This is a genomic window from Candidatus Vagococcus giribetii (assembly GCF_017316185.1).
In the GTDB taxonomy this organism is placed as follows: Bacteria; Bacillota; Bacilli; order Lactobacillales; family Vagococcaceae; genus Vagococcus; species Vagococcus giribetii.
This window is the reverse complement of sequence record NZ_JAFLVX010000004.1, coordinates 1-57,671: the sequence shown is the minus strand read 5'-3', so window position 1 is coordinate 57,671 and position 57,671 is coordinate 1. Positions and strand designations below refer to the sequence as shown.

Sequence of the window (57,671 nt, the reverse complement as noted above, 5' to 3'; positions counted from 1 at the left end):
TACAATAAGTTGTGTCTTCTCATTAATTGAATGTGTCATCATATTGTCTCCTTTTTGAAAACGTTTTGATAGTTCAAGTATACGTTATTTATATAAATTAAGCATCTAGTTTATCAAAGATCCCTTTAGGAACAGTCATAGCAATGAAGACAATTGCTATGATACAAAAGACGACATTTGTTAGCATACCAAACATTGCAGATAGCGACGTATTTGGCATTAAGTCATAAACTGCTCCAGAAATTGCTGATCCAATTCCCCAACCAATTGAGCTAGCCATTTTATAGATACCTCCTGCAACGCCCGCTTTCTCTAATGGAACACTAGACATAACAGTATCTGTTGAAGGTGTTGCATAAATACCAGTTCCTGTTCCAAAGAAAATGAAACCGACAAACACTAGAACTGCATATAGTGGGCCTTGTATAAATGTTAGAGACATCATGAAGATTCCGACTGCAGTAGCCAGACAGCCCCAAATCATAGGCTTTCTTTCTCCGATTTTTTGTCCTATTTTTTCGCCAATTCGGATAGTTAGAAGAACTGAACCCATATAACCAAGGGTTAACATACCAGATTGAAAAGGAGTGAAATTTCGAGAGGTTTGAGCATAAGTTGTGGCAATAAGAATCGTTCCGCCAGTGGCATTAAGAAGGAAGTTGGAAACTGTTGCACCAGTAAAAGCTTTATTTTTGAAGAGAGTTAAATCCACAAAACCATCTTTATTGGTTTCAACTTGATAGAAGAAAGTACCTGCAGTGATGAAAACTGCTAGTAAGGAGATGGTTTTCCAACTAAGCCAACCGAAGTTCGCGCCATAAGTGATGATAATGTTAATGGATAAGACACTGACTACCAATAAACAAATCCCTAGTAAATCAAATTTTTTATTGTCTTGGGTGGAGCCTTCTGTTTCAGGGACATCTTTTATGAGAAACATACCCATAATAGCAATAATGATGGAAACCACAAAAACAGCGCGCCAACCTAGATAAGTTGTAATAGCTCCTGTAATGATAGGTGCAAGCCCTGTCCCTCCCCAAGAGCCGATAGACCAATAGCTTAAGGCTCTTTGTCGTTCTGCACCATGAAAATATGTTTTCATTAAAGCAAGTGTTGCTGGCATAATGGATGCTGCTGAGAAACCTTGAATAATTCTTCCTACAAATAACATGATAGCGCCATTGGCAAATACTAAAAACAAGGATCCGATAATATATAAAATGAATCCGATATTAGTGACTTTTTTATGACCATACTTATCTGCAAAGCCACCTATAACAATGATGAACATCCCAGAAAAAACAGAAGTTAAACTGATAGCTAAGTTGACAACTTCAAAGGGTACGTTTAAGTCATTTTGGATTACAGGAATGTAATTGGACATAGATAAAGCAAATAACCAGTAAGAAATAACGCCGAATACAATACCAATGATTAATTTATTATCACCTTTATAAGGTGTTTGAGTTTTTACATCCATGATGAAATAGTCTCCTTTTTAAAGCAATCCCAACTAAATTGAATAGAAGGGATTGCTCTGTTTCTTTATTTCATTAAATGAGTTTCTAAAATTTGGAAATCATTGAATCCTTCTAACCCAAGATAGAATTCTAATGAATTGACAAGATAATCTAGCTTAACAGGTCCAACAATTTCAGAACCAGTGACAGCTACACCGTAGCGTGTTGCTTCTGATTTAACAAATTCAAAGACGCGATAAATAGGTGTATTAATACAATCAAACATGTTAACTGAAACAACTACCCCTGTGTGTTCTGGGAATTTGATGCCAACGGCACGAGTGGTTGAGAAACCACCAGAAGGTTCACGGACACCACGAGCAATTTTTTTAGCAATTGAAAGATCTTCAGTTGCTAAAAAGACGTTGTAAGCTGTTAATCCTTCAGCCTCAGCGCTAACAATAGTAGCACCTGATTTTTCACTCAGTAAACCATCAACACTTAAATCAGGTTTACGGTTGTTATACTCTTCACTACGTTCAGGGTCATCTTTAATATTAAGAAGTAATTCTTTTAACCCTTCGTATTGTCCTTTTCTGATGTAGGCTAAAGCACGACGTTGTTCGGTTCGAGCGTTATCTGCAGCAAAGAAAACAGGAACTTTTGTGGCTTCAAAATATTCTTTTCCAATTTCTTCAGCTAATGCGACACATTCTTCTACGGAAATATTTTTTAATGGGAAAATAGGTAAGGAATCTTGTGCCCCTATACGAGGATGAGTCCCTTTTTGCTTTCTCATATCCACTAGTTCCACTGTTTTTGATCCCATTTTTATAAGGGCTTCTTTAATTGGCTGTGGTTCACCAATGATAGTAACCACGGTCCTATTAAAATCAGCTTCTGGTTCATAACTAACTAAGGTGACGCCAGCTACTTTTTTTACTTCTGCTACTACAGCCTCAATAATTTCTTTGTCTGCTCCTTCACTAAAATTTGGTACTGCTAAAACATACTTTTTCTCTTCCATGACACTGCCTCCTAATTTGTTTTCATTTAATTCGACGTATTATATGAATGATTGTATGAAGAAACTCTTCAGTGACACCCACATAATAGGTGAATAAAAAACAAATGTAAACGCTTTGAAAATGAGATGAAGGTAAAAATTATTCATTATTGAATAGATATCGAAAAAGCTATTATGACCTTGTTTTTCTAATAGATTGTTAATGATGAGAAAAAATATTATTCGTTTTTGAATAGAAATGAGTAGGAAATTCTAGAGAATATGGTGATACATTAAGGAATGCGAGGTCATCATCTGATTAGATATTATTTTCTATACTAAAATGAATAATTTTTTATTTTAGTATAAGCAAAGCATCTTTTAAAAGTTATTCACTATTGAATAAAAAAATCTGATGTCCCGGTTTAGGAAGAAAAACAGATGGATATTATTCATAACTGAATTGATTTTTTAAACAGACTAATTGAAATTAAAGTATATCAAGGTTTTGTGAGGTATTCAAAAGCAAATAATAAGGCCATTTTATGAATTTGCCTTTTTACCTTTTTCTCGTTATCTTTTGGGTGACGATTGTATGACATGAATAAAAAACAAGGAGAATGAATATGAAATTAGTAGAAATGGATATTAATACCTTTATTGCTACTTTAGGATCAGATGCCCCAGCACCAGGTGGAGGCTCGGCATCTGCATTAGCTGGAGCAGTCGGGTCCGCTTTAACAATGATGGTTGCTGAATTAACTATTGGCAAGAAAAAATATTTAGAGTATGACAGTGCAAACAAAGAATTATTGAATGAGATAAAAAAAATTAATCAACAACTATTAGCTTGTATTGATCGAGATACAGAAGCTTTTAATGGTGTTTCTGCCGTGTTTAAACTACCTAAAGAAACAGATGAAGATTTGTTAAAACGAAAAGAAGCCATGCAAATGGCATTAAAAAATGCAACTCTTGTACCATTGGATATTATGAAGTTGGCCTATCAAGGATTAGTAGCAACTGAAAAAGGAATAGGTAAATCAAATATTAATGCCGCTAGCGACTTAGGTGTTTCAGCACTGAACTTAGATACATGTTTAAAAGGAGCTTGGCTAAATGTTCTGATCAATTTGTCAGGGGTTAAAGATGAATCTTTTGTCAATGACATTAAAGAAGAAGGGCAAAAGTTGTTAACAGATGGGACTCACCTAGCAGAAAAAATCTACACAGCAATTTTAGAAATTGTTTAACTATTGAAAAAAGGGGTTATTAATAAATGAAGACAGATGCACAAATTGCACAAGCAGCTGTAATGAAACCTATTAAAGAAATAGCAAATCACTTAGATTTGTTAGAAGATGAGGTTGAGTTATATGGAAATTATAAAGGAAAGTTATCTTTAGACGTTTTAGAGCGTTTAAAAAAGAAACAGGACGGGCATCTTGTCCTTGTAACAGCTATCAATCCAACTCCAGCTGGAGAAGGGAAAACAACCGTCAATGTAGGTTTGTCCATGGGATTGAATAGGATAGGTAAGAAAGCTATTACAGCTATTAGAGAACCATCACTAGGACCTTGTTTTGGTATTAAAGGAGGTGCTGCTGGAGGAGGTTATGCTCAAGTTGTACCAATGGATGACATTAATTTACATTTTACAGGTGATTTTCATGCGATTACATCAGCTCATAATTTGTTAGCGGCTATGCTAGATAATCATCTGCATCAAGGAAATGAGTTGCAAATTGATCCAAAACAAATTGTGTGGAAGCGTGTTTTAGACATGAATGATCGAGCGCTTAGAAAGAATGTGATTGGCTTAGGCTCAAAAGCAGATGGATTTACTCGAGAATCTGGTTTTGATATTACTGTTGCATCAGAAATAATGGCGGTACTTTGTTTAGCAACCTCTTTAGAAGATTTAAAGGCAAGGATAGCTAGAATGGTAGTGGCGTATAGCTATGAGGGAAATGTGATAACTGCGGCAGATTTAAACGCCACTGGGGCGATGACGTTACTATTAAAAGAAGCTATCAAGCCAAATCTAGTTCAAACAATTGAAAACACACCAGCCTTAATTCACGGTGGTCCATTTGCTAACATAGCTCATGGCTGTAATTCTATTATGGCGACTAAAATGGCACTTAAGCTATCCGATTATGTCATCACAGAAGCAGGCTTTGGGGGAGATTTAGGAGCTGAGAAATTCTTTGATATTAAATGCCGATTCGGAGAATTATCTCCATCTGCGGTTGTTCTTGTAGCGACTATACGTGCATTGAAAATGCATGGAGGAACGAATAAAAATGAATTGAATGAAGAAAACTTAAGTAGCTTAAGCCAAGGGATGAGTAATTTAGAACGTCATTTAAGTAATATGGCTAAATTTGGCGTACCGGTGGTTGTATCAATCAATCGTTTTCCATCTGATACAGAAGCAGAGATTGAGCTTCTTCGTGAGACTTGTCTCACCTATGGAGCAGAGGTTATTTTAACAGAAGTATTTACTAAAGGTGGAGAAGGAAGTATTGAACTAGCAGAAAAAATAGTGGATATGTGTGAAAATGAAATTAGTCACTTCACTCCACTTTACGAATCGGACAATAGGATTGAAGAAAAGATTAACTGTATTGCTAAAGAGATTTACGGAGCCGAGGGTGTTGACTTTACAACTGCGGCGAGAAAACAAATTAAGAATTTAGAAAATCATCACTTAGATAAAATGCCTATTTGTATGGCTAAAACGCAGTATTCATTTTCTGATGATCCGAGTCTTTTGGGAGCACCAAATAATTTTAGAATCACTGTTAGGGAGGTTAAGGTTTCAGCAGGTGCTGGCTTTATTGTTGCTATTACAGGACAAATCATGACCATGCCTGGGTTACCTAAAATTCCAGCAGCTTGTGGAATGGATTACACAAGCAACGGAGAAATTATCGGTTTGTCATAAAAAAAGAATAAAAAGAAAGAGGCAGAGAATAAGCATGTTTATTAATCTGTCTCTTTTTGAGAAGACGAGGGGAAAATGAAAGAAAAAAACTATTTGATACCTTCAGAAATAGCAGAAAAGACGATTGAAATTGGAATAAAAAAAGTGAAGACACCAGTTATTCATTTGTTAGTATTAGGTTTTTTAGCAGGAGCTTTCATTGCTTTTGCATCGGAAGGATCTAATATGGCGGCATATAATCTGTTAGCACAATCAGAAAGCTATGGGTTAGGAAAAGCATTAGCAGGAGCTATTTTTGGTACAGGGTTAATGTTAGTAGTCTTAGCAGGAGGAGAATTATTTACAGGAAATACGTTGATTCTCTTAAGTGTGCTAGATAAAAAAGTGACGTGGGTTGAAATGTGTCGTAATTGGTTGGTTGTTTATCTAGGCAATTTATTAGGTTCTTTATTTATAGTATTTCTTATTATTGAATCCGGTCAGTTATCAAGTAGTGAGAATTTACTTGGAGCCATGACAATAAAAATAGCTATTGGTAAAGTTAAGTTATCCTTTTTACAAGGAATCGTCTTAGGGATTATGTGTAATTGGTTGGTCTGTTTAGCTGTTTGGTTAGCGTATGGTGCACTAGACATGACAGGAAAAATAGTGGCTATTTTTTTCCCGATTTGGTTGTTTATCACATCAGGATTTGAGCATAGTATTGCAAATATGTACTATATTCCAGTAGGGATATTAGCGAAACAACAATCAAGCTATTACGAAAAAGCATTGAGCCTAGGAGTGTCAAAAGACACGCTTGATTCACTTAATTGGCAATCCTTTTTTCTAAGGAATTTACTACCTGTGACAATAGGAAATATTATCGGTGGCACGGTGTTTGTAGCGTTAATCTATTGGTTTGTTTATAAAAAGAGAACTATGGCAAAAAAAGAGGTGTTAAAGTGAAAAGGAAAATTAGCACAAAACAATTAACAATGATGAGTTTATTGATCGCTTTAGTTGTTGTACTCTCAAATATTTTGTCTATCGAGACACAATTTTTAAAATTAACATTAGAGTTTATTCCTAAAATGATGATGGGGTTATTATTTGGTCCTTTTTGGACAGGTATGGGCCTAGTTGTGGCAGATGTTATTGGGAATACGATGTTTGCTAAAGCGCCTTTCTTTATCGGTTTTACATTAAATAAAGTGATTGAAGGGCTTATTTATGGTTATTTTTTCTATGGAAAAAAGGTGACGTTAAAGAATATTTGTGCCTCAACCGTATGTGTGACTGGTTTAATTAGTTTGTGTATGACTCCTATTTGGTTAGCAGTCATGTATCAAGTACCACTAACAAGTAGTGTTATCTGGTTGCCTAGAATCATTAAAGCAATCGTTACAATGCCTATTCAAATAATAATAATTTATTCTTTTGCTAATGTAATGCCATTGAACCTATTGAGAAAAAATCATATTTAAGATGTTATTTGTTTCAAAGCAAAAAACGCAAGCCCGAAATAGGACTTGCGTTTTTTATGGTTTACTTTACTTCTCACGCCCAATAATACGGACTTCTGTTTCTAAAACCACATCAAATTTTTCTAAAATAGTTTGTTGGATATGCTTAATAAGTTCTACGTAATCAGTTGCTGTGGCTTGATCAATATTAACAATAAAGCCGGCGTGTTTTTCAGAAATCTGAGCGCCACCCCATTTAAGACCTTGAAGACCAGCATCTTGAATCAACTTACCAGTGAAATGCCCAACAGGACGTTTGAACACACTACCACATGATGGGTATTCTAAAGGTTGTTTGCTTTCTCTTAGGAAGGTTAATTCATTCATTCTTTCTTGGATAGTAGCTAATTCACCTTTTTTAAGAGCGAAGGTAACATTAAGCACAATGCCTTTTGTTTCTTGTAGCACACTATGGCGGTATGAAAACTGCATATCTTCTTTAGTGAATGTTTGGATAGAACCATCTGCTAGTAAAATGGTTGCTGATTCAAAGACATCAACTAATTCACCACCATAAGCACCTGCGTTCATATAAGCAGCTCCACCAATGCTACCAGGAATACCACAAGCGAATTCTAAGCCAGTTAGGGTATAATCTCTAGCAACATGAGTTACTTCAATTAACTTAGCCCCAGCGTCAGCGACTAAAGTTGTTTCATTGACTGTAATTTCATTTAGGTCTTCTAGCATAATAACAAAGCCAGCAATTCCACCGTCACGTACGATTAAGTTACTAGCATTTCCAAGACAGAGCCATTCAATTCCTTCTTGGTTACAATAGTCGACAATTTGTTTAACTTCTTCAACTGATTTAGGAAACAATAGGCAATCAGCTGGGCCACCAGTTTTTGTATAGGTAACGTGTGACAATGGTTCGTTGAATAGTAATTTAATGGTATTTAAGTCAGTTTTTATTTTTTCGATGTTCATTTAGAATTTCCTCTCATCCCTACATAAAGTCTATCGCGCCTATTCTATCATATTTTTAGACTAATAGGCTATTGTTATCTAAATATAATAAAGTGGTCATACTTTTTAAGTAGATTTAATATTTTTGAACAAGAGTTTCTGTGTTAGAATGTATAGTAACAGTAGAAGCGATAGGTAGGAGGATACATCATTGAAATTAATTTCTTGGAACGTAAATGGACTAAGAGCTGTTGTTAAAAAAGGCTTTTTAGACATTTTTAATGAAATTGACGCAGATGTGTTTTGTTTGCAAGAAACAAAATTACAAGAAGGTCAAATTGATTTAGAGTTAGAGGGGTATCATCAGTATTGGAATTACGCTGAGAAAAAAGGTTACTCAGGTACGGCTATTTTTAGTAAAGAAGAAGCTTTAAGTGTGACTTATGGTATTGGCATAGAAGAACATGATCAAGAAGGTCGTGTGATTACAGCTGAATACAAGGATTTTTATCTGATTACTTGTTACACACCAAATTCTCAAGCAGAGTTAAAACGATTAGACTATCGATTGAAATGGGAAGAAGATTTTTTAGTCTATTTAAAAATGTTAGAAAAAACAAAACCCGTTGTTCTTTGTGGGGATTTAAATGTGGCTCACCAAAACATTGATTTGAAAAACTGGAAGACTAATCGAAAGAATCCTGGTTTCTCTGATCAAGAGCGCGCGGCGTTCACTCATTTATTAGATAATGGTTTTGTGGATAGTTTCCGCTATTTCTATCCTGAATTAGAAGGAGCTTATTCATGGTGGAGTTATCGTTTTAATGCCAGACAAAACAATGCTGGTTGGAGAATTGATTATTTTTGTGTATCAGAAGCACTGGCACCTAAAATGGAAGACGCGTTTATTTTAAAAGATGTTCTTGGTAGTGATCATTGTCCTGTTGGCTTAATCGTCACAACTTAAAACAGAAAATAGAGGTAACTATATGAAGAAAAGAATGAAACGACTATCGATATTAGGATTAATGATGCTATTTTTATCCTTATCACCGAGTATTGGATTTGCCGAGGATGGGCAATTACTGTATGACCTACGTTATGACGAAGGTAAAAGTGTTCTTTATGGAAAGACTAAGCCAAACGCCAATGTGTACATCAATGACCTAGCAGGTAGCATTGTTGCTGATGACAAAGGTGAGTTTGAAATGCCTGTACCAAAAGGCTTGAAAGTATCAACAGTTTTGATGCTTGATGCTGAAGGTGACACATCAACTGATTTACGTTTTAATTTTGAAAAAAATACGATTGAAACAGAAGAATCTAGTGAAGCTAGTGGTCAGTCATCAAGTAATTCTTCAAGCAATTCCTCAGAAAAGAAAAAAGATGAGGAATCAAAAGACTCAGATAAAAAAGACTCTTCAGAAAAAGAGAGTAAAGAATCAAGTACAACTGAAAGTAGTACGAAAGAATCGTCAACCACAGAATCATCTTCTAAAGAAGTAGCTAGTATTTCGTCAGAAAGTTATAACCCAGAGGCAGAAAAAACTGAAAAGAGAAGTTTAATTTGGTTATGGACTCTATTAGGTGTAATAGCTGTTCTTGGTTCAGCTATTGGTGGCTATTTCTGGTATAAGAAAAAATTAGAAAAAGAAGAAGCTAAACGAGCAAGTCGTAAAAAACGTCATTCTAAGAGTAAAGGCAAACGTCGTCGTGACTTAGATGATGATTTTGAAGAAGATTTGTACGCATCGTTGAAAGATACCGGTAAAGAAGACAGCAATCCAACTTTATCAGAGAGTTTAGAAGAATTATCATCTGATGAACTTGATTTGGATAAATTGATTGAGGCAGAGTTACAAAAGAAACCATCATCTAGTCGTCATAAAAAACATAGATCAAGTAGTGGTTCATCAAGCTCTAAAAAACGTAAAAAGAAACGTTCAAACAAATAAGAAGGGGAAATAAATGAATTTTATTGCATATGATTTCGAGACAGCTAATGGGCAACTTCATAGCGCCTGCTCCATTGCCTTAGTTATGGTGAAAAACGATGAAATTGTGGGTAGTTACTATTCGCTTATTAAACCAGAGACTTCTTTTCACCCAAAAAATATTGAGATACATGGTATTTCGCCTGAAGACGTCAAACAAGCGCCAACTTTTCCTGAAGTCTGGCAAGAGATTAATCAGTACTTTCAGGAAAATCGCTTGATAGTGGCACACAATGCCTCATTTGATAATCGAGTGTTATCTGGTTGTTTGGCTTATTACGGCTTACCAGAAGCTCATTATTTGTCACTGTGTACGGTACGCACTAGTCGTAAATTATATAAAGAACTACCAAATCATCGACTCAATACTGTTTCCAGTTACTTAGGGATTCCTTTAGACCATCATCATCACGCCTTAGATGATAGTCTAGCGTGTGCTAATATTTTAATGCAACAAGCAGCTACCTTTGGTGTGGCTCCTTTAAAGCAATTAGTTAAAAGAATATAAAAAAGAGTTTAAGCCTCGTCTTTTTCAAGATGGGTCTTAAACTCTTTTTGTTTAGAGTAAATAACTCATTAACACAATATCCAAGTACTCATTATCTTCTGATAAAAAGCCTCTTCGAATGATTCCTTCTGTTTCAAAAGCCATTTTTTGATACAAGTGTAGAGCTCGTTCATTACGTGCTTGAACTTTGATTTCCAGTCGTTTAATCACGTTAGCTTCTTTAGCCCAGAGAATAATTTCTTCTAACATAATCGATCCTAATCCGTAGCCCCAGTATTCTTTTAAAATACTAATGCCTATTTCACCGATGTGTCTAAGGGGAGCGTCCATCTCACCCATAACAGTAGCAACACCAATTAACTCTTCATGATTAAAAGCAAGTAGAATCAATTGATTTTCTTGCTCATAAATAAAGTCCAGTTGCTCAGCCATGTCAGAAGGTTTTAGTTTGAGTGATTGTTGATTAACGAGTAGAAAGGGAGTTTCTTTGTCTAAAATAGCCATTGTCTCAAGGAGGATTTTGGCATCCTTTGGTGTGGCTTCTCTTAAGGTAATATCTAACTCACTCATATTAAAGAGCCCAGCCTAATTTGGTTAAACCAAGAGTTATTTTTTCTAAAGCTTGTTTTGCTTCTGGTGAGGTAGCTTCCATGCGAAAATTACGCTCGTTATCACTCACTTTATCTAAAAAGAATTCAATGTAAGGCGTCTGAATTTCTTCTTTTATGAGATGTCCCCATTCAATGACGCAAACGCCGTCTCCTTCAAGGTACTCATCTAAACCTAAATCAGTTGCTCCTTCCGTTAAGCGGTAAACATCCATATGATAAAGGGGAAGTCTACCTGTATCATATTCTTTAATAAGGGTATAAGTAGGGCTTTTAATCATTTGAGTAATGCCTAATCCTTCAGCAAATCCTTTTGTAAAAGTTGTTTTACCAGCTCCTAAATCTCCTGTTAAAATAAAAATATCTCCGGGGTGACTTAGAGTTGCTAAATCAAAGGCTAGTTTTTTAGTTATCAGTTCATTTGTTAATTGTATAGTTGTCATAAGTGCCTCCTTATCAGTCATAGCTAGTATAAAGCTAAGTAAAAAAAAAAGCCATGATTAAATGGCTTTTAAAGTAATCCGATTGAATAGGTTGTTTGAAATAGTTTAGTTGTTTGAGGTGCTAAGGTGATGCTCCCCCATTCAGGATGATGACTAATATCTGGTAACTCTTGGGTCTCGATAGCAAGACCTAAGTGTGAAGCCATTTTTTTGCCGTTAACAAAGAAAGAAGCATCAAAGCCGGTTGTTGAAAAAACTACAACGGCTTGACGGTTAGAAGAGATGTTGAGTTCTCGACCGCTTTCTAAGTTACTTAGGACAATTTGTGGATTCGTTTTTTCTAAAAGGTAAGCATCATCAATACCTGATTCAAGTTGCTCAAGACCAGTTTTGATTATTTCTGGTTGAGAAAAATCATAGCTGGTATCTTCAATAGCTAATTTATTTCCAGTTGGTAGATTCAAGAGGTCTGTTTCAAGAATTTCTTGACTGTTAATAAATAAAACATCTTCTTCAATCGTGTGTTTAGCATCTCCAGAAAGATTGAAGTACACATGATTTGTTGGGTTAACAATGGTTTCTTGTTCACTCGTGACTTCAGTTGTCATCACAACGGCATTATTTGTTAATTCGTAAGTGTTTTTGACATGAATCGGACCAGGATAACCTGATGTTGTGTCTGTCAGGGTAAAGATGACTTTTAAAGAGTCTTCTGTATCAACCACTGAGTAATCCCAAAACTGACACCACCAACCGTTTTTACCACCATGAATGTGATGGTCAGTAGCGAAATTTTTGTCTAAAGTCACGTCTTTCCACTGAGCCTGTTTAATGCGTCCAGCAACAGGACCAACGAGAGCGCCAAATTGAGCTTCGTCAGCTAAGATACTTTCAGGAGTATCAAGAGATAAAATAATATTTTCCATCTTTCCTGAGCGATTAGGACTTAGAAACTCATGCCATCTGGCACCAAATGTTAAAAAAGTTGCAGATAGGTTGTCATTTGATAACGTGATATAAGTGATTCCCGTTTCTTCGTGAGTGGTAATGACATGGTTCATTTGTTAGTTTCCTTTCCAAACACTTTCTAAGTAACTTAAAGACAAATGACTTGTATCAGGAACTAGAGCGATATCACTACCTAATTCTTCAGCAGTCCCAACACCGACAGGTAAAGCACCACTAGCTTTAATCGCAGCCACACCAGCAGCGGCATCTTCAATCCCAATTGCTTCTTTGATATCGATGTTAACAGCTTTAGCTGCAGCTAAGAAAATATCAGGAGCAGGTTTTCCTGCTGCTAAAGAGGCCGGATCAACAATAGCATCAAAGTAAGAAGTAATCTCCATTTTGTCTAATAAAAGAGGGCCGTTTTTACTAGCAGAAGCTAAAGCAATCTTGATGTCATGTGCTTTTAGTTCTTTTAGTAATTCTAAAATACCAGGATAGATATCTTTAGGTGAAATAGCTTGAATCATTTCAACATAGTTGTCATTTTTTTCTTTGGCTAAGCGTGTAAATTCCTCAGCACTGATGTCATCTGATTTATTGCCATGTTGTAAAATGAGCGTCAGTGAATCTTCACGGCTAACTCCCTTTAACTTTTCGTTAAACTCACGGTCAATTGTAATACCTAAATCATCTGCTAATTTTTTCCACGCATGGAAATGGTACTCAGCAGTATCTGTAATAACACCATCTAAATCGAATAAAACACCTTTAAACATAAAAAACGTCCTTTCTCTTTTCAAAAATGAGAGTGCAACCATGTAGTCACACTCTCTGTTTAATGTTAGTTTAAAATAAGTGAAGCAAGAAGTCCATAGAGTTAGGCTTCAATTGCAACGGTTAATGTATCAGTTAAATGTTGCTCTTTGTTGTAAATAGTAACGTCAATTGGTTCACCACTTAGTAGGGTAATAGTGACTTGTGAATCAATTAAAACGTGTAACAAACGACCACGGTAGTTAATATGGAAAGCATATTTACTCCATTTTTTAGGTAAGAATGGGGAGAAGCTTAGGGTTTCATCGTAAGTTTTCATTTGAGCAAATCCTTGAACAATCGCTAACCAACTACCAGTCATAGACGTAATATGTAAACCGTCTTCTGTATCATTGTTGTAGTTATCTAAGTCAAGACGAGCTGTTCTTTGGTACATTTCAACGGCTTTTTCTTCCATACCTAATTCAGCTGCTAAAATAGAGTGAATACATGGAGAAAGAGAAGATTCATGAACAGTCATTGGCTCGTAAAATTCAAAGTTACGACGTTTTTCTTCCATTGTAAAGTCATTGTTGAAGTAATAAATACCTTGAAGCACATCTGCTTGCTTAATGAAACAAGAGCGTAAAATATGATCCCACGACCAATTTTGGTTAAGAGGTACATCTTTAGGGTCTAAGTCAGTTACGGGTATTAATTCTTTATCTAAGAATGTATCATGTTGGACAAAGACGCCTAATTCATCATCTTTAGGGAAATACATATTGGCAATAATATCTTCCCAATGAGCCATTTCTTCCTCAGAAATTTGAACGGCTGTTTCTTGTTGGTAACGACGGTAGTTCTCTAGGGTATATTTCAAGACCCAAATAGCGATATAGTTAGTGTACCAGTTGTTGTTAACGTTGTTTTCATATTCATTTGGTCCAGTCACGCCATGCATCATGTATTGTTTGTTACGTTTTGAGTAATGCACACGATCTGCCCAGAAACGAGAAATCTCAGTTAAGACTTCTAAACCTTCTTGTTTAATGTAAGAAGTATCTCCTGTGTAGTTTGTGTAGTTATAAATAGCGTAAGCAATAGAGCCGTTACGGTGGATTTCTTCAAAAGTGATTTCCCACTCGTTATGACACTCAACTCCAGTAAAGGTAACCATAGGGTAAAGAGCTCCCTTAAGACCTTGTTGACGAGCGTTGTGATGAGCTTGTGGTAATTGATTGTGACGGTATTTTAATAGATTTTTAGTCACACTAGGATCAGCCAAAGCTAGGTATAATGGCACCGCATAAGCTTCTGTATCCCAATAAGTAGCACCGCCATATTTTTCACCAGTAAAGCCTTTTGGTCCAATGTTTAAGCGTTCATCTTCACCGTAGTAAGTTGAGAATAATTGGAATAAGTTAAAGCGAATTCCTTGTTGTGCTTCGTCATCGCCTTCAATAACCACATCAGCAATTTCCCAACGTTTTTCCCAAGCAAGAGCATGATTTGTTTGATGCTCATCAAGAGAAAGTTCGTTAACTTCTTTCATTAAAGAAGTCGCTACTTCTAGTTGTTTGCTTTCTTCAATGTCACGACTTGTCACAATAATAACTTGTTTTTCTAAAGCAATGTGGTCATGTTCTTTCACATCAAAGATAAAGCTCTCAGTTGCTAAAAACGCAGCTGTTTCTTTGTGGCTTATCGCAGTTCCAGTTGCATGGTTTTCCATTAAAGCAGTAAGGGTAAATTGTTCGATGTCAAAGTTGTTAGGGATAGTTTTAGCTGTAACAAAACCTTCGCCAACAGCGATTTCTTCCCAGAACATCTCATCGTAGTTACTATCTTCATTGTGAACGTTGTTATCTAACTTAGAAACAACTTTGATGCTACCAGATCCTTTAATAACCTCAGCAGTCATACGGATCACACCAAGTTCTTTTACAGTTAAGCTTAAGAAGCGTTTAAATGAAAATTTAACGGTCATGTCAGAAGTTTCGATCGTGAAGTGACGTGACAACATACCGTGTTCCATATCAAGTTCTTGATAGAAATCAGATACTGTATCTGTATTTAAATCGATTTGGTGATCATTGATAAAAATGTCCATGCCAATAAAGTTAATGGCATTAATCACTTTACCAAAATAGTCAGGGTAACCATTTTTCCACCAACCAACACGTGTTTTGTCGGGATACCAAACACCAGCAATATAAGTTCCTTGATGGTTATCTCCACCAAAGCCTTCTTCAAAATTCCCACGCATTCCCATGTACCCATTACCAGTACTAGTTAGTGATTCTTGTAAGCGAATATCAGAATGGTGTAATTCGTTAGTCGCGAGTTTCCATGGATTAATATCGAATAAACGTTTTAAATGTTCCATTAATTGCTCCTCCTTGAGTCAAATGATACCCTCATAATAAACGCAAACGTTTGCGAAATCAATAGCATATGAAATCTTGTTACCAGTAACATTTTAAAATAGTAAAACACTTACATCTTTACAAAGAGAAAATCAGTAGCTATACTTTAGTTGCGAAATCGATTGCGTTATTTTTATGGAATCGTTAACAAGAAAAAAAGGAGAAAAGCACATGAAAAAAATATTTAGTTTTGAGTTTTGGCAAAAATTCGGTAAGGCCTTAATGGTAGTTATTGCTGTTATGCCAGCGGCAGGGTTAATGATTAGTATTGGAAAAACACTTCCTTTAATTAGTCCTGAGATGGGTCTATTAGTCACAACAGGTGGGGTTATCGAAAATATTGGTTGGGCAATCATTGGTAACTTACACTTACTATTTGCTTTAGCTATTGGTGGTAGTTGGGCGAAGGAGAGAGCTGGTGGGGCTTTTGCAGCAGGTATCTCTTTTGTATTAATTAACCGTATCACAGGATCAATTTTTGGCGTAACAAGTGCGATGTTAGCTGACCCTGAGGCATACACTCATACCTTGTTCGGCACTAAAATCATGGTAAAAGGATTCTTTACGAGTGTCTTAGAAGCACCAGCTTTAAACATGGGTGTTTTTGTAGGGATTATTGCCGGTTTTGTTGGGGCAATGGCGTACAACAAGTACTATAACTATCGTAAATTACCAGATGCTTTGTCTTTCTTTAATGGTAAGCGCTTTGTTCCTTTCGTGGTTATTTGGTGGTCAGTTCTTGTTTCTCTTGCATTAGCGATTGTTTGGCCATTTATTCAATCAGGTATTAACAACTTTGGTTTATGGATTGCCACTTCTCAAGATACAGCGCCTATCTTGGCACCATTCTTGTATGGGACCTTAGAGCGTTTATTATTACCATTCGGGTTACATCACATGTTAACTATTCCAATTAACTACACGCAATTAGGTGGGACTTATGAAATTTTATCAGGCGCACAAGCAGGCACACTAGTTTATGGACAAGATCCTTTATGGTTAGCTTGGGCAACCGATTTACTTAATTTAAAGAGTGCTGGTAATATGGATCAGTACAATGCTGTTTTAACAGGTTTCACACCAGCAAGATTTAAAGTAGGTCAAATGATTGGTGCTTCTGGTATTTTAATGGGTATGGCTTATGCGATGTATAAAAATGTTGATCCAGATAAAAAAAATCAATACAAATCAATGTATGTTTCAGCTGCTTTGGCTGTGTTCTTAACAGGTGTGACTGAGCCTTTAGAGTTTATGTTTATGTTTGCTGCGATGCCACTTTATGTAGTATATGCTCTAATTCAAGGGTTAGCCTTTGCTATGGCAGATATTATTAATTTAAGGCTTCATTCATTTGGGAATATCGAGTTATTAACCCGTATCCCAATTTCAATCAAAGCAGGATTAGGTATGGATATTGTCAATTTCGTGATTTGTGTGATTGTCTTTGGAGTAGGTACTTACTTCTTAGCTAATTTCTTAATCAAAAAATTCAATTATGCCACTCCAGGTAGAAATGGTAATTACGAAGTAGAAAGTTCAACTAACGCTGATAGTAGTGTGAAAGATGCTTCAGGACTTAGTCAAGAAGTGATCGCAATTATTAACTTGCTAGGTGGAAAAAGCAATATTTCAGACGTAGATGCTTGTATGACAAGACTGCGTGTCAGTGTGAAAGATAACCAATTAGTTGGTAATGAAGAAGCATGGAAAAAAGCAGGCGCTATGGGATTAATCGTGAAGGATAACGGGGTTCAAGCTGTGTATGGACCAAAAGCTGATATCTTAAAATCAGATATTCAAGATGCTTTAGATTCTGGTGTAGATATTCCAAAGAGTACGATGAAGACAGAAGAATCACAAACTGAAACAACAACACCCTACGCAAATCAAGAACTAGACTTTGTGGCAGTTGCTACCGGAGAAGTCATGACGATTGATCAAGTCAAAGATGAGGTATTTTCTCAAAAAATGATGGGTGAAGGATTTGGAGTTGAACCAACAGAAGCAGATGTGGTATCTCCTATTAAAGGAGAAGTTGTTTCAGTATTCCCAACACAACATGCGATTGGTTTAAAAACTTCAGAAGGTATCGAAGTCTTAGTGCATATGGGATTAGACACTGTTCAAATGTCACAACAAGCCTTTGATGTGAAAGTCAAAGAAGGTGACGTTGTAGAAGCAGGAGAGTTGTTAGCAGAAGTTAACTGGGAGTTAGTCAAAGCTGAAGGAAAAGGAACAACTATTGTAGTTGTCTTTACAAACAGTCAACGACTTGCTAAATTTGATATGACTCACACAGGTATGACAGCACAAGGACACCTTGTTGGAAAAATCAGTATATAAGTTATTAGGCTGGCTCATTGAGTCAGCCTAATCCTAGTTATTGGAGGGGAAAAATTAATGAAAGTTATGTCATTAAATACACATAGTTGGCTAGAAGAGAATCCTTTAGACAACTTAAGAGAGATAGCACACCTTATTATGAAAGAACAAATAGATATCATTGCCTTACAAGAAGTCAATCAAGAGCTATCAGGAAAAGAAGTAGACTCAGGTCCTCTTTACCTCTCATATGAGTCAGACTTTCCAATTAAAGAAACGAATTATGCTTTATTATTAGTGGCCTACTTGAAAGAGCAAGGTCTAGACTATTATTGGAGTTGGACCTTTAGTCACATTGGTTATGGTATCTATGAAGAAGGCTCAGCAATCCTATCAAAAGTACCTTTTCAAGCAGAGACGTTACTGGTATCACCAACTAAGGACATAGGAGACTATCACACGAGACAAATTTTATTAGCTCATTTAAAAGAAAAGCCTTTAACAGTCGGGAGTTGTCATTTTTCTTGGTTTTCACCAAATACTGATGAAGGATTTGCGTTTGAATGGCAACAATTGACTGAAACAGTAGCAAAAATTGAACACCAAGTGTTATTATTAGGTGACTTTAATAGTCCAGCTCATATCAAAGAAGAAGGATATGACTTGATAACGAGGACTTTTTCAGATATGTATGAGTTAGCTAGTGAAAAAATTGGCTCTCATACTGTAGATGAAGACATTGATGGTTGGGAAGACAATCAAGAAAAATTAAGAATTGATTTTGGTTTTGTCTCACAACCCGTTAAAGTCAACTCGTATCAAGTGGTATTTAATGGTGTAAAAGGTCCTGTTGTTAGTGATCACTTTGGGATTATGTTTGAGATGGAAAGTTAAGTAAGGAGGAAAAACATGAGTGTCACGATAAAAGATGTGGCGAAAGAAGTAGGTGTTGCACCTTCAACAGTTTCAAGAACATTAAAAGATCATCCAAGTATTTCAAATGAAACAAAAGAACGTGTTAGAAAAGCCATGGACAAATTAGGGTATGTGCCTAATGTATCTGCTCAGAATTTGGCTAATAAGTATGTGAATACCATAGGGGTGATTTTGCCTGTGACGAAATCTCAAGAAAGAAAGAACAATCCTTTTTATCTAGAGATGATCACAGCAATGAACGAAGAAGCAAGTCATCAAAAAGTGACCATTGCAATTGCTTCTGGTGAATCTGAAGAGGAATTATTAGCTAATGTAGAGCTGATGTATCGCCAAAAGCGAGTGGACGGTTTTATCTTGATGTACTCAAGAGAAGAAGATCTTGTATTGGAGTATTTAGTCTCTAATAAAGTTCCTTTTACTGTGATTGGCCAACCCTATAAGTATCACAATCAAGCAAATTGTGTGGATAATGACAATCAGTTGTTAGGATACACAGCCACCCAACACTTAATTGAAAAAGGGCATAAAAAAATTGTTTTTGTCACAAATAACCAATCAGAGAATTTTTTTAAAGATCGTTACTTTGGGTATAAAAAGTGTCTAGATGAGTATCAGCTACAAGGTTATCAAGAAATGCCTTTGATTACGCCTGAACATTATGCTGAGTTTGATGAATTCTTGAAAGAACATCAACCGTCAGCATGTATTGCGATTGATGATATGTTTGCTTTAAGGCTGATTCAAATGGTGCAGTACTTAGGATACCGTGTACCAGATGATATTTCTGTAATTAGTTTTAATAACTCCATTTTTACCACTCTTCTCCATCCTTATATTACGTCAATTGATGTGAATATACAGGAGTTAGGCAAAACGGCTGTTCAAGAGTTTTTAAATCAATTAAAAGAAGACAATGCCTTGAAAAAAAGAGTGATTATTCCTCATCAACTCATTGAAAATGAAACTGTTATTAATGTATTAAGCTCATCAAACTGAGTATATTTGCAAAGAAATCTATTGAAATCATTTGTGATAATAAGGTCTATTCTAAGATGGAGTAGCGTTATCGCAAATGATTTTTTTATTTGTCGTTAATATCAATATTTGACCATTAATTAAGTTTAAACACGCCACAGTTAGAAAGCGTTTTCTGATATAGTGAATACATCATAAGATATAGTTATTTGCGTATCTTAGTAACGAGTTTAAGTCTTAAAAAAAACCATTAGAAAAGGGGATTTCACTATGATTGATATGACAAAGATTGATCTTAACCAAATGAAAGAAGAAATGAAAGCAGGAGATGCTGCTCGTGATGCTGGGTTAAAAGAACCTGAAACAATTACGTCTCACAAAAATATTTCTTACGGAGAGCATGGAACGGATAACTTATTAGATGTTTACTATCCTAAAGACAGAACAACTAAATTACCAACAATTGTTAATATTCATGGTGGTGGTTATTTCTATGGTGATAAAGAATTATACCGTTTTTATTGTATGAATTTAGCGGATAGAGGATTTTGTGTTGTTAATTTTAACTATCGCTTAGCACCAGAGCATCTTTATCCAGCACCATTAGAAGATACAAACAATGTCTTAAAATGGATGCTTGAAAATGAAGAGGAGTACCTATTTAATTTTGATGAGTTATTTTTAGTAGGGGACAGTGCTGGTGGTCAGTTAGCAGAACAATACGCAACAATTGTTAGTAACAAGGAGTATGCTAAGTTATTTGATTTTGAAGTGCCTAATATTTCTTTTAAAGGAGTTGGGCTAAACTGTGGCGTCTACTTCTTAGGCAGTCAAAAAGATCCTAAGGAAGAGTTTCCTTATTACTTTAATCAAGAGTCTTCTGAGTCTTATGCTAAGCATTTCCCAGTTGAAAATCACATAACAAAAGAATTTCCAACAGCAAGTATTACAACAGCTAGCGATGATTTTCTAAAAGAAGTAGCGGCTCCTCTTGCTGAATTACTTGAAAAACTAGAGGTTAAAACAGATTACAATCTTTATAAAAATGAGAATGGAGAGCCTCTTTATCACGTCTTCCATATTGGACAGAAAGAAGACATTTCTCATCAATGTAATGATGAACAAACAGATTTCTTTAAATCATTAATTTCTTAAAAAAAGAGGTTATGACAGAAGTGTTTAGCTTCAAGAAATAAGAAGGAAATCACGAAAATTACTTTTTATCTCCTGACTAGTAAAAAAGATTCAGGGAAAAAGAATAGAGGCTGACATTTGAGTCAGCCTCATTTTTTAGTTTGTGTATAGTTCTGAAAAGATATCCTCTTTAAAATAACTGAAATCCTCAGCCAAAATAGGATTAGGGTAGCTCATAATATGTAAAGGTAAAGGAGCTTCTCCTTCTTGAATAGGTGATTGTACATAATCATGAGTATTTAAATGAAAGCCAAGTCGCTCATAGAACTGAATTCTTTTTTTAGCGATTTCCGTTTCAGGCTGTTCTACTTCTAAAAGAATAGGCTTTTGACTTGTTTCTATCATGGACTTCATGATTTTTCCACCAACGCCGCCACCACGACTTAAGGGTGAAACAGCTAAATGTTCAATAAAGTGGGAAGTTTTTAGTTGCCAAATAGCGATAAAAGAAAGTAACTCACCTTGTTCATTTCGGTTGATTTTGATTTCATAATTCTGTTTTTCAAGTAATGCTTTTTGATCTTCATAGCTTCTTCTTTCACTTGATGGAAAAGAGGTTACCATTAGATCATATACTTCGTTAAATTCATTGTGCTCGATATCTAGCCGCTCCTATCAATAGTTAAATTAGTTGAAAAAGGGACCAAAAATCCGTTTGAATTTTTGATCCCTTGAAGTTGTCATAAATTTTATTTATCTTGTAATGCTTGTGAAGCTGTAATGATTGATAATTTGTAAACATCTTCTTCGTTACAACCACGAGAAAGGTCAGAAATTGGTTTGTTTAACCCTTGTAAGATAGGTCCAATGGCTTGGAATCCACCTAAACGTTGAGCAATTTTGTAACCAATGTTACCTGATTGAATTTCTGGGAAGACAAATACAGTTGTGTGTCCAGCTACTTTAGAGTCTGGAGCTTTTTGGTTAGCAACTGTTTGAGCGTAAGCTGCGTCAAATTGTAATTCACCATCAATATCGTATTCAGGAGCCAATTCTTGAGCGATTTTAGTTGCTTCAGCAACTTTAGTTACTTCTTCAGATTTAGCAGAACCTTTTGTTGAGAAGCTTAGTAATGATACTTTAGGATCAATACCAAAGATTTCAGCAGTTTTAGCACTTTCAACAGCGATTTCAGCTAATGCTTGTGCATCTGGGTTAATGTTAATAGCGCAATCTGAGAAGATGTATTTATCAGATTCACGGTCACCAACCATTAAGAAAGCACCACTTGTACGGCTAACGCCTGGTTTTGTTTTAACGATTTGTAATGCTGGACGAATTGTGTCACCTGTTGAGTGGATAGCACCACTTACAAGGCCATCAGCTAAGTCCATGTATACTAACATAGTACCGAAGTAGTTTTCATCTTTTAAAATCTCGCGAGCTTGGTCTTCTGTTGCTTTACCATTACGACGAGCGATAAATGAAGCAACCATTTCATCCATTTGGTCAAATTTTGCAGGATCAACAATTTTTAAGTTGTCGATGATTAAGCCACGTGAGCTAGCAATTTTGTTAATAACACTTGGGTTACCAATTAAAATAGGTTCAACTAAGTCGTCTGATTTTAAACGAACAGCTGCTCCTAATACACGTTCGTCAGTTGGTTCGGGGAAAACGATAGTTACTTTTTTACCGCTAATATTTTGTTTAAGTCCTTCAAATAGTTCCACTTATGAAACCCTCCACTAAATTTATTATACTTTTTTGTTCACCGTCCTATCATACAACTAAATGAACAAAAAGAACAGTATTTGAGCCTGTTTTTTGAAAAAAGACTTGAAAAATTCAGTTTTTAGTAGTATTTATGAAACAGAATTATAGTCTGTTGTACTGTAATCCCCAGTCGATTTCTGTTTTGTTTTGTTTTTTTAATAAAGCGTTAATGCCTGAAAAAGGTTGGCTGCCAAAAAAGCCACGGTACGCAGATAAAGGGCTTGGGTGTGGGGCTTCAATGATATAGTGTTTGTCTGTATCAATAATTGCTTTTTTAGATTGTGCTGGTTTTCCCCACAAAACAAAAATAACAGGGTCTTCACGAAGACTCAGTTTTTTTATGATACTATCTGTTACTTTTTCCCACCCTTTATTTTTATGGGAGTGAGCTTGTCCTTTTCGCACAGTTAAAACAGTATTAAGTAGAAGAACACCTTGTTTTGCCCAAGGAAGTAAATACCCATTTGGTCTACTAATACCTAAATCACTATCTAATTCTTTATAGATGTTATTTAGTGAGGGTGGCAATTTTTGATCCGGTAGAACAGAAAAGCTTAAGCCATGGGCTTGGTTTTCTCCGTGATAGGGATCTTGTCCTAAAATCACTACTTGTGTGTCTTTAAAAGCAGTTGTTTCTAAAGCTGCAAAGATGTGTTCTTTTTTAGGGTAAATCGTTTGTTTTTGGTATTCGTCTTGTAGAAATGCTTCTAGCTCAAAGAAGTAGGGTTGCTTGATTTCTTCTTCAAGAAGTTGTTTCCAATCGTTTGGTAGTATTAATGTCATGATTCATCACCTCTAAAACAAGTTTATCACACTCAAGTGAAAGTAGGCTTAAGAAGAGAAAAATGTTAAACTAGATGTAACAAAGATTTAGGAGGCAGGCAATGATTAAATTGATCGCATCAGATATGGATGGAACGCTTTTATCGTCTCATCTCTCAATATCTGAAACAAACAAAGAAGCAGTCCTAGAGGCGCAAGCTTTAGGAATTGAATTTATGGTGGCAACAGGAAGAGCCTATGCAGAAGCTAAACCAGCTTTAGAAGAAGCAGGCATTAAGTGTGCCATGATTACAGGAAATGGTGCCCAAGGCTTTGATTCTGACGGGAATGAAACTTTTGTCATTTCGATAGAAAAAAAAGTAGCCAAAGAAGTAATGGGAACATTAAGAGAAAACAATCTTTATTTTGAGTTAATGACATCAAAAGGAGTTTACGCCGAAAGCCAAGTGAAGCGTTTAGAAAATTTCGCTACTCTTTTAGCGAATCAAATTCCTCATTTAACTTTTAAAATGGCAACAGCGATGGCATCAGCTCATTTAAATATGTTACCAGTAAATTACATCGATTCTTATAATGAGTTAATGTCAGATGATAGCATTGAAATCCTGAAATTTATTAGCTTTAGTGACCATGGTCAAGAGCTATTAAAACCGATTGGCGAGAAAATTGAAGGCATGGGACCACTTTATGTGACGTCATCATTCCCAAATAATATTGAAATCAACCATGAAGATGCTCAAAAAGGTAATGCTGTAAGAAAAGTTGCTGAAGAGCTTGGTATTTCATTAGATGACGTGATGACGATTGGTGATAACTATAATGATGTTTCGATGTTAAGTATTGCAGGAGTTAGTTTTGCTATGGGAAATGCAGAAGAAGGCGTTAAGAAAATAGCAAAATATGAAACAGATTTAAATGTGAATGATGGTGTGGGTAAAGCTATTTTGCGCGCAATCTCAGAAAATTTATAAGTCTATAAGAAAGAAGCTGAGAGTGTATGGGAACTTACTATGTAGAAGAACATTTATTATCAGCAAAAGTGCGTGTGTTTATCAAAAATGAAAAAGGAGAACCAGTCTTTTTGTTGGTAGGCAGTTGGGGCGTTAAAGGTGATTGTGTGTCTGTTTATGATTTAGATGGACACCGATTAAGTAAAGCTGTTCAAAACAGTTTTGGACCAAGACCAGACTTTGATTTGTTTGAGGGTGGTCAAAAAGTGGGTACATTAAAGAGATGTGTCTCCTTATTAAATGATTATTACTATATTAGTGGTCTAGGCTGGATTGCTTCAGGGAATCACAATAAAAAAAGTTATCGCTTTTTTCATTTTGGCACACAGTTACTCGAAACAGGGCTCATTCAAAAAGAGGGCAAACAATTGATGAAAGTCATTCTAGAAGATGAGACTAGAGTGCCACTTTCTTTCTGTGTATTGGCTATCCTTGATTATTGGGTGAAAAAAGGAAAACGAGCAGAGGAGCTATATGATACGTCTATTGTTCCTTTTGAAGACTTGCAAAAATCTTTTTTTAAAGAAAATAAGAACTCTCTAGATTAGAGGGTTTTTATCAAACAATTAAAGTGACAATGTGTCACTGTTTGTGTATACTTAAAGTCAATAAAAGAAAGAATGAGGTTGTAGGTCAATGAAAAAATTAGCAAGAACCAGTATGACATATATGATTGCGGGATTAGCGTCAGGAGTTTTCTCTCGTGAGATGAATCGCTTTAATGATTTTCAAGGTAGAAGTCAACTTAATACGTTACACACACATATCTTAATTTTAGGCATGTTTTTCTTCTTGATTGTGTTACTTTTAGAAAATAGCTTTAAATTAAGTGAACATAAAAACTATAAAAAATTCTATGGTATTTACAATAGTGGTTTAGGCATTACTTTATTGTTAATGCTAATCCACGGAACAATGACTGTTTTAGGGAAAGCTGATTCAGCGATGATTTCAGGTATGGCAGGAATTGGGCATATTTTAATGACAGTTGGATTGGGCTTTTTCTTCAACGTCTTACTAGGTCAAGTAGCTAAAAAAGAAGCGAATAAATAAAAATTAGTCACAAAAGGTGAAACATCACTTTTTGTGGCTATTTTTTTTGACACTTAAATAAGATAACTGGTAAACACTGACGAGAATAACTTTGCTTACGTTATCTTCATAAACTATTAAGAAATTTAAACTAAAAGAATTAAGAAGAATGGCTTATACTAAAAGCAGTAGAGATTATGAACGTAGGTGAAGAGATGAAAAAGGAAGAAACAGTTATTTTAGTGGTCGATGATGATAAAGAAATTAGAGAAGGCATTCGGATTTATCTCACCCAAGATGAGTATCAAGTATTAGAAGCAAGTAACGGTGAAGAAGCTTTAAAAGTGATTAAGGAACAAGAGGTTCATTTGATTATTATGGATATTATGATGCCAGGACTTGATGGGATTCAAGCAACAAGAAGTATCAGAAAAACAAATAATGTGCCCATCTTGATGTTAAGTGCTAAAAATGAGGATATTGACAAAATTAGCGGACTACAAGTAGGAGCAGATGATTATTTAACTAAACCATTCAGTCCTATGGAGCTTTTAGCACGAGTGAAATCTATGTTAAGGCGTTATTTTACCTTAGGTGAATTTGATAAGGTGGCTAGTGAAGGGATACTTGAATTAAATGGATTGAGACTTGATACTCATGCGAAAACAATGGTTGTTGATGAAAGAGAAGTTAGCTTAACGAAAACAGAATTTAAAATTGTCGAGTTATTAATGTCCCATCCTGGGCGTGTTTTTTCCATTGATGATATTTATGAATCTGTATGGGAAGAGCCTAGCTTTAACTCTGACAATACAGTATCTGTGCATATTAGAAAAATCAGGGAAAAAATAGAAAGCAACCCTAAACAACCAAAATACTTGAAGGTGGTGTGGGGCATTGGCTATAAAATGGAAAAATAAAATGTGGTTAGCGTTAGCTGTGCTATTTTGTTTAGGTGGTTGGTATTTAACAGTAGTTTCATTTAACCGAACTAATACAGTAGAAAGTTTTAACAATTATTTTGATTCACGGATTACAGATGCTATCTACCTCAAGGAAAATCTCAATCAGTTAGAAGAGAAAAAAAGTACTGATGTGACGAGTAATCAGATTGAAAACTACCGAACAAGATATGGCAGTTTAGGGAATCAAGTAGAAGATGTGAGGAATCAATACCAAGAAAAATTAGCCGGAACAACAGATAAAAAAAGAATAGCGGAATTAGTCAAAGAACGCGATCAAAAGATAAAAGCTATTTTAGATAACTTTACTAATGATGACGTGGTAAAAGAAAAAATTCTGACAGAAGAAACTGACTATTTAACCAAGCACAAAAAAGAAATTGAAAAAGCGATTAAACCTTATTTAGAAGATGCAGACAACTTGTATCAATACTATTTCAAAGATGAGCAGACAGGGAAAGCTTATACCAACGTCTCTGGACTTACTCAATATTCTTCAAAAGAAGAAGTGGATAGTAAACTAAAAAATGAGGGCACAGGAAAAATACAACGAGCAACACGAACTGTTTCTATCTATCCTTACATAGACGAAGAGGCAACACGAAAAGGTTTGTTTGAAAATGATGTGACCACTATTAATGTGTCATTTATGGTCAAAAAAGGATCTGTTTTAGATAAGCAATTAAAAGACCAAAAAGAAAGCCAAGCTTTTTTTGGTCAGCTAATATATTTAGGGATTGTCTTCATGCTAGTTGGATGTGCTCTACTGTTTATGTACATCAATACACCATTCGTTTATGAAATGTTGAAAAAAGTACCAGTTGATGTGGCTTTAATCTTGTTTTTAGGATTAGGATTTGTGGCTGCTGTCTCGGGGGGATTGATTTACCCATATAATTTAGGTGGTTTCAATAATATCTCAGGGTTAGTAGCGCCGGTTATGATTGGTTTAATAGCTCTAATAATTAGTTTCATCGCCATGAAATTATTATGGCAACTGTTAATGCCTAAATACCGCAAAGGAACCATGAAGGAAATTGGTCAATCTAGTCTAGTGTACTTATTAACTCAAAAAGGAGTGGCATCATTTAAAGGTCTTTCTCTTCGTTGGAAATTATTTTCTTTAGTAATGTTACTGTTTTTAAATCTGTTTGGTGTATTTGCCTACATAGGACTGTACCCAGGAGGTCTACGTAAAACAGCTTTAGGAGTGGCGTTATTCATTGTGTTAGTGATAGAAATCATCGTGATGAGAAGAACCATGAAAAAAATGACTCAATTGTTTAACCAACCTAAAGAGATGCTAAAAGAATATGAGCAACCTGTTTCTAAGGAAGTAAGTCTTGATGAAATGTCGCAAGAGTTAACTAGACTTAATCAGTTGATTGAAGTGTCTCAAAAAGATACCATGCAAAGTGAGATGTTAAAAGCTGAACTTCTGACAAATGTTAGTCATGATTTAAGAACTCCCTTAACATCAATTATTACTTATGGCGATTTATTAACTAAAAAAGATATGACAGAAGATGAAAAAGTAGAGTACGTTGGCATTATCAATAAAAAAGCCCAACGAATGAAACACTTAATTGATGATTTGTTTGAAGTGACTAAAATGAATAATGGCGAGATCGTATTAGAGAAGGAAGAAGTCAACTTAACCCAATTATTACAACAGTCAGTTTCAGAATATAGTGAAGAGTTTGAAGACCACCAATTAAAAGTAGTATTTAACAAGTCAGAGACAGGAATTTTGCTGCCTCTTGATGGTGAAAGAATGTGGCGTGTCTTTGATAATATGTTTGGTAATGCGATTAAATACTCTATGCCTCAAACAAGGGTCTACCTTAAATTAGAACAAGTGGGGAAAACTGCTCGTATTGAATTGAAAAATATTTCTCGCCATGAATTAAACGAAGAGGCTGACGAATTGGTTGAGAAATTTAAACGAGGGGACAGTTCAAGACATACAGAAGGCTCAGGCTTGGGACTTGCTATCATTAATTCGATTGTGTCTCTACATGAGGGAGCACTAGAAATCAAAGTTGATGGTGATATGTTTAAATTAATTGTCACCTTACCTTTATAACAAGAAACATCTGATTAAAAAATGTGTGTACATTTTTTTATCGGGTGTTTTTTGTTTGTACTTAGTTTGTTAGGGCTTGACCAGTTATTAAAAATATAAGATAGTGGAATCAAATGAAGATAAATTTTTAGGAGGTGATGATGAGTGAGAAAAAAATACTTATTGCCCATTATTGTAGTGTTAGGGATAGTTTCTATTGTGTTAAGCCAGTATAGTAAAGTGTTTCCCTACGTCACAATCTTAATGGGGATCTGCCAATTAGTCGTTATAAAAATAAGTGATTCATCAGATGTTGGGTCCTCTAAATTTGGCAAAGTTATCACATTATTTGATATTATCGGAGGAGTCGCTTTTATTCTGATTGGTATTTTACTAATTATTAGTCTTTAGCTTCAAAAGCTAGGACTTTTTTATTTTTAGAAGAAATCTACTAGACGACTGCTGATTATTAATGCCCAATGGGTCAAAGGAGTTTATAATAAAAGTATGTGTTTAGAATAAATGTGAGGACTGACTAGAATGAGTACAAAAGAAACAATGAGTAAAATTAACGCTTTTCGTGATGCGAGAAACTGGCGAAAAGCCCACAATGAAAAAGATTTGGCATTGTCAATATCTCTGGAAGCAAATGAGTTATTAGAGATTTACCAGTGGAAAACAGCAGAAGAAGGTAATTTAGACAGGGAGCACTTGAAAGAAGAGATTGCGGATGTCTTGATTTACTCTTATATGATGGCAGATAATTTAGGATTTGATGTTGATGAAATCATTGCAGAGAAATTGGTAAAAAATGGGATTAAATACCCAATTAAGGAGACAAATTAGTTTAGTTTATTTATGAATGGTGAAGAACTTGGTCATTAGACTGAGTTCTTTTTTGTTTTAAACATACCTTTTGCGTAATGATGTGTAAATTTAGAAAACAGTCTATTAAGCCTTATGTATATTGGTTTTTGGAGAAATGTGTTTGTTATATTAAAGAATTGTCAATCTTGAAAATATAGTTTAAATGAACGATTATTGTATGATTTATGTATCAAATAGAAAAGATTTTAAGTTTATCGATAAAGGCAAAATCTCACCGTATGGAGGGATTCTTGTGAAAAGAAAAAGTATTATTGGGTTAGTTGGTATTGGTTTGACATTAGTTGTATCCGGAACACTAATGTATGGGATTGATACGGTAAATGATGTAGCTGCTAAAGAGAAAACAATGGAAATGACACAGGTGAAGGAGATAAAAGTGTCGTCTCCAGTGATATCAGGAACTAAAGATTGGGAAGTTGTACAAGGAGAAAACATAGACGTGTTAGAGAATGTTGTCGCATTAGATCAAGCTGGGAAAAAAATACCAGTTGTTGCTACGTTTTATGATACCAAAAAAATCGGTACGACAGATATTAGTGTGACAGCAACAGATAAACAAGGTAAGCAAACAACTGAAGTTATTCACTTAACGGTTAAAGCTAAGCCAAAAGCAGTTGCTAAAGTGGCAGAAGAGCCCAAAGAAAACTCAGTGATAACACCTGTTCAAGAAGAAGTTAATCAAGAAGTTGATATGCCTGTTCAAGAAACTAGAACTATGCCAGAAACAACTAATGTTGTGGAGGATACAACTATTGCTAATGAGGTTCCAAGTGAATCTAATAGCTTTCAAGCTAATACAATGCTGATAAATGGCCAAGTAATTTCTTATAACAATGCAGGCGAAGCAAACGGACAAAGCGTGATTGATAGCAATCCTAATATGGTGGCAACTTGGGGAGGTATGCCAAATCAATCAGGACAAGACGGATGTAACACACATTTTATTGGTCACAATTATGGAGCGTTCAATGTCCTGTTTAGTGTGTCAGTGGGAAATGACATTCAAGTAGCAGATAGTCAAGATCAGGTAACCACTTACCGAGTGTCCTCTGTTTTTCAGGTAGATGATTATGGGTATCGTGTCTCTGATGGAAAAGATGTTATGGATGAGATGATTAATCCAGAAGGTGGGGAAAGAATCACGCTACAAACCTGTGTGAATCAAGACATTAACTTAATCGTAGAGGCTGTAGCGATTTAAAAAAACAAGCAACAATTGAGTGGATCAGTTGTTGCTTGTTTTTTATTGTTATAGTTGACGTATAACAATAAACGTTATATACTCACTATAACAAAAAGAGGTGATGGCATGATGATCGAAATTGATTTTGATAGTGAAGTTCCTATCTATACTCAATTGGTTTGTCAAATAAAAAAAGGAATAGCACTAGGTTCACTTGCTCCTGGAGAGCCTTTACCTAGCGTGAGAAATCTTGCTAGTGACATTGGGATAAATCTTCATACAGTGAATAAAGCATATAAACAATTAGTAGGAGAAGGTGTTGTGATTCAGGTAAAAAAAGGCTATGAAATTGCTAAGAAAACCCCACCTGACATCAGTGAAGCCTATTTGAAGGTTATGATGCAGCAAATTGATAATTTAGTCGTAGATGCCATGGTTTTTGACCTAGACATCCTAGATTTATTGAAAAAGTCAAAAACGAAGTTAGAAGGAGAGATGCCACGTGATTAGTTTATTTTTGATTAGTTCCCTTAATATAATGATTGGTTTATTAATGGGGCTAACTCCTTATATTAGTAGAAAAGACATTCCTTTTGGAGTAAGTATACAGGCAACAGAAGAGACTAATAACTACATTAATCGTCAGAAAAAAAGTTATCTCTTACTTAATGTGGGTCTGAGTTTAGTGCTAAATAGCGGGATTTTCCTGATTAGTTTACTCAAATCTACTGTCTCAGAAGATCGTTTAGTTTATCTAAGTTTATTCAGTCTATTTGTCTTACTAGGTGTTTCTTTAATCACTTATATATCTAAACACCAACAATTAAAAAATTATAAAAAAACGTTACCTGTTAATCACGTAGCTAATAAAAAAGTACTTGTGGATCTATCCTTTAGAAATGAAAAACTAATCTTCCCTACAAGTTATTTAGTAGCAATCAACTTAGCTTTTGTCTTGATTGCAGTTATCGTTACAGTTCTTAACTATCAACAAATGCCAGAGAGGATTGTGACTCAATGGGACTTTCAGATGAATCCTAGTAATGTCACAACCAAATCATGGGGTTCTGTGATGATGCTTCCTATGATGCAAGTTTTTATTACTGTAGTCATGGCGATTAGTAATCACTCGTATCTATCTGCTAAACAAGAAATTGACCAAAATCAACCAGAAGTTTCAGCAGCTAAAAGTAAAAAATTTAGAAAACAATCTTCTTTACTAAATTTTGTGATCTCTATTTTGACTCAGCTTCTCTTTTTATCTATTCAATTTTCAATGATTTTTGAAAGTATCTCACCGCAAGTCGTGATGGTTTTATCAATTGTCTTTACTGTGTTGGTTATTGGTCTTGTTTTATGGTTTTCTCTTCGATATGGTCAATCTGGTGACCGACTAAAAGAAGGAGACGTTACAGATGAAGCAACCCACATTCAAAAAGTAGCCAGTAGCAGTGATGAAAATTGGAAATTAGGTATGTTTTATTTCAATCCTAAGGATCCTTCTTTTTGGGTAGAAAAAAGAATGGGCATTGGGATGACGTTTAACTTTGCTAAATGGCAAGGTTGGGTCTTTCTAATTGGTGTCACAATTTTACCTTTAGTGTTGGTATACGTGATGATGTAAGAATTAAGATATGAGAGCTTTCTATGATCTATCAGATGATATTAAGGTCATAATCATTAAAAAGAAACAACACCTTGTTGAATTCAATGAGGTGTTGTTTCTTTTAAATAAGATAGAGGGTTAATTCACAGAGATTCTAAAGACGGTCCATTCATCCATCATTTGAGCCCCTTGAGATTTGTAAAAGTCAATGGAAGGTTTATTTTCATCTAGACACCACCATTCGACTCTACCTAAATTTTCTTGTTTAGCAAGTTTAACCATGTGCTCTAATAGTTTCTTTCCATGTCCTTCACCGCGGTACTCTTTTCGAATGTATAAATCTTCGATATACAAACCAGGTTTTCCTAAGAATGTTGAAAAGTTATAAAAATAGAGACAAAAGCCGATATTTTTGTTATCTTCTTCAACAATAATGACTTCAGCACTATTTCTTTCAAATAGAGATTCTTTTAATGTGTCTATTGTTGTTGTTACTTCGTTTGCTAAGCCTTCGTATTCAGCTAACTCCATAATGAATTGATAGATTAATTCTGTATCGTTTATTTCTGCTTTTCTATATGTCATTTTTATTAAGCCTTTCTGATTGTTAGTTGTTAGTGTCGCTAACAGATTCTATTATAGTAAGAAAATATTGTTTTGACAGGCAAGAATGGTTTCTTCATCCCAAAGTGACACTTGAACTTCTCCAATATGAGCTTTTCCGAGTAAGAGCATACACATACGGCTCTGTCCAATCCCACCACCAATAGTTAAAGGCAGTTCATTTTTAATGACTTGTTGGTGATAAGGGAAACTTAGACGGTCATTGGCATTGGCTTTTTCTAATTGAGCCAGTAAAGACTTGTCATCAACACGAATCCCCATGCTTGAAAGTTCCATAGCACATTGAAGTGGCTCATGCCAAAAGAGTAAATCCCCATTTAACGCCCAATCATCGTAATCTGGTGCCCGGTTGTCGTGAGGCTCACCGTGAGACAAGGCATCTCCAATTTGTAAGATAAAGGTTGTTGGATGTTCCTTCACGTAAGCATGTTCTCGTTCTTTAGAGGTTAGAGTTGGATAAAGATCGGCTAACTCTTGACTGGTAATAAAAGAAACCTGAGTATCAATTGAAACATTTACTCTAGGATATTTTGTTCGTAAACGACTTGCTGTTTCTGCCATGGCATTAACTAAACCTTGGACTGTTTCTTTCAAGTACTCCTCGTTACGTTGATCTTTTGTAATCACACGCTCCCAGTCCCATTGATCCACATAAATAGAATGTAGATTATCTAGTTCCTCGTCACGTCTAATCGCATTCATATCAGCATATAGCCCGTTCCCTGAATGGAAATCATATTGTTTAAGTGCCACACGTTTCCATTTAGCAAGAGAATGCACAACTTCTCCGTTATCTTGTAAGGCAGGTACATCAAATTTGACAGGTCTTTCGCTACCGCTTAAATTATCGTTTAAGCCTGAACGCTCATCGACAAAAAGAGGTGCAGAGACGCGTTTTAATTTAAGACTTCCTGTTAAGGCTTCCTCGAAACAGCGCTTGATAAAGCCGATTGCTGTTTGTGTGTCATAGACATTTAAAGTGGATTGATAGCCTTCTGGTACGATTGTTTTCCCCATGATACAACAACTCCTCTGAATAGTTTACTGACTATTGTACCATAGTTTCTTCAAAAAAATAGGGAGAAAATTTGATGGCTTTTTCTAGTAATCTTGAAATGAACAGGTTATGCTTAAAAAGAGACTGACTGGAGGAAATGAACCATGAGACAACAATTAATAGAGGAATTGATAGATTATAAAGCATTCAATGAACAAGAATTGAAAGATAAAGAATTAATGATTCAACTCCTTAAAGAAGAACCAGACATTTTTTTAAGAAGTAACTTGTCGCATCATTTCACAGCTTCTGCTTGGGTTGTTAATGAAAGAAAAGATAAAGTGCTAATGGCTTATCATAACCTTTATGATTCTTGGGCTTGGCTAGGAGGTCATGCAGATGGAGAAGAAGAGTTGCTTCATGTGGCCCTTAAAGAAGTACAAGAAGAAAGTGGTTTGACACATATCAAGGCATTAAGTCCCGCTATTTTTTCTATTGAAATACTAGTGGTAGAAGGTCATATGAAAAAAGGAAGTTATGTGTCTTCTCATCTACATTTAAATGTGACTTATCTAATTGAAGCTAGTGAAACTGAAGAGTTACAGATAAAAGAAGATGAAAATAGTGAACTAAAATGGTTCTCTTTAGAAGAAGGGATAAAAGCCTCAAGTGAGCCTTGGATAAGAGAAAATATTTACCGAAAATTAAATGAAAAATTGACACATTTATCATAATGATAAAGAGACAATCAACGGATAACGTTGGGTGTCTTTTTATTTTGTCATTAGATTTGCTAAAAAAGAAGAAGAATTGGCTAATAAAAAGATAGATTTAAGACAATTTGTTGTTTATAAGAACAAACATTACTCTTGCTGTTGTAATTAAGCTAAAAGAGTCTAAAATATAAGTAACAAAATGACGATTATTTGTCAATTATTCGTATAATTAAAAGTGTAATCAGATGAAAAGGGGGAGTTTTATGTCAAAAAATCATAAAATGTTACTCGTTTTAGTCCTTGTTTCTTTATTGTTACTGATGCCAAGTTTGTTAGATAAGGTGATAGATGTGAAAATGAAATCTTATCTCAATGATGAGAAGAGGATTTCAAAGTACGAATTAATAGTCCTCGAAAAAACAGCATTTAACAAGAAAGATAATTCTTATGTCATGACCTTCACAACTAAATCTGATCTGAAAAAAAATGACTCTCAAAGCCACGAAGGTGAGCTTCCTGATAGATATTACTACATAAGGTATTCGATAAAAACAAATCGGATGTCTTATTACACTGTGTACAAAGGAAATACTCCTAAGTTGATACATGTGATAAACAAAGAGTTTTCTTTTCCACCAACCAAAGAAGAGCTAGTCGATACGGGATATTTTATTGACGAGTATTAATCAACCAACTCAACAACTGAATCAAAGTATTGTTCTAAAAAAGACACTTCTTTCCAAATCTCATCAACAGAATAATGTTCTTCAAAGGAAGTCACTACCCATTTGGTTTCAATGTCATCGTGTCGCTTAATAATGGCGATTAATTTGCCTTCAAATTTAGTGAGGGGAGTGGTGGCTTTTTTAGAGATGACATAAACATCTTGTTCTTCTCCATCGCCACCAATGACACCAGGTACATAGCCGTAGTTGATGGGGTAAGAATTATTGAAGTCATCTACATAACCAATAGGTCGATCAATAACGACCTTAAGATGCAGTCTTTCCATTAGAATCAGCCCCCTTAAGAAATTTACTTTGATTATAACATGAGGCGTCATTTTGTTGTGTTTAAGGTATACTTATTTTAAAAGAAGGAAGGGATTATTATGATAGCTAGTCAGTTGTCAGATGTGTTGAAGATTTATCATCAGGGACTAAATGTCTTTCCTTATTGGACAGATGAGCTGATAGAAAAATGGGAGAAAGAGACTATTTCTTTACTTGAAAAAGTTCAACAGGGATTAACTCTTAACGTGTTTTATAAAGAACTACAACAACTCAGCTCGATGTTAGAGGATGGGCATACATTAATCTATTTGCCTGATAAGATTAAGGCTGAACTAACTTATTCACCTGTTTCTTTCAGAGCTATTGAAGGCCAGCTTGTCATAGATGCAGCAAATCACCCATGGTCAGACTTTATGTATCAGCCAATTAAAGACATAAATCAGATGTCAGTTAATGAATTTCTAGATGAAGTAGGGAAACGCTATTGGCGAAATTCTATTAATCTTTCATTGAAGATGGCTCAAGGAAGTTACGCTTTCTTGTTTCAAACCACCTCTTTTCTGATTGAATTTGAGAATGGACAACAAATCAACATCCCCTTTGTTTTTGATCGTCCTGCCTTTAACAAGTCTTATCAAGCTAGTTTAGGTGAGGATTATCGTGTGTTCTTGGAAGAAGAAGCGATTAGTATTTACCAAGTGGGGAATAAAGCCCTTGTCAAATTGAGACATTTTATGTCAGAGGAAATGGTGTCTTTATTTTATGAGTATGTCCCAATGTACTTGGAATCAGAAGAGTTGATTTTTGATGTGAGAGACAATGGCGGTGGTAACTCTTGCTTAGCAGATGCAATAACCCAAGCGTTTTATGAGGGTGAGTTTGAGACGGAACAAGTCAGTACTCAAGTAATAGATGGTGGCGACATTGCGTCAGGAATGATCTTAATGACGCAGGAGTACCAACCGGAAAATGAGTCTGATAACGAGCTACTTAAAATGGTTAAGATGCTAGGACATCAATACCTGGAAACTAGAATAGAAACGACGCATTATGAGGCATATAAAGGTTTATTAAAGGAGTTGCCTGTGACTATTTTACAAGATGAGTTAACCTATTCATCTGCTGAGAATTTTGTTATTAATTTTGCTAACACAGGTAGAGCCACCATCATAGGATTTCCTACAGCAGGCTCTACTGGTCAACCAGCAGTCTTCTCGTTAAAAACAGGCGGCCTTTTTTTAGTGACCGCAAAGAAAGTAGCTTTCCCGAGTGGCAAAAAACATCATAATGTTGGTGTGAAACCTGACACGCAACTAACTAATTCATTAGAGGACTACCAACATCAGTTAGATACTGTATTAGCTTATGCACTAAAGCGTTCAATTAAATAAAAAAATAAAGGTTGTCACAGGAGTAGCTTCTTTAGAAAAAAGCACTTCTATGGCAACCTTTTATTTGTGGTATGGATTAATCAATGACTTTCTCGTATATATAATCATTCATCACATAGCCTTCACCAATATCTACGTAACGTTCACCTACACGAGTAAAACCTTTATGCTCATAGACGCTAATGGCTAGGGCATTGCCTTGGTTCACGTTTAAGTGAAGTTTTTTACCTGTTGCTAAGGATTCATACCAAGCAAACACATCACTAGAAAGACCTTTTCCTCTTAAGGTCGAGGTTAAATATAATTTACTGATATAGATAAAGTCATCGGTTTCTTCATAGGCTGTGTAGCCAACAGGAACGTCATCAAGGATTAAAAGAAAATAAGAAGCGCCTTCCTTGATTTCTTTAGTAATATTTTCTATAGATTGGTAGTTTTTAAGCATATATGCAACTTGTTTATCACCAATAATGGGTGTAAAAACTTCCTGCCAAATATCAGTTACAACTGGAAATAAGGTGTTGATATCACTAGTTGTTGTGACAGGTATTTTTTGTAATGTCATAGTAGTCACTCCTTTTTTTGACTATCATATCTTTTTTTTCATAAAAGGACAATCAATAGGTAAGATGAGTGAATAATTAGATAGATTTGTTAATAAGCAAAAAAGAATAGGAAGCGCTATCTGAGTGAGACAATGATAGGTTGTTCATCATAATATTAAAAGTTGTTTTTACCTTAAAAAGATAAATAAAAGTATAAAAAACTTAATTATAAGATACAATTGAGTTTTTTATCTATTAGTGTTAGAATTCCTTTTGGAATGGACGGAACTTTCTAGAAGGCTCCGTTAACAAATAACAATTATCTGACTTAGATAGTTAAAAACCTTGGGGGAAGACATGAACATTAAAATTATTGGTTTGGGTAAAATGGGTTTAAACTTAGTAACTAACTTAAGAAATCAAGAGTATCAAGTGATGTGTTTTGATATTAATGAGGCGGCTAGAAAAGAAGCCAGTCAGTTAGGGGCAGTTGTGAGTGAAACTGTAGAAGAGTTAGTTGCTATGAAGTCAGGTGAAGAGACATTGTATTGGTCGATGTTACCTTCAGGAAAGATTACCGAAGACATGATGACATTTTGTAGTGAGCACTTGTCAGAAGGAGATATCGTAGTTGACGGAGGAAACTCGAGATTTGCCGATAGTATTCATCATTACCATTTATTAAAAGCAAAAGGTATTTCATTTTTAGATGTGGGAACATCTGGTGGGATGAGTGGAGCACGTGACGGTGCTTGTATGATGATCGGTGGAGACGAAGCAACTTTTGCTAAGGCAGAGCCTATTTTTAAAGATCTATGTGTTGAAAATGGTTATTTGTATTGCGGTGAAGCTGGGAGTGGCCATTACTTAAAAATGGTTCATAACGGCATTGAATACGGTATGATGCAAGCGATTGGTGAAGGATTTAACCTATTGCATCATTCTCGCTATGATTATGATTTAGAACAAGTCGCTCGTATTTTTAATAATGGTTCAGTGGTTCGCAGTTGGTTAATGGAGTTAACAGAGAATGCCTTAAGAGAAAATCCATCTATGGCAGGGATTAGTGGTGAAGTTCCTTCTTCTGGTGAAGGAAAATGGACAATTGAAGAGATGCTTGAGTTAGGGCAATCAGCTCCTGTTATTACCCAGTCATTACTAACAAGATATGCGTCGATGGATCAAGAAAAATACGGTGAAAAAGTGATAGCCTCTTTAAGAAATCAATTTGGCGGTCATTCAATTCCTAAAAAATAAATAAGATGGGGCTGTGATATAAGGATGTCACAGCCCCTTTTTTTATCTAAAAAATAAACTTCATAAATAGTTAAGAGATAGCTAAGAAATACTTTAAAACTCAGTCATAGTAATGCTTTATAGTAGTTAGTAAGAAGAGAATTAAACTAACTGGAGGTCATGATAATGAAAAAAATAGGTGTTGTGTTTGGTGGCACATCTGCAGAGTATGAAGTCTCGCTAAAATCGACGGCTGGAGTTTTAAGAAGCTTAGAAGAATTAGCTTATGAGGTGGTAATGATTGGCGTTACTCAAAAAGGTGAGTGGCTTCTTTATCAAGAAAGCATTGATTTGATTGAAGCAGATACGTGGCACCTAGAAGCAAGTTGTGTGCCTCTTCAACTAGATGTGACTGGACGAGGATTCTTTGATCTAACACGTAATTGTTTTATACAAGTTGATGTGATTTTTCCAGTGCTTCACGGTGGAGATGGAGAAAATGGAGTCCTTCAAGGTGTGTTTGAACTAATGAAGATTCCTTTTGTAGGGTGTGGCGTAACAGCATCTGCTATAGGAATGAATAAAATGATGCTACATCAATTTGCAAAAAGCTTAGGAATAAAAAGTACACCTAGTTTATTAGTTCATAAAGGTGATGTGGATAACTTAGAAATTCAGTTATTCATTGAGACGCATGGCTTTCCGATTTTTGTTAAGCCAAATGAAGCAGGTTCTTCCAAAGGAATTACTCAAGCAACTAACAAAGAAGAGTTAGTAACAGGGATAACAGAAGCATTTTTATATGACCACCAGGTAATTTTACAAAAAAATGTTCAAGGTGTTGAGATTGGTTGTAGCGTCTTAGGTAATGAGACCTTAACTATTGGAGCCTGTGATCAAATTAATTTAGCTCAAGGATTTTTTGATTATGAAGAAAAATATCAATTAATCACTGCTGAGATTCAGGTGCCAGCTTCTATTGATTTTAAAACAGAACGCCAGATTAAAGAACAAGCAGAAATTTTATACCGTGGTTTAGGTTGTCGTGGTTTATCTCGAATTGATTTTTTCGTTACGGATACTAATGAGATTTTATTAAATGAAATCAATACGATGCCAGGGTTTACGAGTCATTCCCGTTTTCCTATGATGATGAAGGAAGTAGGACTAGATTATACAGAGATCATTCAAACGTTGATTGAGTTAGGAGTTGAGTCGTATGAACACTCATTACTTGCGCTTAGTGAATAAGGACAATCCAATCAAAGAAATTGATCGACAAATGCGACTAGCTCAAGCTCCATTTACCACAGAGGAGATGTATCTTGAATCGACAGTGGCTGAGCAATTAGACAGGTTAATTAGAAGTTGTGAGTTAGAGCATGAGATTGTGGTAATGGACGGTTTCCGTACGTTTGAGAAACAACAAGAAATTTGGGATGAGACCTTAAAAGAAAAAGGTGAGTTGTTTACTAAAAAATATGTGGCTAAACCAGGTTGTAGTGAACATGAGTTAGGTTTAGCTGTTGATCTTGGCTTAGCTAACCTGACAAATGACTACATCAGACCTTCTTTTGCTGAAGGAGTTGTTGTGGCAAAGTTTCTAAAAGAGATGTCTCGATTTGGTTTTATTTTGAGATACCCCAAAGGTAAAGAACGAGTGACGCATATCAGCTATGAGCCGTGGCATTTTAGATACGTTGGTTGGCCTCATAGTGATATTATAATGAGCCAAGGTTGGGCTTTAGAAGAGTATATTAGCTTCTTAGAAGATACAAGAGGACAACTCTATGGTGGATAGAAAAAAAGGGATAGATTTATTTCGTGTAATTGCCTCTGTGATGGTGATTGGGATTCATACCTTTCCCTTTAGTTCTTTGTCTACTCAGGCAGATGAATTACTGACGCTAACAGTCTTTCGTGTAGCAGTACCATTCTTTTTCATGACTACTGGTTATTTTTTGATTGGAAAGTTATCCACGCATTTCTGTTACTTAGAGATAACCCATGTGAAAGCTTTTCTTAAAAAAATGAGCTTGGTTTATGCAGGTGTCATCTTACTATATCTACCTTTTTCGATTCTGGTTGGTTCTATTTCTTTAGAGATGTCAGTGGGTGAGTTTGTAAGAACACTTCTTTTTGAAGGGACATTTTATCATCTGTGGTACTTTCCTAGTTTAATAATAGGGCTTATTCTTGTGGTTAGTTTGTTGAAACTAGTGAATTTCCGAACCGTTTTTTTAATTAGTATTGCTTTATATTTAGTCGGATTAGGCGGGGATAGTTGGTACTACGTGATACAACAATCAGAAATACTAACCTCTTTTTATGACATGATATTTTCTGTCATGTCTATGACTCGAACTGGTCTTTTTTTCACACCTCTTTTTTTATGTTTAGGTGCGCTTATTCATCGGGAAAAAAGAAAATTTTCTCCTAGTCTACTTATTGGTGGAGGGCTTTTCTTTTTGGTCGCACTGCTCATAGAAAGTCGTGTGTTACATGAGGGGGTTGGCGTTAAGCATGATAGTATGTATTTATTTTTACCTGGTGTGATGTATTGTTTGTTTTTGCTATTACTTCAGTGGCAGCATCGAATAGAAGTGAAACAAGCGAGTCAGCTGTCGTTGTGGGTATATGTATTACACCCATTAGTGATTATTGTCGTTCATTTTTTTGCTAAAGGTGTAGTAGTCTTAGCTAATAGCTTTGTTTATTTCTTTTGTGTAGTGATAGGAAGCTTTTTGTTAGGTAAGATTGCTTTAAAGGTAAGTGATTATAGACAAAAAAGGCCAGAAATTAAATGTCTTGATAAGCGTGCTACAAGAGAATTATCTGAATCCAGTCTTCGTCATAATGTGGCAGAAATTAAAAGGGTCATTCCAGCAAAAACTCAGGTAATGGCCGTGGTAAAAGCCAATGCTTACGGCGCAGATATGGTGACTTATGCAAAGTTATTACAGAAACAGTCAGTGACTTTTTTTGCAGTAGCGACTATTGACGAAGGAATCGCATTAAGAAAAGCGCTCATTTCAGGTGATATTTTAGTCTTAGGTTACACGGAACCAAGACGAGTCAAGGAACTACAATATTATGACTTAATTCAGTCGATTGTTAGTGAAGAACACGGCCGCTTACTGAATAATCAAAAAATAAAGATTAGATGTCATATTCAAGTCGATACAGGCATGCATCGTTTGGGACTGGTCCCAGACATTGCAGATATTAGCAGGTTGTACCGACTACCATATCTTAGGATTGAAGGGATTTATTCTCACTTAGGTTCTTCAGATTCACTAGAAACAGAGGCAGCTATCAGAACAGAAAAGCAACTTCAGATGTATTGCCACATACTTCATGAATTAAAAAAATTAGGAATTGACTATGGCATCACTCATATCCAAAGTAGTTACGGGATTCTAAATTATCCTGAATGCTCCTTTGATTATGTAAGAGCAGGTGTTATTTTATATGGTTACCTGAGTCATAAGGGGTCTGTGAAAACAAAGTTAGAGTTGCGTCCTGTTATGGAAATAAAAGCCAGACTAATTTCAAAACGTTATGTACAAGCAGGGGACTATGTAGGTTACGGGACAGATACAAAGCTAACAAAAAGGACTTTAGTTGGTGTAGTGAGTATCGGATATGCAGATGGTATCTCTCGTTCTTTATCCCAGGCAGGTTTTCAAGTGAGTTATCAAGGTAATACCTTACCCTTAATTGGTAGTATTTGCATGGATATGATTCTGATTGATTTAGGCAATGTGCCGACAATTTCCGTAGGCGAAGAAGTAGTTGTTTTAGATGATTTTGAGGAAGTGGCGTTGATGAGTCATACGATTACCAATGAAACGCTTAGTCAATTAGGTAGACGTCTTGTCACAGACGTGGTTAAATGAGACGTTTTGAGAGCTAATTGCCTTTTTAGTTTAAACTAGCTATAATTATTTTATAGTTAGTTTTTTTATGCTTCTAATCAGAAGGGAAGTGTTGGTTTGGATTTTTTAGAAATTGGACAGCGCTTACTATTAGCAGTTGTCATGTCAGGTGCGATTGGATTTGATCGTGAGTTTAAGAGTCGACCAGCAGGTATGCGAACGCATATTTTAGTCTGTGTAGGAGCCACAATGATTGCGTTGTTACAGGCTCAAATCTATAGTGATGCTCTAGATACAATAGCAAGTAACCCGAATATGGCTAATGCTATTAAAATAGATCAAACAAGGCTAATTGCCCAAGTGGTGAGTGGTATTGGTTTTCTAGGCGCCGGAACAATTATTGTGACAAAACGTTCTGTAGCAGGATTAACAACCGCCGCTTCTCTTTGGACCGTTGCTTGTCTAGGGTTAACAGTAGGGATGGGCTATTACGAACTCGCTTTTGTCGGTTTTGTAGTGATTCAAGCAACGCTCTCTTTACTAAAAAAAGTGATTGTTGTGCCATCTATTAAGAATTTAGAGATTAAGTATGTTCACCGAGCAGAAACAAAAGAATTTATTATTGATTATTTTGAGAAAAATAAAGTAGAAGTCAAAGATACTAACGTTTCTGTTGAGATATTAAATAATCGCCGAGTGTATACTAATATATACACGATTGAGATTCCTAAGAACTACAATTTATATGAATTAATCGAAGAATTATCTGCCCATGAAAATGTGAGAAAGATAAAATTACTTGATTTATAGTTTTAGTAAATAAAATAAGTCCTTACCTCTACGAATAGCTATCGTTATTTTAGAGGTAAGGGCTTATTTTTTGTGTTTACTAAATAGAATAATCAAAAAACAAGTTGGTGAATTAATTAAGGTAAATATTACTATATCAACATTTCGATTAATTATTATCAAACTTTTAGTTACAAATAAACTATCTATTTTATAAAATAATTTTCTACAAAGCCATGATTTAAAGCTTATTAACTAAAACTTTAGTAAATTATATTTATAAAACGTTTACATTTACTAAATAGTATCGTATCATTAGTAAAAATAACTAAAGAGGAGATTTAACATGAAAAGAAAAAGTTTGTTGTTAGTGTCAGGTTTGTTACTTGCTGGTTTGTTTATCACAGGTTGTTCTAGTGGTGAGAAAAAAGCTGGTAAAGATGATGGTAAAGTCAATATTCGCTTCTCCACATGGGACAGTGAAAAAGATTTAGACAATCAACAAAAGTTAGTCGATGATTTCAATGCTTCTCAAGATAAAATTAATGTCACCCTAGAAGCTTATGGTGGCGAATACGATACAAAAATTTCTGCAGGGATTGGTGCGGGAGATGCACCTGATGTAATGTACATGTGGAATTTCCCACATTACAAAGATGCGTTAGAACCTTTAGATGGTTTGATTGAAAAAGAAGGCGCAGACTATAAAGATAACTTCTATGAAACGCTTTGGAACTATAACTCAGTAGATGGTAAAACATTTGGTATTCCTATTGGTTTTACCACTCATGCAGTGTATTACAACAAAGATTTGTTTGATCAGAAAAAAGTTGAATACCCTAAAGAAGGTTGGACTTGGGATGATCTTCAAAAAACTGCAGCTAAATTAACAGATAAAGAAACAGGTGATGTGGGTTATGCTTTCCCTGGTAAACCAGATCCATATGATTTTGAAATGTATGCTTGGGGAAATAAAGGAAGCTTTACTGATGACAAAGGGAAGTTACAAGGAGCTCTTGATAGCCCAGCAACAATTGAAGTGTTTGATAGCTTCCAAAAAATGTTGAAAGATGGCTCAGCAATTGCAACAGAAGAAAGTGGACAAACTGATATGGAATCAGGGAAAGTTGGTATGTTTACTTATGGAGCTTGGGGATTGAAATCATTTAAAGAAGCAGGCATTAATTACGGGATTGCCGAAGTACCTAGTCGTAACGGAAATGAAGGAGCAAGTATCTTAAGTTCATCTGGTTTAGCGATTTCTAAAGACTCAAAAAACAAAGAAGCAGCATTTGAATTTGTTAAATACTGGACGAATGAAGCAGCCAATGAGTACCGTTTAGAGTATGAATTACCAGTACTTAAGTCAGTTGTTAAAAAACATGATTTAGAAAACGACGAGTTTAAAGGTGTTTTCTACAAGATGTTACAAAAGAGTGAAGCTTACACACCAAGTTCATTTAAAGCTGAAAACTGGAGTGATATTTCATCTGACTTATCCTTATCATTTGAAAGAATCTTTAACCCAAGTACATTGGAAAATCCAAAAGATGTGTTAAAAGAAGTAACAAACAAATATAAATAAGTCAAAACTAGAGTAGTGGGAGAATATGTCACTGCTCTTTAAACTATTGGAGGTTGAAAAAGTGGAAGTGCAACAAAAGATACGACCTAAAAAGAAACGAGATTTTAAAAAATGGGCTCCTTATTTGTTTATTTCTCCATGGATTATTGGTTTTCTAGCCTTTACCTTAGGGCCTTTAATCTTCTCCTTATTTATGAGTTTACATGATTGGCCTGTCACAAGAGAGCCGGTCTTTATTGGGCTACAAAACTATATTCACATGTTTACTAAAGACCCGCAATTTTATAAATCACTAGGGTTAACTTTTAAATTTGCCTTGATCTTTGTTCCATTGAATATGATTATTGCGTTAATTTTAGCTATGTTACTTACGCAACATGTGAAGGGTGTTAAAATTTTTAGAACGATTTTTTACATTCCTTCAGTTATTTCTGGTGTGGCGATTTCTATTATTTGGGGTTGGATTTTCAACACTAAATATGGGATTCTAAACTACTTACTAAAACTAGTAGGAATTGATGGACCACAGTGGTTAGTAGATCCTAAGTGGGCGATTATTGCTGTTGTTATTGCCAGTGCTTGGGGTGTGGGTTCTATGATGCTTATTTTCTACACCAACATTAAGAGTATCCCTCAAGACTACTATGAGGCAGCTGTGATTGATGGGGCATCTCCTGTGAGACAATTTTTCTCAATTACGATACCAATCATCACACCAACTATTTTATTTAACTTAATCACATCAACGATAACCGCCCTCCAGCAGTTGACCTTGGTCATCTTGTTAACCAAAGGAGGACCTCTTAAGTCCACCTATTTCTACGGACTCTATGTGTTCGAGAATGCCTTCAAGCACCAACGTCTAGGTTATGCTAGTGCGAATGCTTGGATTATGTTTATTGTGATTTTACTTTTAACAGCTATTATCTTTAAATCATCTGATGCTTGGGTATTCTATGAAGCAGAAGTAAAGGGCCAAAAGAAAAAGAAAAAATCTAAGATGAGCAAGAAAAAGGAGAAGAATTAATATGAAATTATCTAAAAGTCAAAAAACATTAACTTATCTTTGCCTAATCTTGTTCTCAGCTTATTTCATGGCTCCTTTCTTGTGGATGTTAGTAACAGCGTTAAAATCACCCGCTGAAGTTAATAGTTATCCACCGACTTTTGTTCCTCGATCTGCCCAGTGGAAAAACTTTGCTGATGCATGGAACTCTCAACCTTTTGGCGTTTACTTTAAAAACTCCTTACTGGTAACAGGCTTAACAACGATTGGGCAAGTGATTTCTTGTTCCTTAATCGCTTTTGGGTTTGCTCGATACGATTTCAAATTTAAGAACTTTTTATTTATGTTGCTATTAGCATCTATGATGCTCCCTTGGGACGTGACAATGATTCCTCAATACATGTTATTCAACAAGATCAATTGGATTAATACCTTGAAACCTTTAATTGTGCCGGCCTTTTTTGGGTCACCCTATTACATTTTCTTGTTGAGACAGTTCTTGATGAACATCCCAACTGATATTGAAAATGCGGCGCGTATTGATGGAGCAAATGACTTCCAAATCTATGCGAAAATTTTCTTCCCTATTATGAGAGCACCTTTATTTTTAATTGGGATTTTAAACATGTTGACTGTATGGAATGACTACCTTGGGCCATTAATCTTCTTGCAAGACAGAAGTAAATACACACTTGCTTTAGGATTAGCTTCTTTTAAAGGAGTGAATGATCTGAATATCATTCCTATTATGTGTATTACGATTTTAATGATTATTCCGCCAGTAATTGCCTTCTTCTTTGCACAAAAGTACATCATAGAAGGTGTGAGTGGCGCTGTTAAATAAGAAAAGTGAAAGTAGGTTTTTATCAATGAGACAAATGAAAAAATGGGAGAATCCTAACTTTTTAGGTGACAATAAGTTAGCTCCAGCAACATCATTCAATCGCTTTTCGTCTTTGGAGAAAGCTTTTGATAACGAGAATAATGAAAAAAATGGCTTTTTAAGCTTAAATGGTGAGTGGCATTTTGAGTTGTATCCTTATCCAGAGCTTGTGACAGATAACATAGAAACTCTAGTAAAAGGGCTTAAGGAAAAAGAAACGATTCCTGTGCCATCAACTTGGCAAACACAAGGGTATGATGCGATGCACTACACTGATGTGTTGTATCCATTCCCGATTAATCCACCCTTTGTTCCAACAGAAAACCCAACAGGAGTCTATTACCGTGAGTTTTCTTACGACACGCAAGAAGGCAAACAAGTTCACTTGTTATTTGAAGGTGTAAGTTCTTATTATGAATGCTATTTAAATGGTGAATTTGTTGGCTCAAATAAAGGTAGTCGTTTGGAAACAACTTTTGACATTACACCCTTATTAAAAGAAACCAATGATATTGTTGTGAAAGTATTGAAATGGTCTGATGGCACATATATGGAAGACCAAGATATGTGGTGGCTATCAGGTATTTTTAGAGATGTCAGTTTATTTGAGGTATCAGAACAAGATGTGACAGATGTTCACATCGAAACCTTAGCTGACGAGACTTATACTGATTTTACCTTAGGAGTACGTCTCAAAAATACAGAAAATCTATCTGTTAAAGGGATTTTGTATGAAGGAGATAAAGAACTTCTTGTCATCAATGACTTTGAAGATAACGTAAGTGAAACCTTAGTTGCGTCTCCTAATAAATGGAATGCAGAAACACCTTTCCTTTACACGTTGATTTTAGAAGTGACGAGTGAAAAGGGAGTTGAGTACATTCCTTTTAAAGTTGGATTTAGAACTGTTGAAATGAAAGATAATCAACTTAAAGTAAATGGCGAAACCATCTTTATTAATGGTGTTAACCGTCATGATTTCATGCCAACAGGCGGCATGATGACTACTCTTGAAGTCATGGAAGAAGATATTCGTTTGATGAAAGAGCACAACATGAACGCAGTGAGAACGTCTCACTACCCAAGTAAAAAAGAATTCTATGATTTATGTGATAAGTACGGCTTATACGTGATTGATGAAGCGGACTTAGAATGTCATGGATTTGAAAATACAGGAGATTATAACTGGATTAGTGATAACTCAAACTGGTCAAAAGCTTATGTAGATCGAGGTGTACGTATGGTTCAACGTGACCGTAACCACCCTTCAATCATTTTATGGTCTTTAGGAAATGAATCAGGTTCAGGACAAAACTTTGCAGATATGTATCAAGCTATTCGCGCATTAGATTCTCGTCCTATTCATTACGAAGGAGATCGACAAGTGGCTTATAGTGATGTGTATTCAACGATGTACTCACGTTTAGAAAACTTGATTAAGATTGGTCGCGACACAGAAGGACAAAAACCTCATATTCATTGTGAGTATGGACACGCTATGGGAAATGGTCCTGGTGGTCTAAGAGAGTACCAAGAAGTTATGCGAAAATACGACCGTCTGCAAGGTGGTTTTATCTGGGAATGGTATGATCACGGAATTAAGGAAGAAAGAAATGGTCAAGTAACATACTTTTATGGTGGTGATTATGGGGATACGCCAAACAATAGCAACTTCTGTATCGATGGTTTACTTATGCCAAATCGAACACCATCACCAGCTATGGCAGAATACAAACAAATCATCGCTCCTCTTGAAGTGAGCTTTAAAGCTAGCAAGCTCACATTGAAGAATTTATATGACTTTGCTGATTTAGAAGGTATCACAATGACATATCAAGTTGTTTCAGCTAGAGACGTATTAGTAGAGGGAACACTAACATTATCGTCTATCAAGCCTCATGAGACAAAAGAGATTGACCTTGTGTTGCCTGAAGTTGTTGGCAAATCAGATGTGTATCTAAACACCCAATTTAAAAAAGACATGATGCATATTGGTGAGATTGAGATATCTCATAATCAATTTTTACTTCAAGAAATAGTAGAAGTGTCGTCAGAAAAAGAAGTAACCACTCTTGAAGTTAGAAAAGAATTTCCATTGGTGATTGTGACATCTGGAGTGACAATCTATACCTTTAATGAAATTACAGGGAAGTTAGTATCTGTGACAAAAGATGGAAAAGAACTCATAAAATCAGGCTTAGACTTTACTTTATGGCGAGCACCAATTGATAACGATATGTACAAAGTAGAAGATTGGAAAGAAAAATATTTCTTGCATCAAGTGACTGAGCAATTAGAGCAGTTTGATCTTGTGGAAGAAGAGTCTAGAGTTATAGTGACAGTAGGACAATATGCTAGTTCAGTGAACCAAAACTGGGGCTATCATATGACTCAAACTTACTGCTTCACAAATGACGGAGCAGTAGACATTTCAATAGCAGGTCGCACGAAACTAAGAGGGGATAACGTACCAGAGATGTTACCTCGAGTTGGTTTTGATGTAGTAGTGGATAAAGCTTTTGAAGCAGTGACTTGGTACGGTAACGGACCAGGAGAAAGCTATTGTGATAGCTTTGCGGCTAGCTATATGGGCGTTTTTGACAAAGAAGTAAGGGACATGCACACAGATTACGTGTTCCCACAAGAAAATGGGGCAAGAACACAAGTGAAGTGGAGTGAGTTAATCTCTAAAGAAGGCGAAAAAATTCGTTTTGAGTTTGAACAACCAGTGACGTTTACAGCTCATGATTATTCTAGAGATGCTTTAGAAAAAGCACGTCACACAGATGAGTTGACTCGTGGTGGTGACACGTTTATCACAATCGATGCCCTTCACTCAGGTTTAGGTAGTAACAGTTGTGGACAAGAGCAGTATGAGGAAAACAAAGCGAAGTTTGAAGACTTTGACTTACAGATTAAATTAGTAATTGAATAGGAGCGCAAATGATGAAACTAGATATTAGGGAAATTCCTTTTTCTAGACGAGGTTCTTATTTTGCTGTGTCATATTTAAAACAAGAGAAAAAAGTATTTATTAGAGATGTGCATGGTGGCGATGAGTCACCAAGCACTCTTTTTGAAGTACTAATCGACGGTTCTTCTGATATTTTTTCAGAAGAATTTCTTCGTCATTATGACATTGAGGTAAACGAGACACTTCTTAGTATTAGAAAAAAAGGAACAGAGCAATTTTTAGAAATGATGTTACCAACAATGCAGCAGTTAAGATTTAAAAATCATGGACTAGCAGTTACGTTAAAAGCGGATAAGGTGAGATATGACACGCTAAATCAGTTAACGGATACCCGTTTTGAGTATATCTCTTATAAAAAAGAAACGAAATTCCAACTAGACTTCTCAACAACAGACGCTAACGTAATAGCACCCTGGTACAGAGTAGGCAATGAATTTATTACGATTGAATTAGGTCATCATCAAGAAATGCTACTAACCAATTATACTGTGGTCGCACCAAATGTGATTCCTTTTGAAAAAGATTTTTCAGAGGAGTTAGCTGAAGTGACTGAAGAATTTAAAGAATGGCGTCATTCTTTTGGCGGATATCAAGCTTATGATAAAGGCTTTGATTTAGCTACTTATATTTTGTGGTCAAGTATTGTTAGAGAAGATGGTTTACTTAGTGGTGAATCAATATACATGTCAAAAAATTGGATGCAAAACATTTGGAGTTGGGACAACTGTTTTAATGCCTTAGGTGTGGCCAAAGTCTCAGAAGAACTTGCTTATAATCAGTTTCTTATTTTTGTTAAACACCAACATGAAACAGGCGTTTATCCTGATTTTATCAATGATAAGTTTAGATCGTACAACTGTGTGAAACCACCAATTCATGCTTGGGCGTATCAATTATTAATAAATCAATCGGCGTATTTTAGTGAAACGTCTCGTCTAGAAGTGATTTATCAAAGCATTGTCAAAACCACTAAGTTTTGGTTACAAGACCGAGTAAAAGAAGGTAGTTTACCTTTTTACACTCACGGAAATGACTCTGGTTGGGACAATGCCAGTATCTTCCATGAAGGTTTGCCAGTGGTAGCCCCTGATTTGACTAGTTACTTGATTCAACAACTTGATGTGTTAAGTGGTTGGGCTAAGGAGCTAGGCCATTTGGAAGAAAGTGATTCATGGAAAAAACAAGCAGATGAATTAACCCAGAGATTACTAACTGAATTATATGACGAAGAAAGAGGTCAATTTATCGCAAAATCTTTACGGACAGATCAAGTCATTGATCAATTTGATAGTTTAATCTTACAACTACCTTTAGTTATTGCGTATCGCTTACCGAAAAAAGTGACTCAAGGAATATTAAATCAGTTAGTAGATCGTTTTGAAAGTCCTTTTGGTCTGCGAACAGAAGCAGCAAGTAGTCCTTTGTACCAAACAGATGGTTATTGGCTAGGTCCAATCTGGGCTCCAGAGACGTTTATTTTCTTTGACGCCCTTAAAAGAAGTGGAGATGAAGAAGCAGCTTTACGAATTGCGAAAAAATATTGTCAACTAGGTGAAGTTGGTGGTATGGCGGAAAATTACAACCCAGAAACAGGAAGTGGAAACGATGATTTGTCGTTTACTTGGACTTCAAGTGTTTTTGTGTTACTAAGAGATTATGTGTTAGGAATGACTAGAAATGACTAAATATGGTGGAAAAATTGGACTGACGATTGTTGCTATTATCTGGGGATCTGGATTTGTTGCTAGTTCGCTAGCTTTAGAAAGTTATTCAGCTTATCAAACTCTTGCTATGCGTTTTACCTTGGCTTTCTTAGTGCTATTAGTTATTAACTTGAAACGACTTAAAGAACTCTCTCGTAAAACGATTCAAAAGGGTTCGTTACTAGGCGTGTTTTTATTCTTTGCCTTTGCATTTCAAACAGTGGGCTTGCAGTACACGACACCTTCAAAAAATGCCTTTTTAACAGCGGTTAATGTTGTGATTGTTCCTTTCTTAGGCTTTTTATTGTTGAAGAAAAAATTACCGATAAAAAGTATTGTAGGGAGTTTTGTCACGCTAATAGGTATTTCTTTTCTATCTTTAGCTGGTTCTTTTGGAGGCTTTAATGTTGGAGATATGTTGACACTTATTTGCGCCTTGTTTTTTGCTTTACAAATTTTTGTTACGGATTTGTTTATTGATCAGGAAGAAACATGGGCCCTCATGTTGCTGCAAATGGGAAGTGCCGCAGCGCTTTCTTGGGCAACTCTTTTTATCACAGGTGGCGAACTTCCTACAGTTAAAGCAGCAGGTATTATGCCAGTCCTTTACTTAGGGTTAATTAGTACCTTACTGGCTTACTTTATTCAAACAGTATCTCAAAAATACACCACAAGTTCTGAAGCAGCGATAATTTTATCAACAGAAGCCTTTTTTGGTATGTTAAGTTCGGTTATAATTTTAGGTGAAGAGATTTCTTTCAATATGTTAATTGGAGCAGTGTTAATTTTTGTTGGCATATTGATTGTAGAATTAGAATTTAGGGTACCTGTTAAAGGAAGGCGCGAATATGACTAAGAAAAAAAATCCAACCATTAAAGATATTGCAGACATTGCAGAAGTTTCACCAGCCACTGTGTCTCGTGTGTTAAATTATGACACGTCTTTAAATGTGCCAAACGAAACTAAAAAGCGTGTTTTTGAAGCGGCAGAAGAATTAGAATATGAATCACCAAATGCTAAAAAACGTAAAAGTAAACAATCTGTGATTGGTTTTTTTAGCACGTATTCAGTAGAGGAAGAATTAGAAGATGTTTATTATTTAGCTGTTCGAGTAGCTGTAGAGAAATATACAACACTCAATGGGATTCAGATTGAGATGGTAGGAGAGCATTCATCTAAAGAGTTGTTAAATAAAGTTGAAGGGATTCTTTGTTTAGGAAGCTTTTCAGAAGCTGATATTAATTGGTTAAAGAAAACACGTAAACCAGTTATTTTCATGGATACTTTTAGAGAAAGTGATAGCTTTAGCTCTGTTTTGATGGATTCTAGACTAGGAACTAACAAGGCTGTGACTTGTTTATTAGAAAATGGGCATAGAGATATCGGTTTTATTGGAGGCATGGATACTCCGGGTGAGAAAGACGCTCGTCAAGTTGTCTTTGAAGAAAAGCTATCTAGTTTGTCTTTATTAAACCCAGAGTGGGTAACCCTTGGAGAATACACCCCTCAAGCAGGCTATGATTTGTTTAAAGAGCTAATGACTTTAGATAAAGCACCAACAGCTATTTTTATTGCGAATGACTCTATGGCAGTTGGATGTTACAAAGCAGCTCATGAGTTAGGTCTTAAAATACCTGATGATATTAGTTTGATTGGGTTTAATGATTTGGCGTCTGCGGAGTTCTTAATACCAGCGTTGACAACAATTCGCTTGCAAATTGATTATTTAGTGGAAGTAGCTATTACCATGTTAAAACGTTCTATTGAAAAGCCACTACCTTACCCGCTTAAAGTAGTGATTCCACCTCAATTGATTAAGCGAGAAAGCATTAAAAAGATTGGTTAAGGGATAATAATCAGGAGTTGATAGCAAATGCAAGAGCGATTAGAAAGATTAATGACTCACATTGGACCAGAAAAAACCTATTTATTTGATGGGTATTACCGAATCAGAGAAAATGACTTAGGCCAAATTGAAATAGCTTATTTAAAACCAGATGGATGTGGCACAACAAGTGTTAATCCTCAGCTGACTTTGGAGTTAGTTGAAGGAAAACTAATCCCTGTTAAATTAATGGATATGGGGAAAAGTCCTAATGTTTTTTTAAAGAGAGATGCCAGTAATGATGACCTTCTAGATAGGGAACTTCAAGACTTGCTAAAACGATTTGAAGTGGCTATAGAACATAAAAATTAATCATTGATTAAAAAAATGTTAAAAAAGTTCTTTACAATTTAATTTGTTTATAGTAAATTGAATTTGTTAAGTAAAAAGCGAGCACAACAAAACGAAAGAAAGGAGAATGACTCATGTTAACTATTAACTTAATGAACTTAAACAATGTGAATAGAAAATCGATGAATCAATTGACTCCTTATTTGGTATTTGTTAGATGATAAATTAGCTTGAACTTTTTTTAGCGAACTCTGTCTTAATCTAAATGAACCATACCCATAATATGTAGAGCAGTTAGGTTCTATGTGTTATGGGTATTTTTGTGCGCTTTTTTACAGAACAAACAAGGCATTAAAAAAAGGAGTGGCCTTGTTTTAGAAGGTGAGGAATAAATTTTATGTTAAAAACGTTTTGGACTTATATTAAAAAACATCCGGTTACTTATACTGTAGTAACGGTATTTGCCATAGTGTCATCTGGTTTGACCTTAGTGCCAAACTTAATGATTCAACGCTTTATTGATGCCATTGTAGATCAAACACTAAACAAAGAATCTTTATGGCTAAACTTAGGAATCTTTTTGGTCAGTATTATTTGTATCTATGTGGTAGACGTGATTTGGGTTGTGTCTTTATTTGGACAATCTTTTAAGTATCAGTCGGAGTTAAGGCGAGAAGTATACAAAAAACTCTTGCACTTGAGAACGCCTTTTTATGAGCGTTTTCGCTCAGGAGATTTAATGACACGCATGACAAGTGATATTGATTATTTGGGAGACACGATTGGCTATGGCTTTATGTTAATTGTCTCAAATATCACGTGGACAGTGAGTATTTTAACCATCATGATTGTGACAACGTCATGGAAAGCTTCTGTCGTAAGTGTGTTGCCACTAATTCTATTTGGTTTTATTGTTTTCAAACTATGGCGAAAAATCGATGTCTTGTATGAAGATAACCGTGATACTGTAGCAAAACTAAGTAATGAAGTTTTAGAGATGGTAGACGGTGTCAGGGTGATGCGTGCGTATGGAAAGAAAGAATTAGAACAAACACGCTTCCAAAAAAGAACTGGAGAAGTTCTAGAAAAAGCGAATAATTTAGTCGTATATAATGGGGCTATTGGTCAAGTGGCTAAGCTACTAACAGGCTTAAGTACAGGTATTGGTTTAACTTACAGTGGCTACTTGGTGAGTCAAGGTCAAATGAGTTTAGGGCAACTAATTGCCTTCCAGATTTACTTAGGTATGTTAAGTGGAGCTGTTTGGGGCCTATCAGATATAGTTCTTGTGTATCAACAAGGAAATGTTTCTTTTAGAAAAATCCAAGAGTTACTTGAAGCTGATGATGATCTGGAAAAAGAAGGAGCATCTCCTATTGAAACCATTGAACAAATTGAGTTTCAAGATTATGTGTTTAATTACCCAACAAGTGAATCTGTGATTTTAAAGAAAGTCGACTTTACTTTAAAAAGAGGGGAAACTTTAGGGATTGTCGGTAAAACCGGAAGTGGTAAAACAACTCTAGTTAGACAATTACTGCGACAATACCCAGTGAATGATTCAGGGGCAATTCGGATTAATGGTCGCTTAATCCAAGATTACGATGTGTCTTCTTTAGAAGGATTGATTGGTTATGTGCCTCAAGAGCATATTCTGTTTTCAAAAACAGTGGGGCATAATATACGCTTTGGAAATGATTTAGCAACAGAGGAGTTAATGGCATCAGCCATTGAATCAGCAGACTTTTCAAAAGACTTAACACGTATGACAGAGGGCTTAGAAACCTTGATTGGCGAAAAAGGAGTTTCCATTTCAGGCGGACAAAAACAACGGGTTTCTATTGCAAGAGCTTTGATTAGAGAACCAGATTTATTAGTCTTAGATGATAGTTTGTCGGCAGTTGATGCTAAAACAGAGCGAGCGATTATTGATAATATTCGCGAGATTCGTCATGACAAAACCAATATTATTGTGACGCACCGTTTATCTGCGGTTGCAGAAGCTGATAATGTATTGGTTCTTGAAAATGGTCTTGTCGTAGAAGCTGGGACGCCAGAAGAATTATTGAATCAAAAAGGGTGGTATTACGACCAATACATGACCCAACAAATGGAGGTGAAATAGGCATGAAGACTTTCACACGATTAATGACCTATTTTAAATATGAAAAAGGAAGATACACGTTAGGTATTTTGCTATCTTTTATGTCAGCCATGAGTGCCATTTATGCACCTATGATTGGTAAAGAGATGATTGATTATGTGTCTTTACAAATGAGCCAAAATCAAACCGTTGATTTTGGGCTCTTGCTGCAAAAATTTGGTGTATTTATGCTGATTACCCTATTCAGTAGTGTGTGTGGGTATTTAAGTTATCTCTTATTAGCTTATGCATCAAATGGTGTGAGTAAACGCTTGAGAGATGAAACATTTGAGCATATGCAACAACTACCAATATCTTATTTTGATGATAAACCAGCAGGAAAAATATCAGCTCGTATTGTCAATGATGTGGAATTGTTACGGACTAACTTTTATCTCAATTTTAGCAATATTGTGATTATCAACATCTTAATGGTTATTGCCATTTACGTGGCTCTTTTCTTAGTGAGTCCAACTATCGGTATTGGCTTATTGGTTCTATTGCCCTTCTTTGCGATTTGGCAATGGGGCTACATTAAACTAGCAGCACCGATTAACCAAAAGTGGCGAGAAACAGTCAGTGAGTTGAATAGCCATACAGCTGAAATTGTGCAAGGTGTGTCAATTGTTCAGCTATATCATCAACAAGATAACATGTTGAAAGAATTTGAAGAAACCAATCAAACCTGGTTAGATACGCGTATCAAATCAATTAAGTTAGACGGGATTCTTTCTTGGGACTTTTCAACGTTTATTAAAAATTTAGTTATGTTAGCTGTTTTGATGTTTTTAGGAACCCAATACGTAGACGGGCTGCTAGGTTTTTCGATTGGGACGATTTACGTGATTATTAACTATATTTCTCGCTTGTTTGATCCAATTTTAAACTTAGTGCGCATGATGTCTACTCTACAACAAGCTTTATCAGGTGGTAAGCGCGTCTTTGAATTATTAGATGAAGAGGCAGAAAAAGATAGTTCAGAAGCAATTACCTTTAAGCAAGGAAAAGTGGTTTTTAAAGATGTGACTTTTGGCTATCAAGCAGATGTGCCAGTCTTAAAACATATTAATTTTTCAGCAGACAAAGGTGAGACCATTGGGTTAGTAGGACATACAGGATCAGGGAAAAGTTCGATTATTAATTTACTTTTCCGTTTTTATGACCCACAACAAGGTGAAGTCCAAATTGATGGACAAAGGCTTTCTGAGTTTAACCGAGAAAGTATTAGAGACCACATGGGGATTGTGTTACAAGAACCTTACTTATTTAGTGGGACTGTAGCGACTAATGTGAGTATGAATGATCCTCGTATTACAGATGATATGGTGATTGAGGCTTTAGAAAAAGTAGGCGGGAAAAGTTTAATGGATAAACTTCCTTTAGGTATTCACGAACCTGTAGTAGAAAAGGGACAGGCTTTCTCATCAGGAGAAAGACAGTTAATTGCTTTTGCTAGAACCTTGGCTAGTGATCCTAAAATTTTGATTTTAGATGAAGCAACGTCTCACATTGATACAGAGACAGAGGAAATCATTCAACATGCGATGGAAGTTGTTAAGGAAGGACGTACCACTTTTATTGTGGCGCACCGTTTATCAACTATTCAAAATGCCAATCAAATTTTAGTTCTTGATAATGGTGAAATCAAAGAGCAAGGCAATCATGAGAGTCTACTAAAACTAGGCAAGTACTATGCAGAAATGTATGCCTTACAAGGGCAGGTTACTGCTAGTTAGAAAATGGTAAACTAATATCAAATAAAGGTGTTTAGTAGAAAGACAGTCTAGTATATATAGACTGTCTCAGACTGTAGACAAAGT

The 57,671-nt window shown here is 35.6% G+C and carries 55 protein-coding genes (1 of these 55 running past the window's edge); 39 read left to right on the top strand and 16 right to left on the bottom strand.

The window, feature by feature from the left end; genetic code table 11:
- The 3 genes from DOK76_RS01165 to ftcD form a co-directional block, all read right to left on the bottom strand.
- Positions 1 to 39 carry the 5' portion of a sigma 54-interacting transcriptional regulator gene (locus DOK76_RS01165; protein WP_206964365.1) on the bottom strand. The gene continues 1,329 nt to the left of window position 1, outside the view, so only the first 39 of its 1,368 coding nucleotides appear in the window; it begins with the start codon at positions 37 to 39; its stop codon lies beyond the left edge, outside the window.
- A 58-nt stretch (positions 40 to 97) separates the two neighbouring features.
- Positions 98 to 1,483, bottom strand: a complete 1,386-nt coding sequence (locus DOK76_RS01160) for an MFS transporter (protein WP_206964363.1) — start codon at positions 1,481 to 1,483, stop codon at positions 98 to 100.
- A gap of 65 nt (positions 1,484 to 1,548) precedes the next feature.
- Positions 1,549 to 2,490, bottom strand: a complete 942-nt coding sequence (gene ftcD / locus DOK76_RS01155) for a glutamate formimidoyltransferase (protein WP_206964360.1) — start codon at positions 2,488 to 2,490, stop codon at positions 1,549 to 1,551.
- Between the two features lie 605 nt (positions 2,491 to 3,095).
- Between ftcD and DOK76_RS01150 the strand changes: the two genes are divergently transcribed.
- From DOK76_RS01150 to DOK76_RS01135, 4 genes are all read left to right on the top strand, one after another.
- A complete protein-coding gene (locus DOK76_RS01150) occupies positions 3,096 to 3,722 on the top strand; it encodes a cyclodeaminase/cyclohydrolase family protein (RefSeq protein WP_206964359.1) in 627 nt (208 codons plus the stop codon).
- A gap of 26 nt (positions 3,723 to 3,748) precedes the next feature.
- Complete coding sequence (locus DOK76_RS01145; protein ID WP_206964356.1) at positions 3,749 to 5,419, top strand: formate--tetrahydrofolate ligase; 1,671 nt, start codon at positions 3,749 to 3,751, stop codon at positions 5,417 to 5,419.
- A 75-nt stretch (positions 5,420 to 5,494) separates the two neighbouring features.
- The gene (locus tag DOK76_RS01140) at positions 5,495 to 6,367 is read left to right on the top strand and encodes a formate/nitrite transporter family protein (RefSeq protein ID WP_206964354.1); all 873 of its coding nucleotides are present in this window, start codon (positions 5,495 to 5,497) and stop codon (positions 6,365 to 6,367) included.
- Complete coding sequence (locus DOK76_RS01135) at positions 6,364 to 6,885, top strand: folate family ECF transporter S component (protein ID WP_206964352.1); 522 nt, start codon at positions 6,364 to 6,366, stop codon at positions 6,883 to 6,885. Before DOK76_RS01140 ends, DOK76_RS01135 begins: the two co-directional genes overlap by 4 nt.
- Before the next feature lie 66 nt (positions 6,886 to 6,951).
- On the opposite strand, the gene murB is transcribed toward DOK76_RS01135, so the two are convergent.
- The gene (murB, locus tag DOK76_RS01130; protein WP_206964350.1) at positions 6,952 to 7,854 is read right to left on the bottom strand and encodes a UDP-N-acetylmuramate dehydrogenase; all 903 of its coding nucleotides are present in this window, start codon (positions 7,852 to 7,854) and stop codon (positions 6,952 to 6,954) included.
- 190 nt (positions 7,855 to 8,044) lie between these two features.
- Between murB and DOK76_RS01125 the strand changes: the two genes are divergently transcribed.
- The 3 genes from DOK76_RS01125 to DOK76_RS01115 are packed head-to-tail and all read left to right on the top strand — an operon-like array spanning position 8,045 to position 10,335.
- Positions 8,045 to 8,800: an exodeoxyribonuclease III gene (locus DOK76_RS01125; protein ID WP_206964349.1), complete on the top strand. Its 756-nt coding sequence runs from the start codon at positions 8,045 to 8,047 to the stop codon at positions 8,798 to 8,800.
- A gap of 22 nt (positions 8,801 to 8,822) precedes the next feature.
- A complete protein-coding gene (locus DOK76_RS01120; RefSeq protein WP_206964347.1) occupies positions 8,823 to 9,788 on the top strand; it encodes a flagellar basal body-associated FliL family protein in 966 nt (321 codons plus the stop codon).
- A 13-nt stretch (positions 9,789 to 9,801) separates the two neighbouring features.
- Positions 9,802 to 10,335 (top strand): 3'-5' exonuclease, encoded by a 534-nt coding sequence (locus DOK76_RS01115; RefSeq protein ID WP_206964346.1) that lies wholly within the window; start codon positions 9,802 to 9,804, stop codon positions 10,333 to 10,335.
- A gap of 51 nt (positions 10,336 to 10,386) precedes the next feature.
- Here the strand turns inward: DOK76_RS01115 and DOK76_RS01110 are convergent, their stop codons facing one another.
- From DOK76_RS01110 to mdxK, 5 genes are all read right to left on the bottom strand, one after another.
- The gene (locus DOK76_RS01110) at positions 10,387 to 10,905 is read right to left on the bottom strand and encodes a GNAT family N-acetyltransferase (protein WP_206964345.1); all 519 of its coding nucleotides are present in this window, start codon (positions 10,903 to 10,905) and stop codon (positions 10,387 to 10,389) included.
- 1 nt (position 10,906) lies between these two features.
- Positions 10,907 to 11,386, bottom strand: coding sequence for a tRNA (adenosine(37)-N6)-threonylcarbamoyltransferase complex ATPase subunit type 1 TsaE (tsaE, locus tag DOK76_RS01105; RefSeq protein ID WP_206964344.1), 480 nt, complete (start codon positions 11,384 to 11,386; stop codon positions 10,907 to 10,909).
- Between the two features lie 68 nt (positions 11,387 to 11,454).
- A complete protein-coding gene (locus DOK76_RS01100) occupies positions 11,455 to 12,447 on the bottom strand; it encodes an aldose epimerase family protein (protein WP_206964343.1) in 993 nt (330 codons plus the stop codon).
- A gap of 3 nt (positions 12,448 to 12,450) precedes the next feature.
- Positions 12,451 to 13,113: a beta-phosphoglucomutase gene (gene pgmB / locus DOK76_RS01095; RefSeq protein WP_206964342.1), complete on the bottom strand. Its 663-nt coding sequence runs from the start codon at positions 13,111 to 13,113 to the stop codon at positions 12,451 to 12,453.
- A gap of 101 nt (positions 13,114 to 13,214) precedes the next feature.
- Positions 13,215 to 15,479 (bottom strand): maltose phosphorylase MdxK, encoded by a 2,265-nt coding sequence (gene mdxK, locus DOK76_RS01090; RefSeq protein ID WP_206964340.1) that lies wholly within the window; start codon positions 15,477 to 15,479, stop codon positions 13,215 to 13,217.
- Positions 15,480 to 15,690: 211 nt separating this feature from the next.
- Here mdxK and DOK76_RS01085 point away from each other — a divergent pair, with 211 nt between their 5' ends.
- The 4 genes from DOK76_RS01085 (at position 15,691) to DOK76_RS01070 (ending at position 20,907) form a co-directional block, all read left to right on the top strand.
- Positions 15,691 to 17,862, top strand: coding sequence for a PTS transporter subunit IIBC (locus DOK76_RS01085; RefSeq protein WP_206964338.1), 2,172 nt, complete (start codon positions 15,691 to 15,693; stop codon positions 17,860 to 17,862).
- A 57-nt stretch (positions 17,863 to 17,919) separates the two neighbouring features.
- Positions 17,920 to 18,735, top strand: coding sequence for an endonuclease/exonuclease/phosphatase family protein (locus tag DOK76_RS01080; protein WP_206964335.1), 816 nt, complete (start codon positions 17,920 to 17,922; stop codon positions 18,733 to 18,735).
- 15 nt (positions 18,736 to 18,750) lie between these two features.
- A complete protein-coding gene (locus tag DOK76_RS01075; RefSeq protein WP_206964334.1) occupies positions 18,751 to 19,773 on the top strand; it encodes a LacI family DNA-binding transcriptional regulator in 1,023 nt (340 codons plus the stop codon).
- A 249-nt stretch (positions 19,774 to 20,022) separates the two neighbouring features.
- Entirely contained in the window at positions 20,023 to 20,907 is an 885-nt protein-coding gene (locus DOK76_RS01070) for an alpha/beta hydrolase (protein ID WP_370590065.1), read from the top strand.
- A 135-nt stretch (positions 20,908 to 21,042) separates the two neighbouring features.
- On the opposite strand, the gene DOK76_RS01065 is transcribed toward DOK76_RS01070, so the two are convergent.
- From DOK76_RS01065 to DOK76_RS01055, 3 genes are all read right to left on the bottom strand, one after another.
- Positions 21,043 to 21,546 carry a GNAT family N-acetyltransferase gene (locus tag DOK76_RS01065; protein ID WP_370590067.1) on the bottom strand — a complete coding sequence of 168 codons (504 nt, stop codon included), beginning with the start codon at positions 21,544 to 21,546 and terminating at the stop codon, positions 21,043 to 21,045.
- 89 nt (positions 21,547 to 21,635) lie between these two features.
- Positions 21,636 to 22,619 carry a phosphate acetyltransferase gene (gene pta, locus DOK76_RS01060; RefSeq protein ID WP_206964329.1) on the bottom strand — a complete coding sequence of 328 codons (984 nt, stop codon included), beginning with the start codon at positions 22,617 to 22,619 and terminating at the stop codon, positions 21,636 to 21,638.
- 145 nt (positions 22,620 to 22,764) lie between these two features.
- Complete coding sequence (locus DOK76_RS01055) at positions 22,765 to 23,445, bottom strand: uracil-DNA glycosylase (RefSeq protein WP_206964327.1); 681 nt, start codon at positions 23,443 to 23,445, stop codon at positions 22,765 to 22,767.
- 101 nt (positions 23,446 to 23,546) lie between these two features.
- On the opposite strand from DOK76_RS01055, the gene DOK76_RS01050 reads away from it, so the two are divergent.
- The 10 genes from DOK76_RS01050 to DOK76_RS13225 all read left to right on the top strand — a co-directional run bounded on the left by DOK76_RS01050 (position 23,547) and on the right by DOK76_RS13225 (position 32,209).
- The gene (locus DOK76_RS01050; RefSeq protein WP_206964325.1) at positions 23,547 to 24,416 is read left to right on the top strand and encodes a Cof-type HAD-IIB family hydrolase; all 870 of its coding nucleotides are present in this window, start codon (positions 23,547 to 23,549) and stop codon (positions 24,414 to 24,416) included.
- Between the two features lie 26 nt (positions 24,417 to 24,442).
- The gene (locus DOK76_RS01045) at positions 24,443 to 25,003 is read left to right on the top strand and encodes an LURP-one-related/scramblase family protein (RefSeq protein ID WP_206964324.1); all 561 of its coding nucleotides are present in this window, start codon (positions 24,443 to 24,445) and stop codon (positions 25,001 to 25,003) included.
- An 88-nt stretch (positions 25,004 to 25,091) separates the two neighbouring features.
- A complete protein-coding gene (locus DOK76_RS01040) occupies positions 25,092 to 25,508 on the top strand; it encodes a DUF2871 domain-containing protein (RefSeq protein ID WP_206964322.1) in 417 nt (138 codons plus the stop codon).
- 176 nt (positions 25,509 to 25,684) lie between these two features.
- Positions 25,685 to 26,407, top strand: coding sequence for a response regulator transcription factor (locus DOK76_RS01035; protein ID WP_242542151.1), 723 nt, complete (start codon positions 25,685 to 25,687; stop codon positions 26,405 to 26,407).
- A complete protein-coding gene (locus tag DOK76_RS01030; protein WP_206964320.1) occupies positions 26,385 to 28,535 on the top strand; it encodes a histidine kinase dimerization/phospho-acceptor domain-containing protein in 2,151 nt (716 codons plus the stop codon). Before DOK76_RS01035 ends, DOK76_RS01030 begins: the two co-directional genes overlap by 23 nt.
- Before the next feature lie 144 nt (positions 28,536 to 28,679).
- A complete protein-coding gene (locus DOK76_RS01025) occupies positions 28,680 to 28,925 on the top strand; it encodes a hypothetical protein (RefSeq protein ID WP_206964318.1) in 246 nt (81 codons plus the stop codon).
- A gap of 129 nt (positions 28,926 to 29,054) precedes the next feature.
- Complete coding sequence (locus DOK76_RS01020; protein WP_206964316.1) at positions 29,055 to 29,360, top strand: nucleotide pyrophosphohydrolase; 306 nt, start codon at positions 29,055 to 29,057, stop codon at positions 29,358 to 29,360.
- A gap of 274 nt (positions 29,361 to 29,634) precedes the next feature.
- On the top strand, positions 29,635 to 30,603 hold the full coding sequence (locus tag DOK76_RS01015; RefSeq protein ID WP_370590064.1) for a sortase domain-containing protein: 969 nt from the start codon (positions 29,635 to 29,637) through the stop codon (positions 30,601 to 30,603).
- Positions 30,604 to 30,711: 108 nt separating this feature from the next.
- On the top strand, positions 30,712 to 31,095 hold the full coding sequence (locus tag DOK76_RS01010; protein WP_206964314.1) for a GntR family transcriptional regulator: 384 nt from the start codon (positions 30,712 to 30,714) through the stop codon (positions 31,093 to 31,095).
- Entirely contained in the window at positions 31,088 to 32,209 is a 1,122-nt protein-coding gene (locus tag DOK76_RS13225) for a DUF1648 domain-containing protein (protein WP_206964312.1), read from the top strand. Before DOK76_RS01010 ends, DOK76_RS13225 begins: the two co-directional genes overlap by 8 nt.
- A gap of 120 nt (positions 32,210 to 32,329) precedes the next feature.
- Here the strand turns inward: DOK76_RS13225 and DOK76_RS01000 are convergent, their stop codons facing one another.
- Both DOK76_RS01000 and asnA read right to left on the bottom strand, forming a co-directional pair.
- Positions 32,330 to 32,776 carry a GNAT family N-acetyltransferase gene (locus DOK76_RS01000; RefSeq protein ID WP_206964310.1) on the bottom strand — a complete coding sequence of 149 codons (447 nt, stop codon included), beginning with the start codon at positions 32,774 to 32,776 and terminating at the stop codon, positions 32,330 to 32,332.
- A gap of 51 nt (positions 32,777 to 32,827) precedes the next feature.
- Complete coding sequence (gene asnA / locus DOK76_RS00995) at positions 32,828 to 33,832, bottom strand: aspartate--ammonia ligase (RefSeq protein WP_206964308.1); 1,005 nt, start codon at positions 33,830 to 33,832, stop codon at positions 32,828 to 32,830.
- A gap of 144 nt (positions 33,833 to 33,976) precedes the next feature.
- Between asnA and DOK76_RS00990 the strand changes: the two genes are divergently transcribed.
- Together DOK76_RS00990 and DOK76_RS00985 are read left to right on the top strand one after the other, a co-directional pair.
- Positions 33,977 to 34,546 (top strand): NUDIX hydrolase, encoded by a 570-nt coding sequence (locus DOK76_RS00990; RefSeq protein WP_206964305.1) that lies wholly within the window; start codon positions 33,977 to 33,979, stop codon positions 34,544 to 34,546.
- Positions 34,547 to 34,791: 245 nt separating this feature from the next.
- Positions 34,792 to 35,214, top strand: a complete 423-nt coding sequence (locus DOK76_RS00985) for a hypothetical protein (protein ID WP_206964304.1) — start codon at positions 34,792 to 34,794, stop codon at positions 35,212 to 35,214.
- On the opposite strand, the gene DOK76_RS00980 is transcribed toward DOK76_RS00985, so the two are convergent.
- A complete protein-coding gene (locus tag DOK76_RS00980; RefSeq protein WP_206964302.1) occupies positions 35,211 to 35,540 on the bottom strand; it encodes an inorganic diphosphatase in 330 nt (109 codons plus the stop codon). The two genes, DOK76_RS00985 and DOK76_RS00980, sit on opposite strands and share 4 nt — an antisense overlap.
- A 99-nt stretch (positions 35,541 to 35,639) precedes the next feature.
- On the opposite strand from DOK76_RS00980, the gene DOK76_RS00975 reads away from it, so the two are divergent.
- Entirely contained in the window at positions 35,640 to 36,932 is a 1,293-nt protein-coding gene (locus DOK76_RS00975) for a S41 family peptidase (protein ID WP_206964300.1), read from the top strand.
- 76 nt (positions 36,933 to 37,008) lie between these two features.
- On the opposite strand, the gene DOK76_RS00970 is transcribed toward DOK76_RS00975, so the two are convergent.
- Complete coding sequence (locus tag DOK76_RS00970; protein WP_206964298.1) at positions 37,009 to 37,497, bottom strand: GNAT family N-acetyltransferase; 489 nt, start codon at positions 37,495 to 37,497, stop codon at positions 37,009 to 37,011.
- 337 nt (positions 37,498 to 37,834) lie between these two features.
- Here DOK76_RS00970 and gnd point away from each other — a divergent pair, with 337 nt between their 5' ends.
- The 15 genes from gnd to DOK76_RS00895 all read left to right on the top strand — a co-directional run bounded on the left by gnd (position 37,835) and on the right by DOK76_RS00895 (position 57,587).
- Positions 37,835 to 38,734, top strand: coding sequence for a phosphogluconate dehydrogenase (NAD(+)-dependent, decarboxylating) (gene gnd / locus DOK76_RS00965; RefSeq protein ID WP_206964296.1), 900 nt, complete (start codon positions 37,835 to 37,837; stop codon positions 38,732 to 38,734).
- A 165-nt stretch (positions 38,735 to 38,899) separates the two neighbouring features.
- Positions 38,900 to 39,964: a D-alanine--D-serine ligase gene (gene vanC / locus DOK76_RS00960; protein ID WP_206964294.1), complete on the top strand. Its 1,065-nt coding sequence runs from the start codon at positions 38,900 to 38,902 to the stop codon at positions 39,962 to 39,964.
- Positions 39,933 to 40,514: a D,D-carboxypeptidase/D,D-dipeptidase VanXY gene (gene vanXY, locus DOK76_RS00955; RefSeq protein ID WP_206964292.1), complete on the top strand. Its 582-nt coding sequence runs from the start codon at positions 39,933 to 39,935 to the stop codon at positions 40,512 to 40,514. The genes vanC and vanXY overlap by 32 nt, the downstream gene beginning before the upstream one ends.
- Entirely contained in the window at positions 40,504 to 42,612 is a 2,109-nt protein-coding gene (gene vanT / locus DOK76_RS00950) for a membrane-bound serine racemase VanT (RefSeq protein ID WP_206964290.1), read from the top strand. The genes vanXY and vanT overlap by 11 nt, the downstream gene beginning before the upstream one ends.
- Positions 42,613 to 42,708: 96 nt before the next feature.
- Positions 42,709 to 43,401, top strand: a complete 693-nt coding sequence (locus tag DOK76_RS00945) for an MgtC/SapB family protein (RefSeq protein ID WP_206964289.1) — start codon at positions 42,709 to 42,711, stop codon at positions 43,399 to 43,401.
- 325 nt (positions 43,402 to 43,726) lie between these two features.
- Complete coding sequence (locus tag DOK76_RS00940) at positions 43,727 to 44,965, top strand: ABC transporter substrate-binding protein (RefSeq protein ID WP_206964288.1); 1,239 nt, start codon at positions 43,727 to 43,729, stop codon at positions 44,963 to 44,965.
- Between the two features lie 61 nt (positions 44,966 to 45,026).
- Positions 45,027 to 45,992, top strand: coding sequence for a carbohydrate ABC transporter permease (locus DOK76_RS00935; RefSeq protein ID WP_370590062.1), 966 nt, complete (start codon positions 45,027 to 45,029; stop codon positions 45,990 to 45,992).
- Between the two features lies 1 nt (position 45,993).
- Complete coding sequence (locus DOK76_RS00930) at positions 45,994 to 46,815, top strand: carbohydrate ABC transporter permease (protein WP_206964286.1); 822 nt, start codon at positions 45,994 to 45,996, stop codon at positions 46,813 to 46,815.
- A gap of 25 nt (positions 46,816 to 46,840) precedes the next feature.
- Positions 46,841 to 49,789: a glycoside hydrolase family 2 TIM barrel-domain containing protein gene (locus DOK76_RS00925; RefSeq protein WP_206964285.1), complete on the top strand. Its 2,949-nt coding sequence runs from the start codon at positions 46,841 to 46,843 to the stop codon at positions 49,787 to 49,789.
- An 11-nt stretch (positions 49,790 to 49,800) separates the two neighbouring features.
- Positions 49,801 to 51,513 (top strand): amylo-alpha-1,6-glucosidase, encoded by a 1,713-nt coding sequence (locus DOK76_RS00920; protein ID WP_206964284.1) that lies wholly within the window; start codon positions 49,801 to 49,803, stop codon positions 51,511 to 51,513.
- Positions 51,506 to 52,387 (top strand): DMT family transporter, encoded by an 882-nt coding sequence (locus DOK76_RS00915; RefSeq protein WP_206964283.1) that lies wholly within the window; start codon positions 51,506 to 51,508, stop codon positions 52,385 to 52,387. Before DOK76_RS00920 ends, DOK76_RS00915 begins: the two co-directional genes overlap by 8 nt.
- Complete coding sequence (locus DOK76_RS00910) at positions 52,380 to 53,378, top strand: LacI family DNA-binding transcriptional regulator (RefSeq protein WP_206964282.1); 999 nt, start codon at positions 52,380 to 52,382, stop codon at positions 53,376 to 53,378. Before DOK76_RS00915 ends, DOK76_RS00910 begins: the two co-directional genes overlap by 8 nt.
- A gap of 27 nt (positions 53,379 to 53,405) precedes the next feature.
- Complete coding sequence (locus DOK76_RS00905; RefSeq protein WP_206964281.1) at positions 53,406 to 53,729, top strand: hypothetical protein; 324 nt, start codon at positions 53,406 to 53,408, stop codon at positions 53,727 to 53,729.
- A gap of 376 nt (positions 53,730 to 54,105) precedes the next feature.
- Positions 54,106 to 55,833 carry an ABC transporter ATP-binding protein gene (locus DOK76_RS00900; RefSeq protein WP_206964279.1) on the top strand — a complete coding sequence of 576 codons (1,728 nt, stop codon included), beginning with the start codon at positions 54,106 to 54,108 and terminating at the stop codon, positions 55,831 to 55,833.
- A 2-nt stretch (positions 55,834 to 55,835) separates the two neighbouring features.
- Positions 55,836 to 57,587, top strand: coding sequence for an ABC transporter ATP-binding protein (locus DOK76_RS00895; RefSeq protein ID WP_206964278.1), 1,752 nt, complete (start codon positions 55,836 to 55,838; stop codon positions 57,585 to 57,587).
- Positions 57,588 to 57,671 lie beyond the last annotated feature (84 nt).

What these genes read in the sequence shown, in the direction of transcription:
- DOK76_RS01160 (WP_206964363.1), bottom strand. Translation starts at nt 1,483, where the DNA reads ATGGATGTAAAAACTCAAACACCTTATAAAGGTGATAATAAATTAATC.
- ftcD (WP_206964360.1), bottom strand. Translation starts at nt 2,490, where the DNA reads ATGGAAGAGAAAAAGTATGTTTTAGCAGTACCAAATTTTAGTGAAGGA.
- DOK76_RS01150 (WP_206964359.1), top strand. Translation starts at nt 3,096, where the DNA reads ATGAAATTAGTAGAAATGGATATTAATACCTTTATTGCTACTTTAGGA.
- DOK76_RS01145 (WP_206964356.1), top strand. Translation starts at nt 3,749, where the DNA reads ATGAAGACAGATGCACAAATTGCACAAGCAGCTGTAATGAAACCTATT.
- DOK76_RS01140 (WP_206964354.1), top strand. Translation starts at nt 5,495, where the DNA reads ATGAAAGAAAAAAACTATTTGATACCTTCAGAAATAGCAGAAAAGACG.
- murB (WP_206964350.1), bottom strand. Translation starts at nt 7,854, where the DNA reads ATGAACATCGAAAAAATAAAAACTGACTTAAATACCATTAAATTACTA.
- DOK76_RS01120 (WP_206964347.1), top strand. Translation starts at nt 8,823, where the DNA reads ATGAAGAAAAGAATGAAACGACTATCGATATTAGGATTAATGATGCTA.
- DOK76_RS01115 (WP_206964346.1), top strand. Translation starts at nt 9,802, where the DNA reads ATGAATTTTATTGCATATGATTTCGAGACAGCTAATGGGCAACTTCAT.
- DOK76_RS01110 (WP_206964345.1), bottom strand. Translation starts at nt 10,905, where the DNA reads ATGAGTGAGTTAGATATTACCTTAAGAGAAGCCACACCAAAGGATGCC.
- tsaE (WP_206964344.1), bottom strand. Translation starts at nt 11,386, where the DNA reads ATGACAACTATACAATTAACAAATGAACTGATAACTAAAAAACTAGCC.
- DOK76_RS01100 (WP_206964343.1), bottom strand. Translation starts at nt 12,447, where the DNA reads ATGAACCATGTCATTACCACTCACGAAGAAACGGGAATCACTTATATC.
- pgmB (WP_206964342.1), bottom strand. Translation starts at nt 13,113, where the DNA reads ATGTTTAAAGGTGTTTTATTCGATTTAGATGGTGTTATTACAGATACT.
- mdxK (WP_206964340.1), bottom strand. Translation starts at nt 15,479, where the DNA reads ATGGAACATTTAAAACGTTTATTCGATATTAATCCATGGAAACTCGCG.
- DOK76_RS01085 (WP_206964338.1), top strand. Translation starts at nt 15,691, where the DNA reads ATGAAAAAAATATTTAGTTTTGAGTTTTGGCAAAAATTCGGTAAGGCC.
- DOK76_RS01080 (WP_206964335.1), top strand. Translation starts at nt 17,920, where the DNA reads ATGAAAGTTATGTCATTAAATACACATAGTTGGCTAGAAGAGAATCCT.
- DOK76_RS01075 (WP_206964334.1), top strand. Translation starts at nt 18,751, where the DNA reads ATGAGTGTCACGATAAAAGATGTGGCGAAAGAAGTAGGTGTTGCACCT.
- DOK76_RS01070 (WP_370590065.1), top strand. Translation starts at nt 20,023, where the DNA reads ATGATTGATATGACAAAGATTGATCTTAACCAAATGAAAGAAGAAATG.
- DOK76_RS01055 (WP_206964327.1), bottom strand. Translation starts at nt 23,445, where the DNA reads ATGACATTAATACTACCAAACGATTGGAAACAACTTCTTGAAGAAGAA.
- DOK76_RS01050 (WP_206964325.1), top strand. Translation starts at nt 23,547, where the DNA reads ATGATTAAATTGATCGCATCAGATATGGATGGAACGCTTTTATCGTCT.
- DOK76_RS01045 (WP_206964324.1), top strand. Translation starts at nt 24,443, where the DNA reads ATGGGAACTTACTATGTAGAAGAACATTTATTATCAGCAAAAGTGCGT.
- DOK76_RS01040 (WP_206964322.1), top strand. Translation starts at nt 25,092, where the DNA reads ATGAAAAAATTAGCAAGAACCAGTATGACATATATGATTGCGGGATTA.
- DOK76_RS01035 (WP_242542151.1), top strand. Translation starts at nt 25,685, where the DNA reads ATGAACGTAGGTGAAGAGATGAAAAAGGAAGAAACAGTTATTTTAGTG.
- DOK76_RS01020 (WP_206964316.1), top strand. Translation starts at nt 29,055, where the DNA reads ATGAGTACAAAAGAAACAATGAGTAAAATTAACGCTTTTCGTGATGCG.
- DOK76_RS01010 (WP_206964314.1), top strand. Translation starts at nt 30,712, where the DNA reads ATGATGATCGAAATTGATTTTGATAGTGAAGTTCCTATCTATACTCAA.
- DOK76_RS01000 (WP_206964310.1), bottom strand. Translation starts at nt 32,776, where the DNA reads ATGACATATAGAAAAGCAGAAATAAACGATACAGAATTAATCTATCAA.
- asnA (WP_206964308.1), bottom strand. Translation starts at nt 33,832, where the DNA reads ATGGGGAAAACAATCGTACCAGAAGGCTATCAATCCACTTTAAATGTC.
- DOK76_RS00990 (WP_206964305.1), top strand. Translation starts at nt 33,977, where the DNA reads ATGAGACAACAATTAATAGAGGAATTGATAGATTATAAAGCATTCAAT.
- DOK76_RS00985 (WP_206964304.1), top strand. Translation starts at nt 34,792, where the DNA reads ATGTCAAAAAATCATAAAATGTTACTCGTTTTAGTCCTTGTTTCTTTA.
- DOK76_RS00980 (WP_206964302.1), bottom strand. Translation starts at nt 35,540, where the DNA reads ATGGAAAGACTGCATCTTAAGGTCGTTATTGATCGACCTATTGGTTAT.
- DOK76_RS00975 (WP_206964300.1), top strand. Translation starts at nt 35,640, where the DNA reads ATGATAGCTAGTCAGTTGTCAGATGTGTTGAAGATTTATCATCAGGGA.
- DOK76_RS00970 (WP_206964298.1), bottom strand. Translation starts at nt 37,497, where the DNA reads ATGACATTACAAAAAATACCTGTCACAACAACTAGTGATATCAACACC.
- gnd (WP_206964296.1), top strand. Translation starts at nt 37,835, where the DNA reads ATGAACATTAAAATTATTGGTTTGGGTAAAATGGGTTTAAACTTAGTA.
- vanC (WP_206964294.1), top strand. Translation starts at nt 38,900, where the DNA reads ATGAAAAAAATAGGTGTTGTGTTTGGTGGCACATCTGCAGAGTATGAA.
- vanXY (WP_206964292.1), top strand. Translation starts at nt 39,933, where the DNA reads ATGAACACTCATTACTTGCGCTTAGTGAATAAGGACAATCCAATCAAA.
- vanT (WP_206964290.1), top strand. Translation starts at nt 40,504, where the DNA reads ATGGTGGATAGAAAAAAAGGGATAGATTTATTTCGTGTAATTGCCTCT.
- DOK76_RS00940 (WP_206964288.1), top strand. Translation starts at nt 43,727, where the DNA reads ATGAAAAGAAAAAGTTTGTTGTTAGTGTCAGGTTTGTTACTTGCTGGT.
- DOK76_RS00930 (WP_206964286.1), top strand. Translation starts at nt 45,994, where the DNA reads ATGAAATTATCTAAAAGTCAAAAAACATTAACTTATCTTTGCCTAATC.
- DOK76_RS00925 (WP_206964285.1), top strand. Translation starts at nt 46,841, where the DNA reads ATGAGACAAATGAAAAAATGGGAGAATCCTAACTTTTTAGGTGACAAT.
- DOK76_RS00920 (WP_206964284.1), top strand. Translation starts at nt 49,801, where the DNA reads ATGAAACTAGATATTAGGGAAATTCCTTTTTCTAGACGAGGTTCTTAT.
- DOK76_RS00915 (WP_206964283.1), top strand. Translation starts at nt 51,506, where the DNA reads ATGACTAAATATGGTGGAAAAATTGGACTGACGATTGTTGCTATTATC.
- DOK76_RS00910 (WP_206964282.1), top strand. Translation starts at nt 52,380, where the DNA reads ATGACTAAGAAAAAAAATCCAACCATTAAAGATATTGCAGACATTGCA.
- DOK76_RS00905 (WP_206964281.1), top strand. Translation starts at nt 53,406, where the DNA reads ATGCAAGAGCGATTAGAAAGATTAATGACTCACATTGGACCAGAAAAA.
- DOK76_RS00900 (WP_206964279.1), top strand. Translation starts at nt 54,106, where the DNA reads ATGTTAAAAACGTTTTGGACTTATATTAAAAAACATCCGGTTACTTAT.
- DOK76_RS00895 (WP_206964278.1), top strand. Translation starts at nt 55,836, where the DNA reads ATGAAGACTTTCACACGATTAATGACCTATTTTAAATATGAAAAAGGA.